This is a genomic window from Paenibacillus sp. JCM 10914, assembly GCF_001315105.1.
GTDB lineage: Bacteria > Bacillota > Bacilli > Paenibacillales > Paenibacillaceae > Paenibacillus_AQ.
In genome coordinates this window covers 1-41,291 of record NZ_BAZR01000041.1, presented here as the reverse complement: position 1 = coordinate 41,291, position 41,291 = coordinate 1, and the positions used below count along the sequence as shown (strand labels likewise).

At 43.4% G+C, this 41,291-nt stretch carries 66 protein-coding genes and 2 pseudogenes; 4 read left to right on the top strand and 64 right to left on the bottom strand.

The window, feature by feature from the left end; translation table 11 throughout:
* The first annotated feature begins 984 nt into the window (after positions 1 to 984).
* Both JCM10914_RS25990 and JCM10914_RS25980 read left to right on the top strand, forming a co-directional pair.
* Positions 985 to 1,395: a hypothetical protein gene (locus JCM10914_RS25990; protein WP_023966615.1), complete on the top strand. Its 411-nt coding sequence runs from the start codon at positions 985 to 987 to the stop codon at positions 1,393 to 1,395.
* A 393-nt stretch (positions 1,396 to 1,788) separates the two neighbouring features.
* The gene (locus JCM10914_RS25980; RefSeq protein WP_023966613.1) at positions 1,789 to 2,697 is read left to right on the top strand and encodes a hypothetical protein; all 909 of its coding nucleotides are present in this window, start codon (positions 1,789 to 1,791) and stop codon (positions 2,695 to 2,697) included.
* A 62-nt stretch (positions 2,698 to 2,759) separates the two neighbouring features.
* Here JCM10914_RS25980 and JCM10914_RS25975 read toward each other — a convergent pair whose 3' ends face one another.
* The 64 genes and pseudogenes from JCM10914_RS25975 to JCM10914_RS25700 all read right to left on the bottom strand — a co-directional run bounded on the left by JCM10914_RS25975 (position 2,760) and on the right by JCM10914_RS25700 (position 39,076).
* Positions 2,760 to 3,482: a glycoside hydrolase family 73 protein gene (locus JCM10914_RS25975; RefSeq protein WP_023966611.1), complete on the bottom strand. Its 723-nt coding sequence runs from the start codon at positions 3,480 to 3,482 to the stop codon at positions 2,760 to 2,762.
* Positions 3,475 to 3,750 carry a phage holin family protein gene (locus JCM10914_RS25970; RefSeq protein ID WP_148300266.1) on the bottom strand — a complete coding sequence of 92 codons (276 nt, stop codon included), beginning with the start codon at positions 3,748 to 3,750 and terminating at the stop codon, positions 3,475 to 3,477. Before JCM10914_RS25970 ends, JCM10914_RS25975 begins: the two co-directional genes overlap by 8 nt.
* A gap of 17 nt (positions 3,751 to 3,767) precedes the next feature.
* A complete protein-coding gene (locus tag JCM10914_RS25965) occupies positions 3,768 to 4,151 on the bottom strand; it encodes a hypothetical protein (RefSeq protein WP_023966608.1) in 384 nt (127 codons plus the stop codon).
* Positions 4,152 to 4,241: 90 nt separating this feature from the next.
* Entirely contained in the window at positions 4,242 to 4,382 is a 141-nt protein-coding gene (locus JCM10914_RS29450) for a hypothetical protein (RefSeq protein ID WP_162834842.1), read from the bottom strand.
* A 15-nt stretch (positions 4,383 to 4,397) separates the two neighbouring features.
* The gene (locus tag JCM10914_RS25960; RefSeq protein WP_023966606.1) at positions 4,398 to 4,700 is read right to left on the bottom strand and encodes a hypothetical protein; all 303 of its coding nucleotides are present in this window, start codon (positions 4,698 to 4,700) and stop codon (positions 4,398 to 4,400) included.
* Positions 4,701 to 4,718: 18 nt separating this feature from the next.
* On the bottom strand, positions 4,719 to 6,251 hold the full coding sequence (locus JCM10914_RS25955) for a hypothetical protein (RefSeq protein ID WP_023966604.1): 1,533 nt from the start codon (positions 6,249 to 6,251) through the stop codon (positions 4,719 to 4,721).
* A 2-nt stretch (positions 6,252 to 6,253) separates the two neighbouring features.
* On the bottom strand, positions 6,254 to 7,348 hold the full coding sequence (locus JCM10914_RS25950; RefSeq protein WP_023966602.1) for a siphovirus ReqiPepy6 Gp37-like family protein: 1,095 nt from the start codon (positions 7,346 to 7,348) through the stop codon (positions 6,254 to 6,256).
* The gene (locus tag JCM10914_RS25945; protein ID WP_023966601.1) at positions 7,348 to 8,205 is read right to left on the bottom strand and encodes a phage tail family protein; all 858 of its coding nucleotides are present in this window, start codon (positions 8,203 to 8,205) and stop codon (positions 7,348 to 7,350) included. The genes JCM10914_RS25950 and JCM10914_RS25945 overlap by 1 nt, the downstream gene beginning before the upstream one ends.
* Before the next feature lie 11 nt (positions 8,206 to 8,216).
* A pseudogene (locus JCM10914_RS25940) lies at positions 8,217 to 12,205 on the bottom strand (phage tail tape measure protein).
* A gap of 494 nt (positions 12,206 to 12,699) precedes the next feature.
* Complete coding sequence (locus tag JCM10914_RS25930; protein ID WP_023966595.1) at positions 12,700 to 13,233, bottom strand: hypothetical protein; 534 nt, start codon at positions 13,231 to 13,233, stop codon at positions 12,700 to 12,702.
* A gap of 63 nt (positions 13,234 to 13,296) precedes the next feature.
* Positions 13,297 to 13,887 (bottom strand): major tail protein, encoded by a 591-nt coding sequence (locus JCM10914_RS25925; RefSeq protein WP_023966593.1) that lies wholly within the window; start codon positions 13,885 to 13,887, stop codon positions 13,297 to 13,299.
* 7 nt (positions 13,888 to 13,894) lie between these two features.
* Positions 13,895 to 14,260 carry a DUF3168 domain-containing protein gene (locus JCM10914_RS25920; protein WP_023966591.1) on the bottom strand — a complete coding sequence of 122 codons (366 nt, stop codon included), beginning with the start codon at positions 14,258 to 14,260 and terminating at the stop codon, positions 13,895 to 13,897.
* Between the two features lie 2 nt (positions 14,261 to 14,262).
* Positions 14,263 to 14,658: an HK97-gp10 family putative phage morphogenesis protein gene (locus JCM10914_RS25915; RefSeq protein ID WP_023966589.1), complete on the bottom strand. Its 396-nt coding sequence runs from the start codon at positions 14,656 to 14,658 to the stop codon at positions 14,263 to 14,265.
* The gene (locus tag JCM10914_RS25910; protein ID WP_023966587.1) at positions 14,651 to 15,016 is read right to left on the bottom strand and encodes a phage head closure protein; all 366 of its coding nucleotides are present in this window, start codon (positions 15,014 to 15,016) and stop codon (positions 14,651 to 14,653) included. Before JCM10914_RS25910 ends, JCM10914_RS25915 begins: the two co-directional genes overlap by 8 nt.
* Positions 15,003 to 15,305 carry a hypothetical protein gene (locus JCM10914_RS25905; RefSeq protein ID WP_023966585.1) on the bottom strand — a complete coding sequence of 101 codons (303 nt, stop codon included), beginning with the start codon at positions 15,303 to 15,305 and terminating at the stop codon, positions 15,003 to 15,005. Before JCM10914_RS25905 ends, JCM10914_RS25910 begins: the two co-directional genes overlap by 14 nt.
* 5 nt (positions 15,306 to 15,310) lie before the next feature.
* A complete protein-coding gene (locus tag JCM10914_RS29100; protein WP_023966583.1) occupies positions 15,311 to 15,484 on the bottom strand; it encodes a hypothetical protein in 174 nt (57 codons plus the stop codon).
* Between the two features lie 35 nt (positions 15,485 to 15,519).
* On the bottom strand, positions 15,520 to 16,674 hold the full coding sequence (locus tag JCM10914_RS25900; protein WP_023966582.1) for a phage major capsid protein: 1,155 nt from the start codon (positions 16,672 to 16,674) through the stop codon (positions 15,520 to 15,522).
* A 25-nt stretch (positions 16,675 to 16,699) separates the two neighbouring features.
* Entirely contained in the window at positions 16,700 to 17,401 is a 702-nt protein-coding gene (locus JCM10914_RS25895; protein ID WP_023966580.1) for a head maturation protease, ClpP-related, read from the bottom strand.
* On the bottom strand, positions 17,398 to 18,543 hold the full coding sequence (locus tag JCM10914_RS25890; RefSeq protein WP_023966578.1) for a phage portal protein: 1,146 nt from the start codon (positions 18,541 to 18,543) through the stop codon (positions 17,398 to 17,400). Before JCM10914_RS25890 ends, JCM10914_RS25895 begins: the two co-directional genes overlap by 4 nt.
* Positions 18,544 to 18,561: 18 nt before the next feature.
* On the bottom strand, positions 18,562 to 20,211 hold the full coding sequence (locus JCM10914_RS25885; protein ID WP_023966576.1) for a terminase TerL endonuclease subunit: 1,650 nt from the start codon (positions 20,209 to 20,211) through the stop codon (positions 18,562 to 18,564).
* The gene (locus tag JCM10914_RS25880) at positions 20,208 to 20,564 is read right to left on the bottom strand and encodes a hypothetical protein (protein WP_023966574.1); all 357 of its coding nucleotides are present in this window, start codon (positions 20,562 to 20,564) and stop codon (positions 20,208 to 20,210) included. The genes JCM10914_RS25885 and JCM10914_RS25880 overlap by 4 nt, the downstream gene beginning before the upstream one ends.
* 160 nt (positions 20,565 to 20,724) lie before the next feature.
* On the bottom strand, positions 20,725 to 20,901 hold the full coding sequence (locus JCM10914_RS25875) for a hypothetical protein (protein ID WP_023966572.1): 177 nt from the start codon (positions 20,899 to 20,901) through the stop codon (positions 20,725 to 20,727).
* Between the two features lie 11 nt (positions 20,902 to 20,912).
* Positions 20,913 to 21,248 (bottom strand): HNH endonuclease, encoded by a 336-nt coding sequence (locus tag JCM10914_RS25870; RefSeq protein ID WP_023966570.1) that lies wholly within the window; start codon positions 21,246 to 21,248, stop codon positions 20,913 to 20,915.
* Between the two features lie 6 nt (positions 21,249 to 21,254).
* The gene (locus JCM10914_RS25865) at positions 21,255 to 21,500 is read right to left on the bottom strand and encodes a hypothetical protein (RefSeq protein ID WP_023966568.1); all 246 of its coding nucleotides are present in this window, start codon (positions 21,498 to 21,500) and stop codon (positions 21,255 to 21,257) included.
* Between the two features lie 5 nt (positions 21,501 to 21,505).
* Entirely contained in the window at positions 21,506 to 21,808 is a 303-nt protein-coding gene (locus JCM10914_RS25860) for a hypothetical protein (RefSeq protein WP_197286875.1), read from the bottom strand.
* Positions 21,805 to 22,155, bottom strand: a complete 351-nt coding sequence (locus JCM10914_RS25855; protein WP_023966566.1) for a hypothetical protein — start codon at positions 22,153 to 22,155, stop codon at positions 21,805 to 21,807. The genes JCM10914_RS25860 and JCM10914_RS25855 overlap by 4 nt, the downstream gene beginning before the upstream one ends.
* A gap of 192 nt (positions 22,156 to 22,347) precedes the next feature.
* Positions 22,348 to 22,536, bottom strand: a complete 189-nt coding sequence (locus tag JCM10914_RS25850; RefSeq protein ID WP_023966564.1) for a hypothetical protein — start codon at positions 22,534 to 22,536, stop codon at positions 22,348 to 22,350.
* A gap of 1,133 nt (positions 22,537 to 23,669) precedes the next feature.
* The gene (locus tag JCM10914_RS25845; protein WP_023966562.1) at positions 23,670 to 23,909 is read right to left on the bottom strand and encodes a hypothetical protein; all 240 of its coding nucleotides are present in this window, start codon (positions 23,907 to 23,909) and stop codon (positions 23,670 to 23,672) included.
* A gap of 23 nt (positions 23,910 to 23,932) precedes the next feature.
* Complete coding sequence (locus tag JCM10914_RS25840) at positions 23,933 to 24,319, bottom strand: hypothetical protein (RefSeq protein WP_036720188.1); 387 nt, start codon at positions 24,317 to 24,319, stop codon at positions 23,933 to 23,935.
* A 134-nt stretch (positions 24,320 to 24,453) separates the two neighbouring features.
* Positions 24,454 to 24,831, bottom strand: a complete 378-nt coding sequence (locus JCM10914_RS25835) for a hypothetical protein (protein WP_023966558.1) — start codon at positions 24,829 to 24,831, stop codon at positions 24,454 to 24,456.
* 4 nt (positions 24,832 to 24,835) lie between these two features.
* A complete protein-coding gene (locus JCM10914_RS25830) occupies positions 24,836 to 25,048 on the bottom strand; it encodes a hypothetical protein (RefSeq protein ID WP_023966556.1) in 213 nt (70 codons plus the stop codon).
* A gap of 20 nt (positions 25,049 to 25,068) precedes the next feature.
* Positions 25,069 to 25,233, bottom strand: coding sequence for a DUF1660 family phage protein (locus JCM10914_RS32065; RefSeq protein WP_148300264.1), 165 nt, complete (start codon positions 25,231 to 25,233; stop codon positions 25,069 to 25,071).
* The gene (locus tag JCM10914_RS25825; RefSeq protein WP_023966555.1) at positions 25,230 to 25,457 is read right to left on the bottom strand and encodes a hypothetical protein; all 228 of its coding nucleotides are present in this window, start codon (positions 25,455 to 25,457) and stop codon (positions 25,230 to 25,232) included. Before JCM10914_RS25825 ends, JCM10914_RS32065 begins: the two co-directional genes overlap by 4 nt.
* On the bottom strand, positions 25,454 to 25,666 hold the full coding sequence (locus tag JCM10914_RS32060) for a hypothetical protein (RefSeq protein ID WP_370570282.1): 213 nt from the start codon (positions 25,664 to 25,666) through the stop codon (positions 25,454 to 25,456). Before JCM10914_RS32060 ends, JCM10914_RS25825 begins: the two co-directional genes overlap by 4 nt.
* Positions 25,667 to 25,806: 140 nt before the next feature.
* Complete coding sequence (locus JCM10914_RS25820; protein ID WP_023966550.1) at positions 25,807 to 26,346, bottom strand: hypothetical protein; 540 nt, start codon at positions 26,344 to 26,346, stop codon at positions 25,807 to 25,809.
* Positions 26,343 to 26,762, bottom strand: a complete 420-nt coding sequence (locus JCM10914_RS32055; protein WP_023966548.1) for an ASCH/PUA domain-containing protein — start codon at positions 26,760 to 26,762, stop codon at positions 26,343 to 26,345. The genes JCM10914_RS25820 and JCM10914_RS32055 overlap by 4 nt, the downstream gene beginning before the upstream one ends.
* Entirely contained in the window at positions 26,755 to 27,000 is a 246-nt protein-coding gene (locus JCM10914_RS25810) for a hypothetical protein (RefSeq protein WP_023966546.1), read from the bottom strand. The genes JCM10914_RS32055 and JCM10914_RS25810 overlap by 8 nt, the downstream gene beginning before the upstream one ends.
* Positions 26,993 to 27,226, bottom strand: coding sequence for a hypothetical protein (locus JCM10914_RS25805; protein ID WP_036720154.1), 234 nt, complete (start codon positions 27,224 to 27,226; stop codon positions 26,993 to 26,995). The genes JCM10914_RS25810 and JCM10914_RS25805 overlap by 8 nt, the downstream gene beginning before the upstream one ends.
* A gap of 74 nt (positions 27,227 to 27,300) precedes the next feature.
* Positions 27,301 to 27,540, bottom strand: a complete 240-nt coding sequence (locus JCM10914_RS25800) for a hypothetical protein (protein WP_023966544.1) — start codon at positions 27,538 to 27,540, stop codon at positions 27,301 to 27,303.
* 64 nt (positions 27,541 to 27,604) lie between these two features.
* Positions 27,605 to 27,817 (bottom strand): hypothetical protein, encoded by a 213-nt coding sequence (locus JCM10914_RS25795; RefSeq protein ID WP_023966542.1) that lies wholly within the window; start codon positions 27,815 to 27,817, stop codon positions 27,605 to 27,607.
* Between the two features lie 22 nt (positions 27,818 to 27,839).
* Positions 27,840 to 28,088, bottom strand: coding sequence for a hypothetical protein (locus JCM10914_RS25790; protein ID WP_023966540.1), 249 nt, complete (start codon positions 28,086 to 28,088; stop codon positions 27,840 to 27,842).
* 2 nt (positions 28,089 to 28,090) lie between these two features.
* Entirely contained in the window at positions 28,091 to 28,339 is a 249-nt protein-coding gene (locus JCM10914_RS25785; RefSeq protein WP_023966538.1) for a hypothetical protein, read from the bottom strand.
* 3 nt (positions 28,340 to 28,342) lie between these two features.
* The gene (locus tag JCM10914_RS25780) at positions 28,343 to 28,948 is read right to left on the bottom strand and encodes a hypothetical protein (protein WP_023966536.1); all 606 of its coding nucleotides are present in this window, start codon (positions 28,946 to 28,948) and stop codon (positions 28,343 to 28,345) included.
* Between the two features lie 29 nt (positions 28,949 to 28,977).
* Positions 28,978 to 29,187, bottom strand: coding sequence for a hypothetical protein (locus tag JCM10914_RS25775; RefSeq protein ID WP_023966534.1), 210 nt, complete (start codon positions 29,185 to 29,187; stop codon positions 28,978 to 28,980).
* A gap of 21 nt (positions 29,188 to 29,208) precedes the next feature.
* Positions 29,209 to 29,610, bottom strand: coding sequence for a hypothetical protein (locus tag JCM10914_RS25770; protein WP_023966532.1), 402 nt, complete (start codon positions 29,608 to 29,610; stop codon positions 29,209 to 29,211).
* Between the two features lie 70 nt (positions 29,611 to 29,680).
* Positions 29,681 to 30,172 (bottom strand): hypothetical protein, encoded by a 492-nt coding sequence (locus JCM10914_RS25765; protein WP_052019927.1) that lies wholly within the window; start codon positions 30,170 to 30,172, stop codon positions 29,681 to 29,683.
* A gap of 105 nt (positions 30,173 to 30,277) precedes the next feature.
* Positions 30,278 to 30,652 (bottom strand): RusA family crossover junction endodeoxyribonuclease, encoded by a 375-nt coding sequence (locus tag JCM10914_RS25760; protein WP_036720152.1) that lies wholly within the window; start codon positions 30,650 to 30,652, stop codon positions 30,278 to 30,280.
* Positions 30,649 to 30,789: a hypothetical protein gene (locus JCM10914_RS29440; RefSeq protein WP_158442483.1), complete on the bottom strand. Its 141-nt coding sequence runs from the start codon at positions 30,787 to 30,789 to the stop codon at positions 30,649 to 30,651. Before JCM10914_RS29440 ends, JCM10914_RS25760 begins: the two co-directional genes overlap by 4 nt.
* Before the next feature lie 219 nt (positions 30,790 to 31,008).
* Entirely contained in the window at positions 31,009 to 31,161 is a 153-nt protein-coding gene (locus tag JCM10914_RS29090; protein WP_156332333.1) for a hypothetical protein, read from the bottom strand.
* 4 nt (positions 31,162 to 31,165) lie between these two features.
* Positions 31,166 to 31,840: an ATP-binding protein gene (locus JCM10914_RS25750; protein ID WP_158442482.1), complete on the bottom strand. Its 675-nt coding sequence runs from the start codon at positions 31,838 to 31,840 to the stop codon at positions 31,166 to 31,168.
* Positions 31,841 to 31,946: 106 nt separating this feature from the next.
* Positions 31,947 to 32,792, bottom strand: a complete 846-nt coding sequence (locus JCM10914_RS29435; protein WP_023966524.1) for a hypothetical protein — start codon at positions 32,790 to 32,792, stop codon at positions 31,947 to 31,949.
* A gap of 12 nt (positions 32,793 to 32,804) precedes the next feature.
* Positions 32,805 to 33,209 (bottom strand): hypothetical protein, encoded by a 405-nt coding sequence (locus JCM10914_RS25740; protein WP_023966522.1) that lies wholly within the window; start codon positions 33,207 to 33,209, stop codon positions 32,805 to 32,807.
* Positions 33,210 to 33,220: 11 nt separating this feature from the next.
* The gene (gene ssb / locus JCM10914_RS25735; protein ID WP_023966520.1) at positions 33,221 to 33,625 is read right to left on the bottom strand and encodes a single-stranded DNA-binding protein; all 405 of its coding nucleotides are present in this window, start codon (positions 33,623 to 33,625) and stop codon (positions 33,221 to 33,223) included.
* A gap of 12 nt (positions 33,626 to 33,637) precedes the next feature.
* A complete protein-coding gene (locus tag JCM10914_RS31550; RefSeq protein ID WP_148300263.1) occupies positions 33,638 to 33,784 on the bottom strand; it encodes a PD-(D/E)XK nuclease-like domain-containing protein in 147 nt (48 codons plus the stop codon).
* Positions 33,765 to 34,460, bottom strand: a complete 696-nt coding sequence (locus JCM10914_RS25730; RefSeq protein WP_023966518.1) for a PD-(D/E)XK nuclease-like domain-containing protein — start codon at positions 34,458 to 34,460, stop codon at positions 33,765 to 33,767. The genes JCM10914_RS31550 and JCM10914_RS25730 overlap by 20 nt, the downstream gene beginning before the upstream one ends.
* Entirely contained in the window at positions 34,435 to 35,190 is a 756-nt protein-coding gene (locus tag JCM10914_RS25725; protein ID WP_036720176.1) for a RecT family recombinase, read from the bottom strand. Before JCM10914_RS25725 ends, JCM10914_RS25730 begins: the two co-directional genes overlap by 26 nt.
* A 9-nt stretch (positions 35,191 to 35,199) precedes the next feature.
* The gene (locus JCM10914_RS25720; protein ID WP_023966514.1) at positions 35,200 to 36,828 is read right to left on the bottom strand and encodes a chromosome segregation protein; all 1,629 of its coding nucleotides are present in this window, start codon (positions 36,826 to 36,828) and stop codon (positions 35,200 to 35,202) included.
* 60 nt (positions 36,829 to 36,888) lie between these two features.
* Positions 36,889 to 37,077, bottom strand: coding sequence for a hypothetical protein (locus tag JCM10914_RS25715; RefSeq protein WP_036720150.1), 189 nt, complete (start codon positions 37,075 to 37,077; stop codon positions 36,889 to 36,891).
* A 193-nt stretch (positions 37,078 to 37,270) separates the two neighbouring features.
* On the bottom strand, positions 37,271 to 37,435 hold the full coding sequence (locus tag JCM10914_RS29075; protein ID WP_023966510.1) for a hypothetical protein: 165 nt from the start codon (positions 37,433 to 37,435) through the stop codon (positions 37,271 to 37,273).
* Positions 37,432 to 37,710 carry a hypothetical protein gene (locus JCM10914_RS25710; RefSeq protein ID WP_023966508.1) on the bottom strand — a complete coding sequence of 93 codons (279 nt, stop codon included), beginning with the start codon at positions 37,708 to 37,710 and terminating at the stop codon, positions 37,432 to 37,434. The genes JCM10914_RS29075 and JCM10914_RS25710 overlap by 4 nt, the downstream gene beginning before the upstream one ends.
* A 24-nt stretch (positions 37,711 to 37,734) precedes the next feature.
* Positions 37,735 to 38,445, bottom strand: a pseudogene (locus tag JCM10914_RS25705) (Rha family transcriptional regulator); the annotation flags it as partial.
* A gap of 34 nt (positions 38,446 to 38,479) precedes the next feature.
* Positions 38,480 to 38,656, bottom strand: coding sequence for a helix-turn-helix domain-containing protein (locus JCM10914_RS28650; RefSeq protein WP_081739899.1), 177 nt, complete (start codon positions 38,654 to 38,656; stop codon positions 38,480 to 38,482).
* A gap of 16 nt (positions 38,657 to 38,672) precedes the next feature.
* A complete protein-coding gene (locus JCM10914_RS29070; protein ID WP_156332332.1) occupies positions 38,673 to 38,843 on the bottom strand; it encodes a hypothetical protein in 171 nt (56 codons plus the stop codon).
* Positions 38,844 to 38,872: 29 nt separating this feature from the next.
* The gene (locus tag JCM10914_RS25700; protein WP_036720143.1) at positions 38,873 to 39,076 is read right to left on the bottom strand and encodes a helix-turn-helix transcriptional regulator; all 204 of its coding nucleotides are present in this window, start codon (positions 39,074 to 39,076) and stop codon (positions 38,873 to 38,875) included.
* 188 nt (positions 39,077 to 39,264) lie between these two features.
* Between JCM10914_RS25700 and JCM10914_RS25695 the strand changes: the two genes are divergently transcribed.
* Both JCM10914_RS25695 and JCM10914_RS25690 read left to right on the top strand, forming a co-directional pair.
* Positions 39,265 to 39,975, top strand: a complete 711-nt coding sequence (locus tag JCM10914_RS25695) for a LexA family transcriptional regulator (RefSeq protein ID WP_023966504.1) — start codon at positions 39,265 to 39,267, stop codon at positions 39,973 to 39,975.
* A gap of 20 nt (positions 39,976 to 39,995) precedes the next feature.
* The gene (locus JCM10914_RS25690; protein ID WP_023966502.1) at positions 39,996 to 41,156 is read left to right on the top strand and encodes a site-specific integrase; all 1,161 of its coding nucleotides are present in this window, start codon (positions 39,996 to 39,998) and stop codon (positions 41,154 to 41,156) included.
* The last annotated feature ends 135 nt before the right edge of the window (positions 41,157 to 41,291 follow it).

Below are 41,291 nucleotides of genomic sequence, written 5' to 3'. Positions count from 1 at the left end.
CTCCCATGAGGGTGCTCTGAAAAGGGCACCCGAATTTTTATTTCATAAAACCCTTGGTACATATGCCTTTATCCAATAATATCGACAATTATTATTTGACTAAAGGATTCAATTGTAGACCAATTGTAGACCAAATTAAAAACAATGTTTGATAATGGTCAATAAATAAGTGAAAGCCTCGGATATATTACTCCGAGGCTTTTAAGTATTTTCTTTCTATAATAAGCGTCTTAGATCCCACTATATTTGATTCCTCTACATAATACTCAAATATCTTGTCCGATGCATATACATCAACATAGCATGGAGAAATCAATTTATCCGAATTAGAACTGATTAATTCTCGCGCTTCCTTTCGTGATTGAATTTGCTGACTCTTAAATTTGTATACTTTCATATGTCTCGCAGCTCCTTCACTGGATCAGAAGTTTAAACTATCAGATAATCATGGTAATATTAACCTACTCAGCAGCACCTACATTTCGAAAGGAGCGTCATCATTGCCACGTGTCTCCCGTGGGAGATGCTTGCTTCATGTATTGATATCTTCTCGTGGTTGGACCCACGAACAGTATGCCTATATGTCCGGTCGTTCCCCGCGAATGATCGACTACTTTTGTTCAACGGAAAGGATTATGAAACCAGAGGACATCTATGTAGCAATGAAAATCTTCGGCTGTGGCATTGAAGATATCTATGAATTCCATGAACAAGCAGCGGATTAAATTCCGCGCTCCCCGGGTCTAACCGAACAAATTGTTCGGTGATAACTGTTCGGCAAGCTTTTGTTAAATTCTCACTCCATTCCCTCCATCTCTCGGTATTTGTAACCGCTTCACAAATGAACGAATAAGTTTCCACGTCTTGTCATCTATTATGTGTATGGAATAATATTACTACGATCAATCATCCTATACAAGACTTGTATTCACAATTGCGCAAGTGTATTATGAAACATATGTTCTTATTTTGGAGGCGCATAATATGAGCTATATGGAAGCCATCACACATGAGGATAGATATTACGTCAAACGCTCAGTCATATTGCCTATGGTCATTGCAGCGTTTGAGCGCGACTCTCGCCACATGGAGCAGCATCTGCGGACGCCGGGTCCTTATGTCGATGCAGTCAAACTGGCAATCAGCCGGGCATGGGAAGAACATAAATTTGTAAAGAAGCATTTTTGGGATAAGGGCTTGAAGGTATATGAGCAAACCAATTATGAACATCACATACACGTTAAGTTTAAGTGCCGGGGGTATGAATCGGATATGGAGTTACAATGGGCCTTTGTGACAGGTGAGGCATCCGTCCTCATGCGTAAATACCTTGGACTGGACGTAAGCATATACGAGAGTAAGGACGGACCGGAGAACACGTGGGAAAAGTATTAATAATCGGTCCAATGATTATGCAAACCGGGTTGTACGGGGCGAGGATCAGCATCGTCACGTAATACAATGATACCCTGTGTGGTGGTCTTATCAGGCCATGTGATGTAATCATGGTCCTCGAGATATTGCAGGCTGCGCATGATATCGCTTCGTGTGCGGCCTGTTTTGGCTTCTAGCAGTTTAAAGATAGGCATTCGGCCTTTGCGGTGGGATGGGTAGTTAAGTAGGATTCGATGGAGTTTTCTTTCTTTATCCGGGAGCATGTTATCACCTCTGATGGGAACTTATGTTTGTATTATATCAGGGTTTAAATCAAAATAGAAAAGTAATTCATGGTAAATGTTACCTACCTTTGGTAAACTGTCTTTATTACTTTAGTCATGGGGGGATGACATGAAATTCCGATTATTAATCACAGCAATCGCTATTACAGGGGTATTAGCTGGATGCAGTTCGACAAGCTCTAGTGCAACCAACGAGGAAGAACTTGCATCTACAAAAGAAGCATTAGAAAAACTTCAAATTGAAAACGATTCACTAAAACAACAATTAGACGATTTCAAGAACGGACCTGATAAACTTCTTGCAGAGGCTAACTCGCATTTTGCTTCTGATGATATCAAGAAACTAACCAAAACATATGAAACGATTTCTAAAAAGCACCCTGGATCTGAAGAAGAGAAAAAAATAAATGAATTAGTTACCGAGCTTCAGACCAAGCTCGACAAGAAAGCAGCAGAAGAAAAGATTGCTACTGAGAAGTTGGCCGCAGAAGAGAAAGCAGCCGCTGAAAAACTAGCTGCCGAAGAAAAAGCAAGGCGCGAACAAGCAAGTTCATCAATGAGAAAAAACACAGATGAAGTAACTGGAACCACAATATACAAAGATAAAACAAGCCCTCAGTATATAAATGATAACGGGTTTAACATGTTTTTCGCTACTGCTGAGGGAAGTGACATTCCCGTCCTGTATGTTAGATTCCAGTACACAGGCGACAATTGGTTGTTTATAGATAACTACACGCTGAGAGTTGATGATCAAGTATACACAGTTAATCCGAGCTACAGCGAAGTAAATAGAGATAACCAGGTCGGGGGAGTTTGGGAATATTACGACACATTGGTTACAGGGGAACTATACGATATCATCAATGCAGTTATTAATTCCAATAAAACCGTTATCCGATCACAAGGAGAAAGATATCAAGACCGGACTGTTACAGCCCAAGAAAAGAAAGCTCTGCAAAATGTGTTAGATGCATTTAAGGCGATGGGCGGCACTGACGCACAGTTTAAGTTATAAGATGATCAATTAGATGGAGATAAAGAAGAACCTACCAGCACATAGCTAGTAGGTTCTTTTGCTTATTTCTCTGCTTCGATTGCTTGCAGTTGCTTTTCAAGTTCCACAATCCGGGCCGTATTTCCACCGATCAGTTTCAGGAAGTTCTTACGTAATCGGTTCATGGATACAGCTGCTTGTTCTCTGGTGATTGGCGCACCCGGCATCGTACCGTCAAAGTAACCGTTCTTGGTCATCTCTTCCCAGGTCGAAGCCGCCCATGGACTAACCACATTAATGTCACGTTCTTTTTTATCAGGCACCTTTCCTGCATCCCCCTTTACCGTATCGTATTGATATAAATTGTACTCATCCATAAGAGCTATAAGCTTAGTAGCATACTTCGGATCAGTAGCATAACCGGCTTGCTGGATCTCCCTCGCCGCTGTCTTTCCATCTACTCCGATAACCTTCTTGTAAAGATTTCTGTTCCAACTCACGCCATTCAGAATCAGCTTGGTATGATCTGCGATGGACTCACCCCAATTATTATAGGCGCGAAATGCTGCATTTACTTTAACAGCCTTTCCGTTCACGTACTCGGTTGTCGGCATCGTACAACTCCCGGCTGTCCCCTTGCCTTTGATTCCGAATAAGTTATTTCCCTTGACCGTCAAGCCGGATGTTCCCCATGCGCTCTCAAGAGCAGCCTGAGCGATAATTAATGATGCAGGAATTTTGGTCTTAGCCATATCAGACACGGCAAAGGTTGCGATTTTTTGGATGAATGCCAGCTTACTACTCATTGGATTCACCAACTGCCTTTGCTGTTTGTTTCACGGCCTGATGCCCGAAAACAGCAAAGGCTCCGCACAATATGCCCTGAATAACCGACTCGACTGACCAGCCAAGCAATCCAATAGTCAAAACAATCGCAATTACCAGCACGATATACACAATGCTCCAATTCGGGATATTAGGCGTCTGCTTTAAGATATATCCAATTACCCAACATACCGCTACCACGACCAGTAGCCGCGGATCTATCAATTCAAAAATCATATTCCATTCCATATTCATTCATCCTCCTATTAATTGAGTGCAGCCAGCTTTATCCCAGCCCATACAGCAGCTACAACAACACCAGCAAATCCGGTAATAACAGCTCCGTAGAAAGTACGCTTAAACCACTTCTGATCTTCCTTTTGTACATTCTGTTCTGCTATTGCCGTTTGTGCCGTTCGCAATGCTTCATCTGCTATCTCTTTGGCGGTTTGCAAGAGATCAAGTCTATGATGAGCTGATTTAGCAGACTGATCAGCGTTACGCGCAATCTCTCTCAATGTCTCGACCGCAGCTGCCAATGTAGGTACTACTTCGAGTGTCTTTTCAATCCTTGCAAGCTGGATCTGTATATCAACGAGTAATTTCGAATTATCATCTGACATGTCACCCACCCCTTGTATTTGACTCATCCCCTCGTCCCCCTATATCTCTGTAATAAAAATAGCCCCCGGACCACCCAGGGGCATAAAAAAGACACGTTCACATTAGTGACGTGCCGGTTAAGCAGATACTTCATTGACCAATTCGGTTACAACATCTTTTAGATTGGAGAGCCGTGGGACCTGTTCAAGTGTGTATTGACCTGTCAAAACGGCTCCGTACCAGATCTTAACGAGCGCACTATCTTTAGTGAATATCATGATTATCACCTCCCCTCATTGGTTATTGTGGCATCGCATCATCATGGTTAATTCAATAATCGCCTGTCTTAACTCGGCGTTTTCTTGCTGTAAATCAGATACTTTTTTATCAAGTGTTTCATGTGCAACGTAATCGTAATATAGCTCGCCTGTATCTAATACAATGCGTAAATAAGCGTTCATGCCTGGAATGTCTTCTCGTTCTGGCAATTCTGCATCTGTTACAATCAAATTATCCTCATCTGGACTGAAATTGGAGTAAATCGCCCTCACAGTTCCGATCCCAGTCGAAAAAAATTCAAACACAACATTCTTCATTAAGTCATCATCCTTTCCCTACACATAGATTATCTTCCCATTTCCTTCAGCTCGCGCATTGTTGTTTCCTTTTGTATCTGTCAAAACGCCCAGCCTAACATTGTTATCGAAACTAAAACCTGTAGGCATTGTTGAATTATTAACGAGCGCATTCCCTGGTGGGCCACTAGCACTTGCTGATATTTGGTATACAACCGAAGCAGTCTTGGCCTGTGCTGATATCTGAATAGATGAAATAAAGACATAGTGTATACTTGAAATTTCAAATAATCTCCATGCTCGATTGGCACTATCCATCAATGCGATTCCGATCAAATCACCATTCAGCGCTTGGTTTATCCGTGTCCTTGGCAAACTAGTCGTTGCATCCATGTTAGTTGTAAATGCAATCATATTTAGTCGTGATGGAAGGGTAGCAAATGTGGTGAAGTTAACCCCTAATGTAGTGTTCCAGTTTTGCCATGGGAATGACAGGTCTACAGTGCCATAGTTAACTATCTGTGCACCAGCGACGACAATCGGATAATCGTAAATACCCGCTTGCAAAGTTTGAGTTGTCGGTCCGGGAGTAATATTGGTTTGACTGGTATTTCTCGTAATTAGCGTACCTGTTACCAAACCATTATCAGTACCGATATTTTTTGTGCTTCTCACATCGCCTGCCACTGCTGTTCCATACTCACCCCCTTCACCCTGTAAGATAAAAGCCGTTCCGTTGTAAACCAAGGTATAAATAGAGTTGGCCTTAAGATTACCTGATGCTACAGCACTTCCGTTCGCCTTCAAAATGCTCTTTGCTCCGAGTCCCTTCACATTTAAAGTCGCTGCTCCGGTATTCGCTGCATTTATTCTAATGGTCACTCTCAACCCTTCAACCAATGATGCCGGTGCTGGAACAGGTGTAACACTATAGGCATTACCACTGTTTGTCGTTGCGCCGTACCCTCCGGTCAGCACTCTGTTATCAACGTATGATGTTGTCGCAAAGCCTTGATCTTGAATCGATTGTAAAAATTCATCCCACTGTCTTTGAAAGGTTGCGGTATCTACACGAATTAATGAGTTGACCAGACCGCAGACAGTTTGATTCAAGCGTTCATCAGTGATATTTGCAGGTTCAATAATGGTTGAATTTGCTCTTACCCTGATCTGCGCAAGGCTTAGATCGTATGTGTTGCCGGCTCGAACTAGTGCTGGCGGTGTTGGCGTTACTCCGGGGTTACCTTGTACAATAATTGCTTTGATTAGCCTTACAGGCGTACTCGTATCTAGCCGCAAAATAACCCGGTCGATACGATCCTGTGTAGTCGCTGGCTGTATCCCCAGGACAATAGGGTTATCAAACACGCTGTAAACATAGCCATTAATCCATGCATAACCAAGATTCAACCGAATGTTAGCGTCATTACCGACGGCAGTAACCTCCAAATTAGTCCCGCCGTTAAATACTCCATTCGTCACAAACATTGCAAAATACTCAGCAAAGTCACGAGCAGGATATGCCCGTATATCATCAGCGGTCGAGTCAAAAAAGCCTGATTTCTCTGGCATGTCTAATCACTCCTTTTTACATCGTTTCTCAATCGTTTCACATAGTTCATAATTGTCGGGATTTCATTACCTAGGACAATTTCAACTTTTGAAGATGGCTCGTAGATTTCCTTAACCTCTGTAATGCGGCTGTCCATTGTCAGATTCCACGTTTTATTTTGGAGCGTTACCTGGTCGCCTAGATCCCAATCCCTTTCGTACTTGAAACTGTTTGTACTCAAAACCATACCGTTATACGTAACAATTGGAGATAATTCACCTAGCTTTTGCTGGCCCATCTCGATTAGTTCAGCGGCGTTCTCGGCAGAAGAGATATCTAGGAATGTCTCACGCCTGTTAAACCCACTGCCGCCACCCACGATCTGAATCAAACGCTCTTCATCTTCTCCTTTGCCGCCTGCATATCCTACATTTTTATATTGGAGTTTCGAGTCAACATACTGCTGCGATTGAATGTTGTCGAAATCGTGTGAGAATATAACCCTTGGTAGGATGCTCTGTCCTGCTGTCAGATCCCGGCCTGGAAGGACATCAAACACCCATTTTTTTATTTGGAAATCAAGCCGCACAAACCATCCAATATCGCACCATTCCGCTATCTCTTGCATGACCTGATCTAACGGTTCAAAGCGTGTCTGCCATGGAGTTTCCTTGCCCCTCAATTGATTTGGAGCAACAGAAAAGACCGGAACATTCCGGTCTGGGTAGATACTGCTTATAAGGTGATTGGTTACATAGTGCTTCATGACGGTTTCTGCTGGTCCTCGAATACGATCATAGTTATTGGTGACAGTTATCCGTTGATCCAGTACACCGCCAAGAGTGGGGCCGCGGACTATAAGTGTCTCAATCCCGTTGTCATCCTGGGTGATTTCCCTGTGACGAATAATGCCCGACTTGTGAGGCTGATTGTTGATGTATATAACCCGATCATGTAACAACTGATCTGTATGACGCTTGCCAATCTGGATATGCATTTCAAACTCACCCGGACGATAGAAGCGCCTTGTCAGTTGTAGACTCTCGTAGTTGTCAATCTCACCGAGCAGATTAAAATCTGTGTCTAGTATCCTTACAGATGGAGCATTAATGATCATCACCCCCCCACAAATCTATTGTGCCAGTAGATAGTAACCGTTGCTGCCTGTTGATCACTGTCTTTGTCCGATCCGTACTTGAGTATGTTTTGCCCCGGTTGAAGTTGGAAGAAGGTGCTGCCTAGATCGATCCAGTTGAATACATTTGTTCGGCTGCCATCCTCATTCAAAACCTCAACGCGTTTATTGCCAAAGGCTGTGTTGATGATTAACGTCTCTTGGTCAGACAACTCATAATTAACCTTGATGTATTCTCCGGTCGTCTCACTCTCGACAATTGGATTTGTGGCTGGCCCCTGGTATCTTATCTCCAATGGTGCAGCTACATCTCCCGAATTTGTAAAAGTACCCCGATAGGCAGAAAACGCAAACTGAGTCGGCAATCTAAGAGGAAACGTCATTCCACCCGCCTCAAACCGCAACCCTTTAACCGTTTCGTTCTCGTCCCTCCAATACGGATCATTAGCAACAAAGTTAACGGCGAACATTTGATTGCTTACATAACGATCATTAAACACAGGACTTTCCTCGGCAATTGCTGTTATCGCGTAACTCCGGGCGTCATTGCTGTATACCAGTTTTCCGGGGCCGAGCTTTGGATTCAAAATACGAACCAGATCCCTACGGCGTTCATACATCTCTTGCTGATTCCTAGCCTTAATAAATCCGACTAAAGATATATCTCTGTCCGTAAACTGCGCACTTACAAAGCTGCTACCATCTTGATAAGGCGACTTGGTAGATTTAATATCTAGCGGCGGCGCCCCCGTACCTTCTATTTTCTCCAACACAAAAGACCCGAAGGTGCCGAATACAACAGATTCGCCTCTCGGGTTTACATATGTGACTCTTTGCAATTCGACACCTCCTACATTTGCATTGCCATTTGTTGTGCAGCCTTGGTCCCGGCCCTTGAAATATCCGAAGGTGATGTAACCGGGGTATAGAAATTTTGTGTTACACTCGTCACGTGCCCCTGAACCGGACCAGACTTAGACGAATTTGAATTATTGCTGTTCGCGTTCTGATTATTATTAGCAGCTCCTGCTTGTGATGCTTCATTCATTGCTGCTACAGCCATACTACGGGCTGCATTAATTTGAGCAACGACATTCGCAATCATAGCGGATATCGCATCCACTTGCGGCTTGAATCCCGCTACCATCTGCTCACCTAGCGTCTGTCCAGCCTGGTTGTAATTGTCCCCATAACTATCAAGTAGTTCAAGAATCTCCTTTTGCTGCTTATCAATGATCATCTTTTCGGCTTCTGCTTGCAGGCTCTTGGCGCTCAGAAGTTGAGCATAATGGTTCTGTGTGTCGAGCAATTGCTGATCAAGAGACGCCTTTTGAGCAGCGTATATGGCGTTGATATTAGCCTGTTGCGCTTCATACTCCGCAAGCATGATTTCCTTTTTAGCAGCAAGTTGTTCTTTGATGGCTTCAATCTCTTCTTTTTGCTTGTTTTTCAGCTCATCTTGTTCTGTTTTCAACGCGTCTTTATGATCCTGTAGCTGTTCTTGGCGATGCCGTTCAGCCTGATCAGCAAGAACCTTGTTCAGTTCTTTTTGTAATTGAGCGCGATTGAAGTCATCACGTTCATACTCAATCAGACCTTCAAGTCGGTTTATTTTCTTTTGATCCTCTGCATCCATTTCCTCACGGCTACGTTGTTTCTCAGACTCATTCAGCGCGTCCAACTCTTTCTGGATGGCCTCGATCCGGGCATTATACGTGCTTTCAATCGCTGCTATTTCTGCATCTGCAGCGCGTTGTGCTGATTGGACACGAGCATCATAGACAGCCTTGATCGAGTCTAGTTGGGACTTCTTCCAGTCCTCATTCGCCTGTTGAGCATCGCGGATACGTTGTTCAGCAACCCGTTTTTCTTCTTGATACTTGTTCCTAAGAGCGTCCTGAACTCCCTTTGATAGGTTGTTAATACTGTCTATTCGGGCCTTCTGTTCGTCTTCAAGTATTTTCTTTAAGCTTTCTTTGTACTCGCGTTCTAGCTTCAAGCGCTCATTCGTTTGTTTCCTTACTGCCTCAGTGACTTCGCGTTCGATTTTCTTCTTTTCATCTGCAGTGTACCGATTATCAGCAAGAACCTTTTTGAGGTAATTATTATTCAGATAAATTTGGTCATTTAAGAGTCTATCGTGAAGCTTGTACTGTTCTTCAGCCGTGAATTCATCGCGAGCCAGACGGTCTTCATAAGCCGCTTGCAATTGCTGAGAGACGTAATCTGTCGTTTCCTTACGGAGCTGCTTTTCTTCCTCAATCTTCTTTTTGAGCGCTTCCTGGTGCCGGAGTTCGGCGTCAAAGATCATGTCACTGATTTGTTTGCGCTCTTCAGCGGAGTCGGCATACTGCTTTCTGATCCTCTTTAGACGCTGGATTTCCTGTTCCTCCGTGAGCTTACCGAGGCGTTTAGACTTGTCCAGATCGTCAAGAGCATTCGCAAGTGTTCGATCCCCTAGCGCCTTTCGTACATCATGTAGACGCTCCTCGATCTCCATTCGCTCTGATGCTGTCTTTACATGCTTCGCCTTGATCTGTTCAAGCGTCTTCAATTCGCTTTCGAGAGTCATTTCATCCATGCGTTTTTTATGCTCTAATTGCCGATAAGCTTCATCCAAGGCTTTGTTTTCGTAGGCCTTAGCTTTTGGAGTTTTCGGAGTCTTCGGGGTCTTAGGTTTGGTTACTTTACCTAGGTCAATCGTTGCAGGCGGTGCGACCGGTGTCGGCGGCAATTTGTTAGGATCACCATTCTGGAGTATCCCTTGTAAGGATGCTGCCTCCCCACGTAACCTAGCTAATTCACCATTCATTCTGTTTAGTATGATTTCGGCTAGACCGCCGCTACCTGATATTTTATTAATTCCTTCAGCAACTAGTATTGCAGCCTCTTGCCTCGCTATTGCATTTTCTTTAGCCGCTAACGCTTCAGTTGTCTTTGATTTAACACTTTCCCACTCAAGTTGAATTTCTTGTCGTTTGGCTTCACTTAGTTTTTCAATAGCTTCAGTATTAACATCGGTTCCAGAAGCTAGGTGAGGGAACAATCTGATCAATTCTTGTTGCGCTTGCGCCCACTCATTCGAACCTTTTTTAGCATTCTTATAAGTTTTCAGAAGATTCTCAATGTTTGCGGCCTCTTGTCTATGCGCCACCAGTTTCTTACCTGATTCAACAATTAATTCCGAATTTGCTTTTTCAGCATCTTTTACTGCTTTAGCTAAAGTTTTGATGGTACGAGCAAGATGCTCACTAGACGCTGCTGCCACTTTTCCATTTTCATCAACAAACTTTAATTCCACACCTAATGCTGCTGCTTCCGCTGTTAATTCTTTGAAGTTAACTCCTAGCTTTTGAGAAGCCTCAATAAGAGCTCTGTTAGCTCCACTTTCGCCTCTAAGTGCACTGTTCGATTGCGAAGCCAATGTGGCAAGTTTGTTATAAGTTTCTGCAAGTTCATTGAGCTTTTCTATTTTTTCCTGAGTAGCTGCGATTTCTTCATAGTTAATACCTTTTTCCTGTATGTTCTGTAATTCCAATTGAGCGGCAGCTAAATTCTCAGCAGCTTCCTTGTTGCTATCCATCGAACTTTTGATTGCGAAAAATGCACCTGTAACCGCAGCTACAGAGGTTACCACTAACCCCCAAGGTGTTACAGCTAGCCAATTGAACGCTAGTCCTAAACCTTTTACTACAGGGATAAGTGACCCAATACTTTGAACCAACTTCCCACTGACAATTAGTAAAGGACCGGCTGCCGCTGCCAAAGCAAACATGGTTATAATAGTTTTCTGACTTTCGGCATCAAGGCTGGCGAACCACGCTGCTCCTTCTTCGATGGATGTGAACAACGGTTCTAACGCATCTAGGGCAGCCATAATAGCCGGTACAAGCGCATCACCAAGCGTGATAGCAGCGTCTATGATCCGGTTGCCTAGCATCTTTAGTTGTGATGCTGTTGTTTCATAGCGTTCATTCGCTTCGTCAATCAGTGCTGTGTTCTCTTCCCACGCCTTGGTTCCCATTTCAAGCGAGTTACGCAAAACATCGCCTGCACCGGATGTACGAAGCAATGTATCACGAACCCGGATTTCAGACATTCCCATCTTATCCAGTACGGCGAAGGTGTTTTCTCCGGCTTCTGACATGCGCCCTAACCCTTCAATAAAGGCCAATAGAGCAGATGCCGCGTCCTTTTCGAATGTATCCTTGAATTGTTGAGCAGACATGCCAGACACGGCCGCGAAGTCATCCAAGCTTTCGCCGCCCATTTGAGCAGCCATAGCCATGTTGATCATGACACGGGAAAATGCTGTACCGCCTGCTTCTGCCTCAATACCTACCGAGGACAAGGAGCCGGCGAATGCAAGGATTTGCGCTTCGGTCAAGCCGATCTGTTTACCAGCACCAGCAAGCCGTAAGCCCATCGTTACAATTTCACTTTCGGTAGTGGCTAAGTTGTTCCCCAATTCAACAATTGTGGCGCCTAAACGGTCAAAATTTTCTTGCGGCATCTGTGTAATGTTAGCCAGCCGAGCAAGTGCCGTGGCTGCATCTGTCGCTGACATATTCGTGCTACGCCTAAATCAGCCATGGTGCGTGTGAAGCTCATTAGGCTTTCATTCTTGATGCCCAATTGACCGGCTGCTTCAGCAATCTCCGCAATAGCTGTTGCTGATGCAGGAATATCCTTAGACAGTTGTCTTATTTCTGCGGAAAACTGCTTAAATTCCTCTTCTGTTGCATCTACAGTCTTTCTAACACCCGCAAATGCAGATTCATAATCAATAGATGCTTTGGCCCCCGCTGTCCCAACAGCAACGATAGGCAAGGTTAACATCGTGGTCATCTCTTGACCGGCTGCCTTCATCTTACCGCCGATGTCATCCATCTTCTTCGCTGCTGCATCAATGGCCTGCGAAGCCTTGTGCCAAGCAGATGATTGCTTATCTATCTCAGCCGTTGTCTTTTGTAGTTCATTATGCAATTTATTGTATTCAGTTGTAGCTTTATTCAGCCTAGTTTCAAGCTTCTGCGTCTCTGCGGCATCCTTACCTTTTGATGCTACTGCCTGTTCATGCTGTTGCTTTAATTTGGCGATCCGCTGTGCTTGGATCTCCATTTTCTTGTTCAATCCGTCAGCCTTTGTACTCAGAGCATCTTGTGAACTCGCATGATCCCCGAGCTTAGATGTAGCAGCTTGGAATTCACTTTCTACTAGCTTCATTTGTCGGGTTAGTTCAGCCATTGATTTTTCAACGCCAGTATCATCAATGGATAGCTTGGTGACTAGATTAGCGACTTCCATGTTTTCGGACAATGTTTCTCACCTCCCTATAGGTACTGGTCAACAAACGCTCTAGCCTGCGCGCTTTCTTTACTTTCCGGTTGCGCCTGATCAAGCCCATTTACTTGCCGATGGATATCCCACATGGCAAAAAGTTTGCGCGGCGTTGTACGCCAAAAGACCGCCTCACTTCTGTTAAAGAGGACGGTTCCCATATAAAAAAACCAAGCCCAATCCCATCCTTTTTCTATGGATGCGGTGTCGGTACTTGGTTTATTGGTTGTATTCGATGTATTGGATTCTGGCAGTCCTATTGATACCGCCTGAAGTATTTTCTCAGCTATATAATAATGTGAAATGTCATGGGTCCATTCAATGGTTTGTTCTACGGTTAAAGCTTCATCGTCATGCAGCAGGCCAATCCATAAGAGCAGAGGAATCGCGCCCTTTGGATTTGTATTAAGTTGTTCTATCATTCCGTTAAAGGAACCGAAATGTTGTTCCGTTTCATAAAACGCGTTTAAATCAAACATGATGTATCTTACTTTGTCTAACTCAATTGGGGTTTTTTTGTCCTTCATGACTCCACCCTCTCAATATAAAAAGAGAGGGTTTAGACCCTCTCTTGCGTAGTAAAGTTTGTTTTAAGGAGTTGGTACTGAAGATGGAACAGGAACCGCATCAAACCAAGTAGCTATTTTCGCTGCACTATCTGGATTGCTACTTTCAGCTCTTGTTCTCCATCTGCCATCGTACAATCTTTTTAGAAATGTGGCGGTGATGGTTGGTGTTTGGAAGTTAATATCATCTTGTTTCGTTTGCGCTTCTTCAGCAGGGAGTTGGAACTTACCTTTAAGGAGCCATATATATACAAAACTTCCGTCACTCATGGATCTTCGATAACCAAGCGCCACCTCTGGAGCTTGGTCATCTCCACCGTCATGCAGTAATCCATCAGCATCAATAGTGGATCCCAATAAGTCGGCTTGCATTGCGAGCGGCAGGGCTGCTACACCAATTTCGACAGTAATCGGCCCTAGAGCGTTCGCTGTGACAATTGGTCCATCATTACCATTAAGCGTAGCCGAATTAACGGTAGGCGTTACATTAGCTGTGATCGCTGGTAGCATCGGGATTGGAGTGTCGTATTCCACACCAGTTTTGTCATCCTTGATCAGTTTAGCGTAGTAGATATCCTGCAAACCTACAGGCACTGCAATTTTTTCATTAGCCATATTAATATCAACCTCCGAGTTTGATTGTTTTGTATCTTAAAATCTTGCGAAATGATTGGGACGTACTGTCATAACCGTCTTGGGCACTCGCGCGAAAAAACTTCTGTTCTTCCATCGTCCGGTCAACCTCGGTAGCTATGGGGCCGGTATTATACGGAGTCCAGATGTCAAAATGAAAGTGAATCTCGCTACTGAGCGCCTTATCTGATGCGAAGTTATTATCAAAGTTCGTAATCTCTTGGAAAGTGATGTACGTCTTCAAACTGGCATCAGGAGAGACAAGGGGATAGACATGAGGCCCTTCGAGCAAAGAAAAAAGCGCCGCATTATTTAGCAGCGCTTGTCTTATATCCGTTTTAAGATCGATAAACACCCCTACCCCATCCCCTTCCTCATCGTGATTGCAATGACTTGTGATAATCGTGCTTTGTTTTCGTGAAATGCAGGATACACAAAAGGTTGAGCTGGTGTTTTTTTGGTTCCATACTCCAAAAAGTGCGCCCTCCATCCCGTCTTTTTGCCAGGACCTATTAGAATAAAGCGTTGTCCCATGTACCCATCTCGCCGCACATTACTTACTTTGATGTCATCTTCAATATGAACATGATCAATATTGCTTCGCACAACTTTTTCACGTTGAGCTGCAGCTACTATTTCACCGGCTGCCCGAAGGCCTTGATTTTCCACGCGATGAACGCCTGAATTTAGTTTCTGCCGGATGTTTGCAAGCATCTGCTCAACGCCTTGAAGCTCTACGCCGCCACTAGCCATTGGTTAGCTCCTTTGCCATGAGATGCGTTTCAGTGCGATCATTGAATACGTCATCTAGCACGGCGGTAAGTTCATAGGTTCGATTATCCTTTAGATCAACTAAGCGCATATCCGAGGTAATCCCCTCTCGGAATCGAATCTTGTACCGAACCGTTGTTTCTGCTTGAGCAGCAGCAGCCGCAAAGAATTCACGTCCTCGGATGGGTTCGCGATGGGACCACAAAGGATTGAAGACGTCTTCCCACGGATCTTTAACAGGAAAACCCGCATCGTCCACTAATCGTCCCTTCTTCTGGATGGCAATGCGCCGATTCAGCTTCCCGGCATTCAATCGTGGTCGATACTTAGGTTGTTGCATTGGGATCACCTTCTATCTCGATTGCTTCCAGCGCTTTACCAAGGTTTAGATTGTTGATTTGCGTTAGAAAATTGGTATAAAAGTATTCAAGTGCATCGTTATAAGCATAACGGGAGCGCTCAAATACCAGTTCTTTAAATCTTTCGTTTGTGAGAATGTCGTATTCACCGCAAATATTCGTTAAATCCTCGTATGATGCTTTAAGGATTCGTGTTAAGTTCTCATCCTCTCCATCTTCCAAGCGCATGCGATCCTTGAATTCTTGTAGGATAACCGGAGTAATTACCATTGGTATCACCCCTTGTCATTTTCCTGGACTTCCTCGATGAATACCAGTTTGTATTTGTTTTTGGTTGACGACAATTCCTTAAGTCGCGCCTTAGTCGCTTGTGCACCTTCCTTGGGATAAACGTCACCGACCTCGTAGGTATGTTTGTTTTCTTTGAATCTACTAACTACCTTGTACATTCCAATCACTCCTTAATGCAGGATGAAGACCCCGATTAAGGGGTCGGTGTAACCGCGCCAAATTGGATATCCAGATCGTAAAGCAATGCAGTTTTGTTGTCTTTTGGCTTACCGTTAGCGAATTGTTTGATCGTATAAAGCATCGCATCTTCGATTGCAAGCGTTTGGTCAAATTTATTTGCTTTGTATCCACCAGCCAGAGCCGCAAGATATTGTCCCTGAACGAAGAACAACGCTTGGCCAGCCGGGATTTCCTCGGACTCAACAACCTTAATGTTATACGGAAGCGCCGTCACCCATTGACCGTTTTCTGTTTGGATCGTGTTGCGGAACTGTACGCTGATGGCGTCCACCGGATTCACAACCATGACGACCTTGTTCAGCACTTTGCGTGATTTACCAGCGGCGTCAGTAGACAGTGCCTTAATGACATCGTGCAGTTCCCCGGCTACCACTTCACCAAATTGAGAAGGGGCGAATGTCAGTGTACCAGACGATGTTTTATCAGTAATAGCACCGTTCGCCGCAACATCTTTAATCAAGCCAATTGGCTCACTCTGAGATGGACCCCGACCATTTACCAAGCCGTATTCAAGACCGACAGAGTAGCTTTCCACCAGCAACGTACGAACGTAGCGCTCGACCCATACTGGACCAAGTTCCAACATGTCCTTAGGGATTACCGCAAATGCAGTAAGTTTCAGTTGGCCAATTTGCTCTTCACGGAATGCCGCGCCAACTTGACCTTTGATTTCTCCGAAAAGATTGCCCCACGCGAACGTTTTAGTTGGGTCCGAGTAGATGAAACGAGTCACCGCACCCAGGTCTTGCAAACCGATTGCATCCAACAACGGATGAGCTGCAACCAAGTCTTCAAACACGCGTTCTTGAGTAGTAACCGGTAGGATGGAATCTTCATCAAAACCGCCAAAGTCAACAACCGCATTGAAAAACTTGCGTTCTTCAGATGTCAGTACGTTTTGACCTCTGGACGATAGGATTTGACTATCAACGTTATCGTTACGGACTTGAGTCGTGATTTTCTCCGTAAGATCTCCAACTAGCGATTCCTGCATTTCATTCCATGCCACTGCTTGCTTTTCGGCGTCAGCACCTTCTTTAATCAGGTTCATATACGCCGCTTTTTTCTCTTCAAAGTTCTCCATTTTACCCTTGAGCTTCATTGTCATTTTCGATGACCTCCGTTAAATTGAATTAAAAAAAGATCCGAGTCACCGTTGCTGCTACAGCCGCTGGTTTCGGATCTTCCTTTTGAGATTGGTCTTTCAATTGTTGCAACTCGTTTCTCAATTCCAATATGTGTGCTTGCATCTGCTCATAATCATCTTTATTGGCTGGTTGGCTGAAGGCAACGATTTTGTTATTGAAAATCTCAGCCTGTTCTTTGAATAATTCAGACTCAACAACCTCTGGGACGGCATCGATAATTTCATCTGCTATGCCAATTTCAATAGCTTTGGAAGCAGATAAATATGATTCTCTATCGAGCAATTTTTTCGCTTCTACTGCGTTAACCCTGTGAGTGTAAGAAGCCAAGACTGATTCTCCGATACTATCTAAATCGTCAGCTTTTTTTCTAAGTTGATTTGCATTGCCAGCAACAACAGTCCAAGCATTGTGAAGCATGAATTGAGCATTTGAATACATTCGCACCACATCAGCGCCCATGCAGATAATACCCGCTGCACTAGCAGCAATGCCCGTAATATCAATCGTCACCTTGCCCTTATGGGCGCGCAATGTATTCATGATATCAATGCCTACGAACACATCTCCACCGTATGAGTTTATCTCCAGTTCGATGTCTTCATCTTCTTTTACGGTTCTCATTTTGTAGTTGAAATCCCAAACACTTGAACTCCAAGTGGCGATGTCACCTTTAATTTTGTGCTTCATTTGTTCTCACCCCCTCCCGTTGAGTCATCAGCCGCTCGCTGATAGTTTTTTGTCAGTACGTATTCTTCCAGTGCTGGATTGTCCACCGGCTCATCCCCCAACTTGATTCTGATCTCATTGCCGTTGTAAACACCGCTTGCACGCAACTTGTCAACGGAATTTGCAACCTCAAGCGGATTCAATTCGGCAACGCCCAAAATATCAATTTTTTCCCCATCCATATAGTCGGGCTTGGTGATGAGTTTTGCGTTAAGCTCATCCTTGATCTTTTTAACAAGCGGGCCGCTACAAAATTTAACGTAAGCCTTAATCCCGGTCTCATACTCCGACATTTCTCCATGAATAAGCGATGTAGGTATGCCAAGGATATTTGCAACATGGTTGATCAAATCGCGCTTGAGTTTAGCTAGTTCTTCAACGGAACGCCCGGCCTTGTCACCCCCGGCAACCTCGGTATATTCAAACCCTTTCAGTTTAGGAATGATTGCGACCGCGTTTTTCCTGATCGAATTAAAAAGTCGGTCGATGAATTCCTGTAACCTTGTTCGGTTCTCCTCCTCAAGGTTTTGAGTGGTATCAACACTGACCGTCCCACGAATCTGATTGCTGTGCTTATTGGTCTCAATCATGCGCGTAAACAAGTCCGCATAATCCCCGAACATGCCATCCATGAACTTGGTCAATTTCTCGTTGTTGTAAGAGACGTGAATGACCTCATCCATTTGATAGGTTCGTTTAAAGGTGTATCCTTTAACCGTGACATTCCGAAATACATCTGGATAAACTGCAAACTCTTCACGGTCGAAATCATCAGCGATGAGCAAATCGTTGTTGTCTGATAGAATGACTAATACTTCATTTTCGTAAATCAGCTTATATACGAAGCTCTGCCAAAAATCCGATGCTGACTGATCCGTGTTCGGTCTAACATTCAACAGATAGTGCCAGTCGTTATAAATCCGTTCTCCGTTTTTGGAAATGCGGAAATCACTTTGGCTGATTGTTCGACCGATGAAGTTAATGCATGTTTCAAGCGCCATCTGCTTTAGATACTTTCGCGGATTCATTTCATAAAAGAGATCCAAATCAAACATCGATTCCAATTCTTTGTTGCGCCTTAGTACGCTGTCGAGAAATTTCATTCTATTTATCACCCCCTCCTAGAAACTCAGCCCCTCTAACAAGTCCAACGCCTGTCCAATGTCCGTTTCGTCTTCAAAGATATTATCCGCTTGCCACAATGCATGAATAAAAGCATGGAATCCATCCGTCTTCCTACGGACCTCGTCTTTTTTCAGATACTCTTTATTGCCATCTTTCTTGATGTGCACATAGACGTTATTGGTGTACCATCTCATTAACGGGTTATCTCCGAAGATGATGTTGTGGTTAGCGAACATCGTTTCAACCCTTGGTGCTAACAGCGAGTGGATCGCTTTAGGGTTACGGATATACAACAGTGTAAATCCTTCTGCTTCTAACGCCGTTTTCACCAAGTCCAGTCGAAATGTATCAGCTACTATTGTGTTCACCCCGTACTGGTAACGCATCTCGACAAACCAATCCACAATATGTTGTATGTTTATGACCGGCTCATCTACAATGGTTAATAGTCCATCAGCTTCCCATTCCTTAATCGGGACCTTTAGCTTTACATTGTCTAGAAACCCTTGACGGACAAAGGAGTGTGTCTTCCACACATAGTTAGGGCCAACCTTGAATAATAGACCGACTGCAGCAAAGTCCTTGATGCTTGCAAAGTCTAATCCCCCCACAGCGGTTCTGTGCTTCAACTCTGGTAACGGTCGATCCGTTGCAACGATATCCTCCCAGGAAGCTACTGTCTTATCCAGACTCACTACCGGGTGATTCATCCGTTTAGTCACAAACTCTTCCCGGTTGGATGGGTTGTTTGCCAACTGTTTGTACTGGGTTAGAACTTTTTTGAACAAGCCCTTTGCATAAAAGCCTCTTGGCTTGCTGAACATCGGATTAGCCTTCTCCCACGCGTCTGGATCATCTACCTCTATGACATCATCTATCTTGCAAATGAACGGGAACAACGGATCATCCAAGTCCTTCCCTTCCATGATGTTCAAAGCGCGTTCCTTCATCTTGTCAAGGAAGCCCTCGCGAACATAACCATCTGTACCAATAAAAAATTCCCTAGCATTCGGCACTTTACCAAGGCCGCTAGAGAATACGTTTACGGTGTCTGAATTTTCATATTGATGGATCTCGTCATATATCACACAGCCATCACGCAATCCGTCTTTCGTGCTTGCGTTCGAAGTATGATATTGCAGTGTACTTTGGGCGTCATTCCCTTTTATTTCAAGCTTGGTCCGGTAAAACATTTCTTCAAGGACTTCACTCGTACCCACAACATCATATATTTCCTTGAATGATGTTTTAGCCTGAAGCTCGCTATTAGCGACAATGGAAATATTGTATCGCGGTATTCCGTGCAATGGACTAATGAAGAAATGACTCAATGAGGAAATGAATCCGTTTTTACCGCCGCCCCTTGCCATCGTGATGAAAAACTGTTCGTAAAATACTGAATCATCTTCTTTGTAGAAGAGAAAGACAAAGGATGCCATAAACTTCTGAAACGATTGCAGAGGGAAATACCATTTTTCCGTAAACTTGATGTAGTTCTCAATCATCTTATCGTTAAAGTAAAGGTCATCCCGGACCAATATATACTTTTCCAGGTAATCAATAAGCATGATGCGCTCTTTATTCAGCTTAATCTTACCTGTTCGGTATTGACGAATGTATTCTGTGACGTGCTTATTTTGGATCATATGAGATCATTTCCAGAGCGCTTCGGTTTCACATCCTCAACTACTTCTTTAGGCAGCAAGTTAAACAGCTTATCACAAGCAGCTGTGTACCGATTAATCATTGTGTTATAAGATTTCTGGGAGGGGTTCTCGACAAACATTGTTTGGGACCCGTTTTCAAACTTGTAAGTAGGTCCTTTTGTCTTGATGTCCTCTTCCAGTATTTCAAGCGTAATTGTCATAAAAGCTACACGTTCGATCAATCGAGACGCTGCATCTCTTTTGTCGTCTGTTATGCCCTTAAAGATATTATCCCATCGGTTGATTTCCTTTTGAATCAGTTCATCTTGCTTTGACTTATCAGGCTTTCCCATGTTACCCCCCTCCCTTTACGCGATATTAGTGATGAAAATCTCGGCAATAGACTCCCCTCACCGGTGCCCTAGGCTCAAAAATTCGCAAAACCTTTTGACCGGGGGGTGTCCTGACATTTTCTACCATTTTTTCATCAATCCCACGCCAATTCGTGAACCGTCATTCCTCGCCATTCAGAAAGCTTTCAAGTTGTTCCTTCTCTTCAGCGAGTAACAATAACTGTGTTTCTGTTTCCCTCAGTTCATTTATCAAATAATCAATGTGTGCCTTGATTGACGCTTCACGACTTTGTGTTTTGTTTAACCTTGCTTCTACAGCCTTTCTTACATGATGCATGTTATCCCCCCTCACCATCGTTCATCTCCTTGCCACTTGTTCACGTTCAGTTCGAATGCTCTCCCATGCTCTTTGTTATGACAAGCCACGCACACCGTCTCTAGGTTGTCTATATCAAGTGCTAACACTGGATGGTGTTCTAACTCCTTGATGTGATGGACTACCAGTTGTATCTTCTTGCGCTTCGCTCTCTCGCTATACTCATTGGTGTCGATACTCACTGATCCGTTACGCTTGCACTCTTGGCATTCATAGTTGTCTCGTTCCTTTACTACTTCTCTTATACGCTTCCACTCTTTGCCGTCATAGAACTTCCGTTTCTGCTCGAGAGTTTTGTATTCGTTCATGACGCTCTATCCATTCTTCAAGATGTCATGTCCGCACTGATTACACACATATTCCTTATGCTCGAATATTTTTTCTGCATATAAAGTCATTTCATCCAATGGACCACCACACTCCGAACATGTCGCCTCGTCAATCTTATCTAAGTCGTCAGCTAGTGCCGTTGCATGCTTTGCGATTGCTCTCAGCTTCAGTGATAACAGATCAGTGTTCACGCTAAGCGTTACACTTATGCCATCATTCTTTTTATCCATCTTGTTTATCCCTCCACTCTCTGCCTAAGCTCATCCATCTTCTCTTTGATTTGCTTCTTGATCTTCGCTTCCTGTTTGGCTGCTGCGGCATGATCGTAATGCGGACTCAGCAGCCTACGTTGTACCTTCCGCACTCTCTCCTGAAGCTTGCGTATCTCTTCGTTTGTATAGAAGGCGATGTACTCATGACCACAATGAGGACAGGTGAAGTATATCTTTTCTATCCCGTCATGTAGTTGTTTGAATGAGTAATCATTAAAGGTAAAGGCTTGGTTACATCCTGCATTACAGTGTGTTGATATGCTCATGACTCGCTTATCCTTTTTGCTGCATCTCTCAAAGCGTTTCCTAGTCGTTCAGCATGTTCAGTAGTTTTTTCACTCACTTTTCTAAATCCATATTCAAGCTTTGATGTATCAACATCAGCAAACAGTTTAACCACGATGTTTCCTGCAACTGTTTCTTTATTAATCCCCAAGTCGTCTTCAATGCTGTCCAATACTTTTAGTATTCTCTCAGTTATACCTTCATGGGTTGTATGTCCTCTCAGTTCTCTTAACTGCCTCAGATAATCCAACTTCAATTCCGTCTCATGCATCGGTACAGCAGTTGTTGACGGAGTGATCGAATTGACCTCGCCTAATACTTTTTCCATTTGATATCACCCTTTCATCGTTTATTAATTTGTCTGCGTTCATCTCGGTTCTGCGGCCCGTTCCATCCCTTTGTTACTTTGACCAACCATTGAATGAGTTTCATTCTTTACTCACCCTTTCTTAATCAGTGTCTACCGTATTGGTATTTACTCAAATAAAAAAGCCGCCGAATTATCATCAGCGACTTATCATTAAAATATCTCTGAGCTTACTTTCTTTCCTGACTTCCATTTATCATAAACAACTTCGCATTGTCCTCCCCATTTACGCAAAGCTACTTGCAAGGATTCTTTTGCTGTGTTCTCGTCATCTCCAACATATTCATGCTCATAGTGATAGTTATCACCGATCACATACACCACATGGATTATGCCGTTCATTTCATCACCTCATGCAGATGATATCATAATTAAAATTGATTGGGATACCAAGACCGTGCCGTATAGTTATCTTGATATCCCACACCCGTATACCGATCCATTAATCCTGATAGCCGACCGGTTAAGTTAAATCAGGATACATATGTTTTATACTCACTCATATGTAAGTGTCCGGTGCTGCCCCGGTTAGCATAGACCTTGACAGGATTCGAACCTGTCTATTACCATGAAGGCCATAATATAAAGCGGTGATCTTACCCGCATTCCCCGCACAGCACCCTTGACGATCCACGTCTACGGTCAAATGACCTACAGCACTGCCGAGTCCTGCAATGATAAGGGTTAGCAGGGACACCCGAGCGTTTAGCTCTATATCCCCACTTTAATACTCTACCGCTTTAAGATGGCGACACGGTACAGACGTAAAACAGACACAAAAAAAACCTACCAACTATGCGCTGGTAGGATCTTATTTGCGTTTATTGTACTCTCTCATATATCGGTTTCTGTCTAGTCGTTTGCAATCGTCCGAACAAGTAGTGCTGCCGTTGACGGGTTCAAACTCTTTGCCACACCAAGCACAGGTATTAGGCCTTTTACGCCGTTTTATCTTCCGCGGTGGATTTATTCGATCCTTATTGTCATGATAAAAGACGATGGACGTGTTGCGGTCATACTCTGCCGTATGGATCGGCTTGCAATCAGGGCAGAAGCGCTGTAAGCCTGCTATAACCGTGTACGGCTCTTTACAACGCTCGCAGTTGTCTATACTTCCAAGCTTCCGTACATCGCCTTTGCGCTCTCGTTCGCGCCGTTTGGCTCCGAGATTTCTTGCTCTTATCACTCGGCAGGCAGGACAATAGTATGCCCGCGGCCCTCCCTTGAACTTATTCCCACATTCAACCACAATACATTGGCGATCCAGGATCATTAATCCTCACCACCATCAAACCTACTCTTTAACCACATTGGCGTCCGCCCCTCAAATAATGCATCCGGTCGAGGGAATCTGCTTTCTTTCCCGCGATACTTCGGATTAAGCATTGCTAACGCTGTTTTAGTTACGTTTTGCCGTGTGGTGTTTCCGAGTTTATTGGCTAACCACACGGCTCCAACGTAATTGAGAGGCGGTGCTACTTTACCAGCGTAATACCTACCGGGTTATCCCAATCACAGATAGACGATTCATCTGTAATCTCTGGATCAATGATGGACCAAGTAAGTATGTATTCATTTCCTTCTGCATCTATAGCAGGAGCAGTGTACAACTCACCTTCGTCAGTAGGATAAGGGTCCTTTGTGGTCTTAAGCGTTTTCCCTTCCCATTCAATAACCGTTGAGTTGAATTCGTTCAGATCGCTAAATGTTTTCATGGTGATAACCTCCAATTTATTTTTTATATTACATTGACCAACACTTGTGATTGTTCGATGTCACGAATTTCACCATTATCAACTTGAAAGAATCCACGGCGACCGTTGTTGTACTCATAAACGCCATTTTCAAGAATGAATACTTTGTATCCGAATTCGTCATTACGATCATGATTCAAGAATTGGCGCTTCATTTTGTACGTTTGGCAAGGTCCCGTGATTTGAGCAAGCCATGTTCTGTATTTACGAGTATCAGCTTTCAGTTCGAATTCCACACTTCTTTTTACTGGAGCTTTTGTTTCTCTCCAAGCCATGGCAAGAGCTTGAGCAAAGTATTCTTTTACTTTACCGCCGAAACGTGTAACTGCCGCCTTTGCAATCTCCCAAGCTCTTACCATGACGTTTTTCATCTTCATTCGCTCCCTTTGGTTTAATCTCTTGCTCTGATATAAATATACCATTAATGGTTGCCTAATGCAACCTTTTATTAAAAACTTTATGATTATTCCCAATATAAAAACCCTCTAAACAGAGGGTCAAATGTCTAATCTATATCCTGAGTAAGCTTCAATGTCCCGGCGATGGCCTTTACACCCTCTCGTACCTTGCGATCAAGTGAGCGGTCGGTAAAGCGGCTCCACTTAGATACTGCCGCCCAGCGTCCATGATGCTCAATGAATCGATAATGCATAATATCTCGTATCTCGTCATCGAGAATGCACTGTATGGCTGTCTCCAAGGCTTCTGTCTTGCGCTTGTACTTGGTTAGTACCTTTTGTTCTATGTCGTTTAGTTCCGCCTTCTGGCTTAACACAGCGATTGTACGGCACATGTCAGGATACTTCTTAAGCTGCTGCCGTACATATTTAATTTCGTCTGCTGTAGCGCTTGGAAAGAGTTCCATCTGTACCACCGCCCCCATAGGTTCACCCCTCAATAAAATCGAATATGGTTGTCTGCCCTTCCTTCACGAACTCCTTGGAGTCACATATCAATCCGCGCTCGAGCCAATCAGCAGGAGCTTCATGCTTGTAATGGGGCCATATAGGATCACCAGCCCGGGAGCGCTGCGGATTCTCTTCTTGCGCTTTATCTGTCCATACCCAATATGATTGTGCTGTTACCGTGTTATGTGTCACTGTTATCCCTCCCTGACCAGTTAATATGGTCCTTTCCTGCGTTTAAGTTCCTCATATCCATGCGCGCTTTCTGGCAATCCTTTTTTACATCGCCAGCAATGTCTCCCCGTATAGGTTATTCCTTGTCCGTATGTGTGTTGTGTCCATCTATGACCGATCAAAGCGCATATAAGCTTTTTTATCATTCGGTTGTTTCCTCCCCTGGAAGGTTGATCCTCTCAGCGTAATGTGTAACATGGGTTTTGAAGACTTCTTTTCCGAATTCCGTTTCCACTTCGAACACATTTTGTATTGCATCGTAATGGGCGTATCTCATGTCAAATCCCAATTTATGTTCAAGTAAGATAAGGTAATATTGCTCTTCGATATCATCTGTGTGGCTTGGATCGTACTTTATCCAGTTAATCATGCTTCGCCCTCCTCTAATACTGCCAGTAATGAGGCCTTACAACGGATTTCTGGAGAAGCATGCATCATGTCGTATTCTGTGCAACTTCCCTTATCAAGAAGAATTATTTTTTTAACATGGTTTGTATATCTCCAGAACAACTTATCCGTGTTCATTTTCTCTTCCGCTTCCCATGCTGCGGATATGTCGGTGGAATAGGTTTCTACGATGTATCCATATTCAGCCGGAACGATTCGGGTAAGGGTCGGTTATATCGTCTTGTATCCATTCGACCTTCTTCCCGAATAAGTGCTGTTCGACCAGCGCATCCAATTCTCTCCCCGGCTTCATAGCAATATCTCTTCCCGTTTCATTTGGTTTCCTCCTTTGGGTAAAGGGAATCAAATTCAAATTCATGAAGGATCTGCAACAACCGTTCTACTACTGGCGCCCTCCATGCTGTCATGGCATAGGTATGGGCTTCATTTGTATAGTGATAATGATTCAGTTCAATATGCCGTTTGGCTTCTGCTTTGGTTAAAAACATCGTGTTTTCACGTATAAAATGTTCTTTTCTGGTCGGTATTAGATATGCATCCTCATCACGATAAGTCTGAATCCAATCTAATGCGCTGTCTGGACAACCAATCTCCTTAAACTCCTGTAATTCTTCACCCGATAAATCCCCATCTTCTTCTATATCTTTAAGGTATGAATCTACTTCATATGATTCTGCGGCATCTGGCAGATAAACATAATGTCTTTCTGCGTTATCCTCTAAACACTCAACCCATCTATAATCGCCAACCGCCCAAAAACGCGGTGCTGCCTGACAATCATTTGCCTGACTATTTAATTCTGATTGAAGACTCTTCAAAAACTCGATATCCTTTTGCCAGTCTCTACTCATTCCACTACCTCCAAACTGGTCAAAGGCCAATCGCCAACGACACCTTTCAATCTCGCCCTTAATATGTCTGTATTGCTGATGCTTTCCACGATACCCTCCTTGCCGAAGAAAGAGGAATCTGCGGAATCTATTATCCAGACCTTATCTCCCGGCTTAATGTTGGGTACTGAATCAACAAGGCCCAGAATAACGAATCCTTCTTTCACATATTCCGAATCGTCCAGCATGTAAGATACCCTGCGAACAAGTCCGCTGCCTGTGTATCCGTCCTCAGGCTTCCATTCTTTTAAAACCAATGTGTCACCAACTGCATAGTTACGATCATTCTTGCGGACTTCAAAGGTCTTCGTTCCGTTCCATACGGCTTGAAAGTATTCCGGTAGAATCTTGAGTTCATGCTTTACTTGGTTATTCATGGGTTACCTCCTTTCTGTTGTATTTGATATAGCCTGAGAAGAAATGCGGATTCTGGTCATGCAACCGATTTACAGCCATCTGGGCCCGGTTGGTGATTGTGCTGAGAGGTCTAGGTAAGTCCAATGCCTCCTGCATTCTTTCGTCGCTTGCAAAGTAACTAAGCTCCTGTATTGCGTACGCCAGCAATTTATATAGTTGGTAATGCACTTCTTCCTTTGATGCATCTTGATTATTCATATCTACCCTCCAAAATTTTTGCAGATGAGAGCAAGTTTTCAAGATAGACTATTCTTCTTTGAAAAAATTCCTGTTCGTCTAAGGCGTCTCGAATGGATCGGGTGCTCCCATTTTTTCGTTCTTCTTCTACCCGGCGAGCACATCGCTCAACATGGAAACTTTTAATGTGTTCTAGCTCTGTTTTAATACGATTGGCTCCTGTACTTGTTAAAATTGCTTTGGTCATCTTCTCTTCTTCCTCTCTAAAGGGAATCATTCCGTTCTAATGCACGATATGTTAGCGGCAGCCGTATATAGGGTTTAATCCTTTTCCTTCAAGGCTTCAGCAAGAATGAATCCTGCTGCATTAGGTTGAACGCTGCATATACGATCTAGGGCTTCTTCCATAGCCTTCCGTAGTCTGTCTACCTCAGTCCATGCAACACGCTCAGAATCCAACGCTTTCTCCGCATGATCGTCAAGTATCGGTACACCTTGTGCATTGTAGAATATGTGAGCTTCTCTGATTTCTTGGCGTTCGGTTTCCGTCAATCTCTTCATCCTCTATACCTCCTTATAGTTAGGTAGGGGAGGGATTAGACTCCCCTGGGGTTAAACTGCTGTCTCACAGACCTACAAGCTTTCGTGCTACGTACAGATCGGCGTCATGCGGCTCTCTATCCCATATATTCGAAGCAGTTACCAGCATTTCAATAAAGTCCTTTTGCATAGCAATGGGAGCAGCTTTCATGAGTTCATAAACATCGTCTTGTATGTCCGCTTGATCTACACAACTAAACAGCCGGATCAATAATTCGCCAATTTCCTGTTTCCTCATTCCGTCTTATCCCTCCTTGGGTTTATAGGGCTTCCCTAGCGGTCATGTGTTCGTGATACTGTAGCAACCAATATTGTGGCTCATATCTGAGTTCAGCTCCTGTATCCAATCCGTTGCCGATAATCCGGTTCGCCCATTCCAGTGCTTTATCTCTGCGTTCGATCTCTTGTAATAGGAACTTGAGGTTATCAAGATGTTGGAATTTGTATCCTTCTTCTTCACAAAGTTCAACATAGGCTTTTATCTCGTCTATCTTGTTCTGTTCGCTCATTGTTATCTCTCCTTATGAGATGAAATTGGTCTAATAATGTATCCATCCTCTTCAAAACTGCTGAAATATTCGCTTACACTAACTTCATCAAGCTTTCCGTTAGCACCAGCAGACGGCTCCCAAATTGACACCTTGTTCCCATCCGTATGCACGGAAAAGTTTAATAACGAGGCATTTCTCAAAAAGATAAACACTTCATCTTGAGACATCACGAACATTTCATCATCGTTAGTCGCGTATATGCCGTACATTGGTTATCTCTCCTTAATAGATTCCAATTGTTTAAGATAGGAATCGAAGCTTTTAATGATACGATCTTTGGCCTCTCGTACAGCCTTCTTATAACTTTCTCTGAACGAGACTCGAATGCCGCTCAATACGCAGGATACACACCAACCAGCGCCGTTATGGTAAATGAAAAATTGATGACCTCTGTATTCAAAGGCTTTTTCCCCGATAACATCACGTGTTATTCCATTAATCATTTGTACTTTGAAAACCTCGGGGTCCCTCAATCGGCGGATTGGTAGGCCTGCTTTTGGCTTTCGCGGCTTCCGCGGCTGCACTCGCTTACGGCTTCTGTAGTCCGCGTTCAACCGCCGAATATCAATTCCCCACTTTTCTTCAAACTCACGTTCCGATTCAGCAAAGTGCCGGTTCCACTCCTTCCCAAAATCAAGCTTGCTCCAGTAGTCAAACCGGTCGTACCACCAAGGCCGGAAAACAGTGAGGTATTGACGGTCAAAATACTGTGCTGCTATATCAGAAGCTTTGGAAACATAGAAGAACGGAATCTCACATCCTGTTTGCTGCCCTTCGGAAACACGCTTCATTATTTTTTTCATCAGACGATTTTTCATGTTATCTCTCCTTATATGGGGTATGGGGGTTAAGCCTGCTTGTAGGTAATGAACACTGAATCTCTGGCGTATTGAGTTTGCTGTTGATAGCTTCCACGTACCATCATGACTGTCGTGAAGTCCATCTGTATAATTTGAAAGGTTGGGTTTTTGATTAAAAAATTTGAGATACGAAGGTCAAGGTCATTTTCTATCGTCTTGATTTGCTTCACAAAGATTTCATTCGCTTTTCCGATCATCCGCTATCGCTCCTTTGGGGGTTAATTTTGACGTTCCAAATCGCCGTTCTTAGCTTGCCTGAAACTGTTTTTCATTCGCCCAGGTGATCTGAATACGTAAACGTTGTTCTCCATTCCCTCAAACAGCATTCGCATCGATTCGTTATCGGCGCTTAATCCGTACCATGCCAAGAAACTTTTAGCCTGTGAGCAATAACCCCGAGCGTCAAAGGTGAAAGGCACAACGCTTTTATCATCACAGGTTTTTGAAATGCCTAATCTACGGTCAGATTCGTCATAGAACAAAAACAGGTCGTCATTCCCTTTTAGCGCAAGTTCCTTCTGAAGATTTGCGTTTAAGCAAATGCGGTTTGATTTATCAATCGTTATGAATAGGTCATCCATCCGTTTATCTATCCTGCTGATTGCTTTTAATGCTCCCATTTGAATCCTCCCTTGTGAAAGTCCTTTACATGATATAGGGACAAAAATTTCTGGATTTGGGACATGGATCTTAATTTAATTCGTCTGATTGACGCATCAGTTCTTGAACAATCTTAGGTTCCGGCGCATATTTCTCAGCCCATCCCTCAGGCTTTACGATCTTTCCTTGCTCGTTAAATCTCGGCTTTCCGTCTTCGTGCAATTTGCCCATGTTGGCAGCGTGTACGATATTGAAGAATGGTTCCGGTTTAACTCCCATCAGAGTAAATGTGCCGATTGCAAAGTAAATCAGATCTGTCAATGCGTCCACTTGATCTTCCAAGGTTTCTGCTTCCATGAACTCAATTAGTTCTTCTAGCATCCAGGAAGATCGTTTCACTACATCACTTGAAATTTGCTTTGCTTTCATTTCTCTACAATGCTTGTTGAGCAAAAAAGTGTAATCTTGCATTACCAACCTGTCATAAGCTGTTCGACCTTTGTTCAACATGGTGGGGCGTTCTGGCATTTCCTGAGCGAAAGCCGTGTGAAACTCTCTTACTTGCTCGTATTGAACGTTCATATTTACCTCCATAATTTGTATTTGATGGAACACCAGTTTGGTTTATAGGGTGTAACGGGGTACGGAATAATGCCAACTCACGTCAATTTGACGATGGTTGCTGCCTTATCCAGCCACTTCGAATTCTATTTCAATCCTTGGATTCTTCCGGTCAATTTCGTAATCCATGATCTGCGGCAATGCTAGTTTGTCATCCTCGTATATGCATCCGTCTTCTAAGGCGTCTAGGAGCGCTTTTAAGGTGTTATGCGTATCGCGCCTCCTAGCATCCGGGAAATAGTACCAAAGCCGTACAATGACCTTCTCATTAGCTGTAGACCACCTATATTTATTTCGCCATACGTTGGTGTGTAAAACCGCTTCGTCAAACCATGCTCGGGCTTTAGGTTTTAGTACCTTCATCATGCGGCGACCAACTTTTGCATTCTGATACATGTGGTTTACGCTGGGTGCTGTACCTGGAATGATTAAACGGTTCATTTCGCTTTCCCCCTGTCCTTGTGGTCAAGCACATAGCGTTTACCCCGTATTAGCAGAACTGTTGGTGTTCCATTCTTTACCTTTGCAACCTTAGCTGCTGGTCGGTATGGCTGGCCTTTCTCGAATTTTTTTCTCATGTAAGCCCCGCCTCCCACTTGGTTTGATTTTCTTTTCAGTTTCCCGTCTCTCTGCAATCTGATCAATCATGTCCGTAATCTTGACTCTCATGTAATTCTTTCGATACTCTGCTGGGACCCCGAAGCAAGATGCCTCTTCACTCAATTTCGATAACATAGAATCAGCTTTCATCAAGCATTCAAAGATCGGGAATTCCAGCGAACCGAAGATGTCATCCATTACGTATTCATAATTCTTTTTCCTACGGGCCATTGTGCATTCACTCCTAACCGCTTGATGATTTCTTTAGCTGCATGCACCCGGCAATCTATATCAAGTTCACAGTTCATGATGATTTCGATTAATTCAGTGTCTTGCTTGTTCTCCATCACTTTGTCATCCTCCACTCATTCGTTTTATAGCATCCTCCCGGCGCTTCGAGGTTGCTGTGTTTTCGTATATATCCGTACATCCTAGGATGCGGTCGAACAGCCGCCCATCTTCGTCTACAATCTTTCCTTGCTTATCTCTCAGGAGCCAATTTTCCAACCGTTCAAGATCAAGGTTTGAAGTGAAGTTAGTTATTTTCCCTTGCCGGCCGTTAAGGATCGGGAACAGAATATCTTTATACTCAAACTCAGTAATGCTCCCAGCTCCCAATTCATCCAGCGTCAGAAGGTCGCAAGATACTGCTCCTGAAACGATGTCTGTAATGGCTATTTTTGAATCATTCTTGAACGTTCCTTTTGCCATTTCTATGAGCTGCGGTACATCCAAAAAGAGACATACAAACCCTTGTCTGTTTAGTTCGTGATGTATCGATGCAGCTAGATGACTTTTCCCGTTACCAGGAGGCCCGTAGAAGAGGATTCCCGTCTCTCTGGTCTCGTAAGTCCTGACGAACTCTAAAGCGGCTGAGAGGGCTGTTTCCGTCCCTGTACGGGCTATGAAACTATCAAAGGATGCTTGCTTAAGTTTTTCGTTCATGATACTACGGGAAAATATCCGCTCCATCTTCCCGCGTCTAAATCTCCGTTCTGTCTCCAGTTGGGCCTTTTCGCTCTCTGCCACTACACATGGACAGCCTTTGTTCAAGCCCCATTGCTTTTTGAAAGGGAAATAAGTGCGAGTTATTTCTTTTCTACAGCCAATACAGCAATATGTTCCTTCGTGTTGATCATCTGCGAACAAACTGGTCGTACTTCGAAGGTGTCTTTTGATCTCCTCGATCTTGTGGTCCTCCTCCAACTTCTGAAGCATTCCTTGGATCGGCGACCTGTTTACCGTTCGTGCTGGAATGGTTGGAGCCGTTCGCACTGTATTGACCAGCAGTTGTTTGTCCTCTGGAGAAAGGTTCAGATCGTTTATGTTCACGCTGCTCCTCCTCTTCCACTCGTTTTACAACCCAGTTTAGAATCGCTCTATAATCACTAGCGTATTTCTTGTTATTCGCTCCTTTGTAGTTATCAAGGATCTCAATCATTCGTTTTGTTTTCTCTTCCCCGTGTTCTGCTGTTAATTTGTCGTATTCGATTTGAGTGAGAGAAACGAATTCAGCAAATTTAATTTTGGGTATTGTATCTTTTTTATTTTTGTTATTTACATTGTTCTTGTTATTTACATTATTGTTTGTGTTCACTTGTTGTTCAGTTGTTGTTCGCTTGTTGTTCACTTGTTGTTCATCTTGCTGTTCACTATCTTGGTACTCAGACCATGAAACCACCGTCACTAAGCGGTTTTTGTTGCCGTTTTGTTGTTCAATCTGTTGTTCACTTTCGAACGATTTTAGTATCCGTTGTACCTTGCTTTCTGAAATATTCAATTTCTCCGCTATTGATTTTCTACCAGTGATTAATTGCCCTGGTTGAAGCATTATTTTGTTACCGGAGAAAAGGGCCGGATACTCTGAATGTGTAGCATTTAGCAGCAAGTAAACCCACACCGCCATATGATCACTGTCTTTGCACACTATCGGATTATCCAGCATCTTACGGTGTATACTTATCCAACCTTTCCCGGCCATCTCACCACCTGCTTATTTCGCTTTATCTCGTAATTCCATTAAGATGTGTGAAGTATCATTGCCTTGCTTCTTTGTCATCAAGTAGTCCAGTAGCAGCGGCATCCATGTGCGCTTGCTGGAATGTACTAGAGTGTGCATTTCGTTAGAAAGCAGCACACAGTTCCAGACTTCGTATTTGCCATTACCGCCACCCATGCCGCTATACACTACCCGGTGAAGATGGAGTCCAGGACCGGGCTTACCGCTAAGTAAGCACCAGTTACCATCCCGTTTTTTGACTTCTTCCCGAACCTGTTCTTTTGTCAGCTCACCAGCGTCTTTAGGCTTCCTCTTGCGCTGTGAGGTTTTAATCTTGTTTCGCCGTTCCTTAGTCTTCTTCTCTGACTTAGGAACCGGGTGAAATCCATAATCAATCATGTGACCACCCCCTAGAAAGGAAGAGCATCGTCTGGTATGTCAATTGGTTTTCCGTCTTCACTGAATGGGTCACCTTTGTTTGTATTTGGCTGGCTGCTGGACTGTCCGTTATCGCGGTTCGATTCTAGGAAGCGGACGTTATCAGCAATACAATCATTGGTGTATACCGTTCTACCTTCACTCTCATAACGCCCCGTTTGCCACCTTCCCTCTATGGCGACTAATCTTCCCTTCCTCAGATGTTCGGCGCATGCTTCAGCAGTCTTTCTGAATGTGACAATTTGAATGAAGTCTGCTTCTTCTCCACCACGCCGATCACAAGCTACAGTGAATTTGGTAACGGCTGTTCCGCTTTGCCCGTACCTGAGTTCAGGATCACGTGTCAGGCGCCCCACTAATACCACACGGTTTATCAATTTAATTCCTCCTTAATACAAGCTCAGTTCTGATACTAATTTCACTCGTGTAATTTTTTTTGTCGATTTACAATAATCGCAACGTTCGCAGCGTATTGGTTTAGCAAGTCCTGATTTAACCGCCTTAACTCGTTCAATGTTATTGGCTACAATATTCAACTCGGGTTATATCGTTATAGTCAAAATAGATGATTTCATGGTCTGGAACGGTTTCTTTTGTGACGATAACCATGTGAGGTAGAAGCCATTCAGCACCAGAAGAATGTCGTTTTTCAATTTCCGCATAAACGCCCATTTGAATGTCATATCCGTAATGTTCAATGAAATTTTCGTAGGCTTGAGCCTCTTTATTCCACCATTTCCCGTCAATGGACTTAAGCCCCTTGAGATCCGCGAACACCCCAACCTCGACTTGGTAACTATCAATCATTATTTTCCATGGGATATCGTGAAACATTGCGGTCATAATGACTTCTTTTCGACCGGCTAATACATCCATTACCATTGGGTCATTCTCAAGCACTTCAATGAGTTTGTTCAGATGCTTAAAGTTGGCTTTGAGTTGTCCTTTTGTTGCTCCCTGACTACTGTAGATATCAGGGTGATTTGCCTTAAATTCTGAAAGAGTGCCTTCATTCCAAGCGTGAAGGTAATGACCTTCGTCAAAGGCTCCCTTGGGAGCGTCTTCCCACTCTCCGGCGAGTTTAGCCATGGATTGGGCTTCACACCCCCCATAGGAGGGGAGAAAGCCCTTGAACTGGCTGACAGACATGTATTGCCTGTTAGCTTCTAACGAGAAGTAATTTTCTTTATTGAGTCTCAGTAATTCCGTCATTGGACAACACCTCACTTTCCTCAACTTCTGGAGGATTGAACGGGCTACGCTTTTTAGGTTGTTGTTCTCGGTCGAACTCAAAACTGCTACCAGCTTCATATGCCAAGGATTGCTCTGCATCAAAATCTATTTCAATTGTTTTGCAAAGTCGTCTAAGCACAGTTCGTTTATACATTTCTCCTTGGCTCTTCTCCCATGTGTCACTACCGGGGTTTTTACCGTAGTGTTCTCGTATGCTTTCAATCTCTTCAGCTGGCATGGTCTCATAGACCATGCCGCCATCAGTGAATAACGCTACTGCAAACGAACCGGTAATTTTGCTGTTGTTAAAGGCACGAGGGTTGAAGTGAATAAGAGGCTTGCCACCGCTAATCTCTTCCCTGAAGTCATCTCCTTCACGGACGTTCTTCGCGTAAATATCAAGAATAGGACGGACGCTATATTTCTTAACAAGCGTCATCTCTCCCTTGTAATCCGTCTGGAAGCGCAGTGCGCTTCCTTCTGTGATGACATGGCATTCCTTTGCGAGGAAATCCAATCCAAGAACAGCTCCCTTGAATAAAACCGAGGCTACTTCTTCTGCATCGTACTTCTGAAGATCCTTATAGTCTTTTACGTAAGCCCTGCAATTTTCGCTGAAACGAGTCTTCTTGAATCCTGATGGTAGTGCATCATGCTTAGCATCTAGCTCCCGATCCAGTGCGTCTTGTATTTTTGTCACATAGTCCATTGTCACGGATTATCCCTCCACCACTTCGAGATTCAAATCTTGACCGTCAACTGTTTCCAAAACAAAATATTGATAGTCGTCCTGTTTAGATGTTTCGATGATTTCACGCTGTCTGCTGCCGAGATTTTGCCAGCCATCAACACAGATGACTTTGAGTGGTCCTGCTTGAGCTTTGGCAAGTTTAAAAGCAAACCCTAGAGCTTCTCCCTCAGACAGACCATCAATCAATGTGCCATCAATTCTGATGCGTCCCTGCTCATCTACAGACAGACCTTCCACCGGCAGTGAAGCGGTTTTAAGTAATTCCATTGGTAATTCTCTAGCCGTTTTGATCTTGGAAGTAAGCTCTGCACTTCGTTCCTCTTTCGGTGTCAATTTCTCGCGAATGATATCGTTCATCCGTTCCCACTCTCGAAGGTATTCTTTCATACTTGCAGCCTCATCAGCAGCTTGCTTCAACGGCTCAGGATCGGCCCATACAATAGTGTCAATGACTTGCTGGGCATTCCCTGACTTTTCGTTCTCTGATGCTATGAGATTAGTTTCATGGTCTGCAATCTTCTCCAAGTCCTTCCGCTCATGTTCGTCAATATTCATCAGTGAAGACTTTTTCTCTGCCACCTGTTCCTTGTACTCTGCTATAAACACACGGGATTGTTCCACTTCTTGGTGGATATCTTCACGGGCTGTTTGCTTCTTCGCTTGATACTGCAATTTCAATCTTTCGATTGCTTGTTCCAGCTCATTATCAAGACGTGAATTAGTTTCCAGAATGCGCCGATCCACGTCATCGATTTTCGCTTGTTCCTGCTGCATGTTTTCTTCCAAACGTTTAATTGTGTCATTAAAGGAATCACGCTGCCGCTGATAGTCCAACTTCTTCTCCATAGAAGCGTTGGCAGATCGTTGTTGGATATCCTTAATCCGAATAGATAGACCCTCTATGAGTGCTTGAGCTTCTTGTAAACGTTTATTTGATTCCTCAGCATTGGACAACTTTTTATATAGCTCTTGAAGGTTAACTTCTTTCCATTCAACTCCGTTGTAATTAGCTGGCAAGTCGCGTTTAATTCCTTCGATATTGGCCCGAAGCAAGTTGATTTCACGGTTAATACTTTCACGTTCAGCATAATATACGGTCTCGATTTGCTTGAGGATTTGAAGTATGTGTAACTGATAATCTGCCTCAGGCACTTCACCAAACCAAGCCTTGATATCATCCACGGACCACTCGATTTGCAGCATGTTAAGGATGATTTCTGTTTGCTCTTTTGCGGTCTTTTGGACAAATTCAATCGGTCGGAAGATATCGCCGTTAATAAGCCGCCGTAAGAAAGCTTCAGTACTGTTGACAGCCATGCTTTCATGCTTCACTTTGAGGTAATCAGCCTTTTCAGTTCGAACCTTCCGTAGAGTTTGGAGTCCGTCATCCAACTCCACGAAAAGCTCTGCCTCTTCTTGATCGTGACGAACTACCTCAGTTCGGCGGTTCTTATTGGTAAACACCTTTTCCAATGCCTCTACAAGACTCGTTTTTCCGCTACCTGAATCACCTGAAACTTTATTGAACTTGCCAGGAGCAAAGAACAATTCTTTGATTCCAAGCCAGTTCTTTATCTCAATTTTTTTGATGTGCATATTTACAACCTCCGAATAATCTGATATGTTTTCCGTAACAATTTTTTTATAAGTTATTATCTAACGTCCCTGGTTGCCGCCGGGGGCGTTTTTCATTTCACGCTTATACGTGAGATACTGCCGATAATGAAATTCAGTAGGAAACGAAAACATGGGCTTTTTGCCTGTCGGCACTACGATGCTTCCCCCGGCTTTACTCATGGCCGTCTGATCCGCTAAATTCTCGCTGAATTTTATTCGTATCGTCATCCTCCAACCACCTCACTTCCACGTATCCTCTACATTCGACCGCATCCAGCATGCAAGTTGTGCAATGCGGCTGGTCATAGACAATGTACTTCGCTTCTTTATTGCAACCTTCACACTTCATGGCTGTCACCACGCATGTACAAAACTATCGGGAACCAAATGTTAAACAGTAGCCATGCGGTTAGTAAATAGATCATGACTCGCTTTCCTTGCGGCGCAACTCTTCTTCCAACTCAACAATTGCGTTATCAATCCAATCTGACCCGGCATCCATCAAGCATGCTTCACCCTTCATCTTCTCAAGCTCACGAAGCCTGATAGTTGCGGCACACCGTTGTTTCAAGCGACTATCTGTCATTTCCATTCTCCCTTCTGGATAGAAGACTCTTCCTTCACATATTCGATTGATCCACATATTGCGTGTAACCATTCCGTATCCCCGGCCGTATAAGCAACCATGGACAAGTTACTAAGTTCATCCAACGTTCTAACAATCTCAAGATTTTGCAGTAAGTAAGGTTCAAGCACTCGAAGCGTTACTTCATCAATGATCAACTTTCCGTTACGATCTAAATTCAAGAATGTTATTTCAGCTAAACGGCGATGGCTAGTATGGATAGCTAGGTCTTTCATGTGACCACTCTCCATTCATGCGTTTTAAACTAAAGTGCCAATCGATAATTCCTTTACAATCGTTGTATAGATTTCTTTGAGCATTTTGTCAGATTCGATAATGTCTAGCTTGTTCGCATCAGCTATCCGGGTTTTTGTTGCTCCTGAATCAGACAATCGTTTTCTCAAGTTCTCTAACCGCGTTTCTAACTTGCAGTTGGTGCGGTCCTTCAAGATTTGATAGCTCATATTCCGCACTTCCTTATGATCCATATCAGAGCTACGGGCCGCCCCGTTCAAAAGACCATTGATCTTCTGCCGCCAATTGTCATCACGCTGTAAGAACGTTTCTTTGATGGTTGTGAGTTGGCTTTCCGTTTGTTGCTGGCGTTGTTCAATCTGCAACTGACGGTGCTCCATAGCGATCAGGAGTTGAAGCTGAGGGCTTAGTCCGGTTAGATCAAGTGATTGTGACTTTTCCATTTCATCAAATTTAGTTACATAAGTGGCAGTAAACAGCACACCTTTTTCTCCGGTCATCTTGTTGGCTACCATATCGCAACCTTTGCGGGTTAAGTCATACCCCCTCAACGTTCTTCCGGTACCATCTTGATACGTTGATGCTTCGAAAAAATCACTCACCCCAATTTTGGGGTCAGTAGAATTCATGAGGATCTCACAGTACCCATCGATATCACGTAGAAGATGGTCATGTCTCTTTCCAGTCATTAGAGCTATCCCCCGGCTATCAGCGACTAGCTCCCGTTTTTGTTCTTAATAGTTAATTGATTCATTTCATACCTCCTACCTCAAGGTTCGCAATCCAACTTTCCAAAGTATCCACTCTAAAGAAGATTTTCTGACCGATCCGAAAGTGTGGTATTTGTTTTTTTCTCACTAGTTCATAAACAGTGCTGGTTGATACCTTTAATTTCCCAGCAGTTTCAGCAACCGTAAGTGTCGTCATTTGGCTTCCCTCCTTTTCATCCGTCTAAAGCAGCACATATAGCTGATACGGCTACTGAAGTTTTGATGCCTACTTCTCCTGCAAGGAACTCCGCTTTTTTAATCGGATCTGCACGAATCCCATAACGTAATTTAGAAAGTAGAATTAGCTTCTGGCCGACGGTTTTTAATCTATCCTCATTACTCACAAGTTCACCCCGCCATTATTTTGTGTTGTTTACCCAACATCGTTGGTAAAAAAAATTTCCCTCGGGTCCTTATTAAAGAAGTTAGCTACTCTCAATACCACTACACCACTAACTTCCCCGCCTCTTTCCAAATGCGAAACAGTACTTCTTGAAACACGTAGTTCCTTGGCTAATTGCTCTTGGGTTAGATCATATTCTTTACTACGTCTCAGAAACTTGATGTTGTTCTGCACATATATCCTCCTTTCCTCTGCCCTAATTCATTTACACCTCACATACTACTCCTATAGTTTTGTGTTGTCAACAACAATTAAAAACTTTATTTCAGTATTTTTGTGTTGTTTACTTTACTTTTTGTTGGATATACTATACAATGAGTCATGTCGATATTGTTGGTATATAGAGGAAGCGAGGGTTTTTGATGAATGAGTTGGGACAGTACCTAGAGGGTATCAGAAAACAGAAAAAAATTTCACTTCGAGATGCAGCAGAAAAGAGCGGTGTATCTTACTCATATATTCGAGACATTGAATTAGGCATCAATCGCAAGACCAAAAAGGAAGTCACTCCTTCTCCTTCAGCTCTCAAAAAAATTGCAGACGCTTATGACATCAATTACTACGAAGTATTAGAAAAAGCTGGAATCATTGATGAAACTTCAGACACGCTGTTGAAAGAAACAAATGAAAAGCTGGATGCCTTGCTAAAGGAATCTAGCATTGATAATCCATGGGGCACCATTCCGCTGGTCGGAACAATTTGTGCTGGTGACGGACTTATTGCAAGTTCGAATGTCGAAGACTTCGTTGTTTACCCAATGCTAAACAAGAAGAAACCTGACTACGCTCTTAGAGTTCAAGGTGACAGCATGAACCAAGTCGGTATTGAAAGCGGTGATATCGTTTATCTAAGAGCGAGTAACTGGGTTGAACGAAACGGTCAGATTGCAGCAGTTATTGTTAATGGTGAGGAAGGGACTCTTAAGCGTGTGTATTGGGAAGCTGAGAGAAACGTTATTAGATTGGTGCCAGAAAACTCTAAGTACAGAACAATAGAGGTTTTCCCTAATGAGGTCCATATATGTGGAGTATACGCCGGTCATTTTAAGCCAGAGTTTCAAATGGATCTTTAATAATTGAGGAGGTATCTCCTATGGCTTCGGCACGAAAACGAGGAAAAGAATCCTACTTATTGACTGTTGAATTAGGTTACGACTCGTTAGGTAAGAGAATCAAAAGAACAAAAACAGTAAAAGCAAAAAACAAAAAGGAAGCTGATTTAGAACTAGCCAAATTTATTGTTGAGGTTGAGTCTGGTGAGTTTATCTCTCCTGAAAAAATGTCATTTGAAGCATTTGTTGAAGAATGGAAAACTAAGTATGCCAATAAGCATCTAGAGTTAAAGTCTATAGAAAATTATGTGACCCACCTCAATAACCGAATTATCCCACATTTCAAAGATGTACAGATAAGCAAGATAAAAACAATGCATATCATTCGATTCTTAGATTCAGTTAATACCAGACTGGATGGAAAAGATGGAAGTGTCTCCTCTGCTACTACGGTCTACATTTACAGAGTATTACGGAGCGTATTTCTTAGGGCCGTTGAATGGAATGTTATTAAAGACAATCCAATGAAAGGCGTCAAGAAGCCAAAGGAAAAGCCAGTGAAAGATATTCAAGTGTATGACGAGGAAGATGTAAGGAAACTTTTTAAGGCGTTGGAACAAGAACCATTCATATTCAAAATGCTTATAACATTGGCGGTATCAACAGGTATGCGGCGAGGTGAATTAATTGCACTTGAGTGGAAACACATTAATTTAGAAGAAGGTACACTTCAGGTAGTGCAATCAATATCAATCGAAGACGGTGGTAAGCCAGTAATTAAAGAACCAAAAACAAAGAACTCAATCAGAACCATCTCCTTACCGACATCAACTATAGAAATGATGAAACAGTACAGAAGATTTTACCTTCAGGATAAGCTTAAAAGAATGGATCGCTGGACTGAGAAAGAACATGAATTTGTATTCCCTAACAGTAGTGGCGGTCCATTGTACTTCAATCGACCCACGAAATGGTGGATAGAATTTCTTGATTACAATGGACTTAAGAAAATACGATTCCACGATCTCAGACACACATCTGCAACATTATTAATCAATAAAGGGGTTCATGCTAAAATTATATCGGAAAGGCTAGGCCATGCAGATATTACCACCACCATGAATGTGTATGGTCACGCTCTACAAGAAGCAGATAAAATAGCCGCCGAGAAGCTGGATAGTCTATTCACGTTCTCCGGGTAGTGTAGACCATTTGTAGACCAAATGTATACCAAAGGATAATAAACACCATCAAAACATCACAATAAAGCATAAATCAATTGCAATAATACTTAACGTTTACCAACAGATAGCATCACGAGATAACGTTGCACCCTC

What these genes read in the sequence shown, in the direction of transcription:
- JCM10914_RS25990 (WP_023966615.1), top strand. Translation starts at nt 985, where the DNA reads ATGAGCTATATGGAAGCCATCACACATGAGGATAGATATTACGTCAAA.
- JCM10914_RS25980 (WP_023966613.1), top strand. Translation starts at nt 1,789, where the DNA reads ATGAAATTCCGATTATTAATCACAGCAATCGCTATTACAGGGGTATTA.
- JCM10914_RS25975 (WP_023966611.1), bottom strand. Translation starts at nt 3,482, where the DNA reads ATGAGTAGTAAGCTGGCATTCATCCAAAAAATCGCAACCTTTGCCGTG.
- JCM10914_RS25970 (WP_148300266.1), bottom strand. Translation starts at nt 3,750, where the DNA reads ATGGAATGGAATATGATTTTTGAATTGATAGATCCGCGGCTACTGGTC.
- JCM10914_RS25965 (WP_023966608.1), bottom strand. Translation starts at nt 4,151, where the DNA reads ATGAGTCAAATACAAGGGGTGGGTGACATGTCAGATGATAATTCGAAA.
- JCM10914_RS29450 (WP_162834842.1), bottom strand. Translation starts at nt 4,382, where the DNA reads ATGATATTCACTAAAGATAGTGCGCTCGTTAAGATCTGGTACGGAGCC.
- JCM10914_RS25960 (WP_023966606.1), bottom strand. Translation starts at nt 4,700, where the DNA reads ATGAAGAATGTTGTGTTTGAATTTTTTTCGACTGGGATCGGAACTGTG.
- JCM10914_RS25955 (WP_023966604.1), bottom strand. Translation starts at nt 6,251, where the DNA reads ATGCCAGAGAAATCAGGCTTTTTTGACTCGACCGCTGATGATATACGG.
- JCM10914_RS25950 (WP_023966602.1), bottom strand. Translation starts at nt 7,348, where the DNA reads ATGATCATTAATGCTCCATCTGTAAGGATACTAGACACAGATTTTAAT.
- JCM10914_RS25930 (WP_023966595.1), bottom strand. Translation starts at nt 13,233, where the DNA reads ATGAAGGACAAAAAAACCCCAATTGAGTTAGACAAAGTAAGATACATC.
- JCM10914_RS25925 (WP_023966593.1), bottom strand. Translation starts at nt 13,887, where the DNA reads ATGGCTAATGAAAAAATTGCAGTGCCTGTAGGTTTGCAGGATATCTAC.
- JCM10914_RS25915 (WP_023966589.1), bottom strand. Translation starts at nt 14,658, where the DNA reads ATGGCTAGTGGCGGCGTAGAGCTTCAAGGCGTTGAGCAGATGCTTGCA.
- JCM10914_RS25910 (WP_023966587.1), bottom strand. Translation starts at nt 15,016, where the DNA reads ATGCAACAACCTAAGTATCGACCACGATTGAATGCCGGGAAGCTGAAT.
- JCM10914_RS25905 (WP_023966585.1), bottom strand. Translation starts at nt 15,305, where the DNA reads ATGGTAATTACTCCGGTTATCCTACAAGAATTCAAGGATCGCATGCGC.
- JCM10914_RS29100 (WP_023966583.1), bottom strand. Translation starts at nt 15,484, where the DNA reads ATGTACAAGGTAGTTAGTAGATTCAAAGAAAACAAACATACCTACGAG.
- JCM10914_RS25900 (WP_023966582.1), bottom strand. Translation starts at nt 16,674, where the DNA reads ATGACAATGAAGCTCAAGGGTAAAATGGAGAACTTTGAAGAGAAAAAA.
- JCM10914_RS25895 (WP_023966580.1), bottom strand. Translation starts at nt 17,401, where the DNA reads ATGAAGCACAAAATTAAAGGTGACATCGCCACTTGGAGTTCAAGTGTT.
- JCM10914_RS25890 (WP_023966578.1), bottom strand. Translation starts at nt 18,543, where the DNA reads ATGAAATTTCTCGACAGCGTACTAAGGCGCAACAAAGAATTGGAATCG.
- JCM10914_RS25885 (WP_023966576.1), bottom strand. Translation starts at nt 20,211, where the DNA reads ATGATCCAAAATAAGCACGTCACAGAATACATTCGTCAATACCGAACA.
- JCM10914_RS25880 (WP_023966574.1), bottom strand. Translation starts at nt 20,564, where the DNA reads ATGGGAAAGCCTGATAAGTCAAAGCAAGATGAACTGATTCAAAAGGAA.
- JCM10914_RS25875 (WP_023966572.1), bottom strand. Translation starts at nt 20,901, where the DNA reads ATGCATCATGTAAGAAAGGCTGTAGAAGCAAGGTTAAACAAAACACAA.
- JCM10914_RS25870 (WP_023966570.1), bottom strand. Translation starts at nt 21,248, where the DNA reads ATGAACGAATACAAAACTCTCGAGCAGAAACGGAAGTTCTATGACGGC.
- JCM10914_RS25865 (WP_023966568.1), bottom strand. Translation starts at nt 21,500, where the DNA reads ATGGATAAAAAGAATGATGGCATAAGTGTAACGCTTAGCGTGAACACT.
- JCM10914_RS25860 (WP_197286875.1), bottom strand. Translation starts at nt 21,808, where the DNA reads ATGAGCATATCAACACACTGTAATGCAGGATGTAACCAAGCCTTTACC.
- JCM10914_RS25855 (WP_023966566.1), bottom strand. Translation starts at nt 22,155, where the DNA reads ATGGAAAAAGTATTAGGCGAGGTCAATTCGATCACTCCGTCAACAACT.
- JCM10914_RS25850 (WP_023966564.1), bottom strand. Translation starts at nt 22,536, where the DNA reads ATGAACGGCATAATCCATGTGGTGTATGTGATCGGTGATAACTATCAC.
- JCM10914_RS25845 (WP_023966562.1), bottom strand. Translation starts at nt 23,909, where the DNA reads ATGAAAACATTTAGCGATCTGAACGAATTCAACTCAACGGTTATTGAA.
- JCM10914_RS25840 (WP_036720188.1), bottom strand. Translation starts at nt 24,319, where the DNA reads ATGAAAAACGTCATGGTAAGAGCTTGGGAGATTGCAAAGGCGGCAGTT.
- JCM10914_RS25835 (WP_023966558.1), bottom strand. Translation starts at nt 24,831, where the DNA reads ATGGGGGCGGTGGTACAGATGGAACTCTTTCCAAGCGCTACAGCAGAC.
- JCM10914_RS32065 (WP_148300264.1), bottom strand. Translation starts at nt 25,233, where the DNA reads ATGATAAAAAAGCTTATATGCGCTTTGATCGGTCATAGATGGACACAA.
- JCM10914_RS25825 (WP_023966555.1), bottom strand. Translation starts at nt 25,457, where the DNA reads ATGATTAACTGGATAAAGTACGATCCAAGCCACACAGATGATATCGAA.
- JCM10914_RS25820 (WP_023966550.1), bottom strand. Translation starts at nt 26,346, where the DNA reads ATGAGTAGAGACTGGCAAAAGGATATCGAGTTTTTGAAGAGTCTTCAA.
- JCM10914_RS32055 (WP_023966548.1), bottom strand. Translation starts at nt 26,762, where the DNA reads ATGAATAACCAAGTAAAGCATGAACTCAAGATTCTACCGGAATACTTT.
- JCM10914_RS25810 (WP_023966546.1), bottom strand. Translation starts at nt 27,000, where the DNA reads ATGAATAATCAAGATGCATCAAAGGAAGAAGTGCATTACCAACTATAT.
- JCM10914_RS25805 (WP_036720154.1), bottom strand. Translation starts at nt 27,226, where the DNA reads ATGACCAAAGCAATTTTAACAAGTACAGGAGCCAATCGTATTAAAACA.
- JCM10914_RS25800 (WP_023966544.1), bottom strand. Translation starts at nt 27,540, where the DNA reads ATGAAGAGATTGACGGAAACCGAACGCCAAGAAATCAGAGAAGCTCAC.
- JCM10914_RS25795 (WP_023966542.1), bottom strand. Translation starts at nt 27,817, where the DNA reads ATGAGGAAACAGGAAATTGGCGAATTATTGATCCGGCTGTTTAGTTGT.
- JCM10914_RS25790 (WP_023966540.1), bottom strand. Translation starts at nt 28,088, where the DNA reads ATGAGCGAACAGAACAAGATAGACGAGATAAAAGCCTATGTTGAACTT.
- JCM10914_RS25785 (WP_023966538.1), bottom strand. Translation starts at nt 28,339, where the DNA reads ATGTACGGCATATACGCGACTAACGATGATGAAATGTTCGTGATGTCT.
- JCM10914_RS25780 (WP_023966536.1), bottom strand. Translation starts at nt 28,948, where the DNA reads ATGAAAAATCGTCTGATGAAAAAAATAATGAAGCGTGTTTCCGAAGGG.
- JCM10914_RS25775 (WP_023966534.1), bottom strand. Translation starts at nt 29,187, where the DNA reads ATGATCGGAAAAGCGAATGAAATCTTTGTGAAGCAAATCAAGACGATA.
- JCM10914_RS25770 (WP_023966532.1), bottom strand. Translation starts at nt 29,610, where the DNA reads ATGGGAGCATTAAAAGCAATCAGCAGGATAGATAAACGGATGGATGAC.
- JCM10914_RS25765 (WP_052019927.1), bottom strand. Translation starts at nt 30,172, where the DNA reads ATGAACGTTCAATACGAGCAAGTAAGAGAGTTTCACACGGCTTTCGCT.
- JCM10914_RS25760 (WP_036720152.1), bottom strand. Translation starts at nt 30,652, where the DNA reads ATGAACCGTTTAATCATTCCAGGTACAGCACCCAGCGTAAACCACATG.
- JCM10914_RS29440 (WP_158442483.1), bottom strand. Translation starts at nt 30,789, where the DNA reads ATGAGAAAAAAATTCGAGAAAGGCCAGCCATACCGACCAGCAGCTAAG.
- JCM10914_RS29435 (WP_023966524.1), bottom strand. Translation starts at nt 32,792, where the DNA reads ATGGCCGGGAAAGGTTGGATAAGTATACACCGTAAGATGCTGGATAAT.
- JCM10914_RS25740 (WP_023966522.1), bottom strand. Translation starts at nt 33,209, where the DNA reads ATGATTGATTATGGATTTCACCCGGTTCCTAAGTCAGAGAAGAAGACT.
- JCM10914_RS25730 (WP_023966518.1), bottom strand. Translation starts at nt 34,460, where the DNA reads ATGACGGAATTACTGAGACTCAATAAAGAAAATTACTTCTCGTTAGAA.
- JCM10914_RS25725 (WP_036720176.1), bottom strand. Translation starts at nt 35,190, where the DNA reads ATGGACTATGTGACAAAAATACAAGACGCACTGGATCGGGAGCTAGAT.
- JCM10914_RS25720 (WP_023966514.1), bottom strand. Translation starts at nt 36,828, where the DNA reads ATGCACATCAAAAAAATTGAGATAAAGAACTGGCTTGGAATCAAAGAA.
- JCM10914_RS25715 (WP_036720150.1), bottom strand. Translation starts at nt 37,077, where the DNA reads ATGACGATACGAATAAAATTCAGCGAGAATTTAGCGGATCAGACGGCC.
- JCM10914_RS29075 (WP_023966510.1), bottom strand. Translation starts at nt 37,435, where the DNA reads ATGACAGATAGTCGCTTGAAACAACGGTGTGCCGCAACTATCAGGCTT.
- JCM10914_RS25710 (WP_023966508.1), bottom strand. Translation starts at nt 37,710, where the DNA reads ATGAAAGACCTAGCTATCCATACTAGCCATCGCCGTTTAGCTGAAATA.
- JCM10914_RS28650 (WP_081739899.1), bottom strand. Translation starts at nt 38,656, where the DNA reads ATGACGACACTTACGGTTGCTGAAACTGCTGGGAAATTAAAGGTATCA.
- JCM10914_RS25695 (WP_023966504.1), top strand. Translation starts at nt 39,265, where the DNA reads ATGAATGAGTTGGGACAGTACCTAGAGGGTATCAGAAAACAGAAAAAA.
- JCM10914_RS25690 (WP_023966502.1), top strand. Translation starts at nt 39,996, where the DNA reads ATGGCTTCGGCACGAAAACGAGGAAAAGAATCCTACTTATTGACTGTT.